The sequence below is a fragment of the Streptomyces griseoaurantiacus genome (assembly GCF_036189845.1).
Lineage (GTDB): Bacteria > Actinomycetota > Actinomycetes > Streptomycetales > Streptomycetaceae > Streptomyces > Streptomyces griseoaurantiacus.
Map to the genome: position 1 here is coordinate 1 of NZ_CP108327.1, position 57671 is coordinate 57671.

The following is a 57671-nucleotide window of genomic DNA, read 5'->3' on the forward strand; positions in this document are numbered from 1 at the left end:
CCGCGGGTGCGGGGAGCAGGATGAGCTTGCCGTGCAAGTGGGGGGCGCGGAGGGACCATCCCCGCGGGTGCGGGGAGCAGATGCGGGCCAGGTTGATGGCGACGCCGTGCCGGGGACCATCCCCGCGGGTGCGGGGAGCAGGCGTTCAGCTCGGACCTGGTCGGCGCCGCCTTGGGACCATCCCCGCGGGTGCGGGGAGCAGCAGAACGCGGCCTGGGAGGGGTCTCCGGGGACGGGACCATCCCCGCGGGTGCGGGGAGCAGTTCGGCGGCGTCCGCGAGGATCTCGGCGAGGAGGGACCATCCCCGCGGGTGCGGGGAGCAGTGAATGTCGGCCTGGGACGGCTTGGCCACCTGGGGACCATCCCCGCGGGTGCGGGGAGCAGGCCCGGATCTGCGCAGCGCTGCGGCCGGCGTAGGGACCATCCCCGCGGGTGCGGGGAGCAGACGGGGCGGGAAGTGCGCGCTTCGATCAGCTTGGGACCATCCCCGCGGGTGCGGGGAGCAGCTCCGCACCGGTGAGTTGCTTCCCGGTGGCCTCGGGACCATCCCCGCGGGTGCGGGGAGCAGGTCTCATGGCTGGCCAACACGGACATCCCAGAGGGACCATCCCCGCGGGTGCGGGGAGCAGAACCCCCGCCCGGCACGTAGCCGGACGGGGGCGGGACCATCCCCGCGGGTGCGGGGAGCAGGCCGCGAACTCCTCGTCGCGCACCTATGCGACGGGACCATCCCCGCGGGTGCGGGGAGCAGATCCTCGTGGCGACCGGCATCGCGGCCCTCACGGGACCATCCCCGCGGGTGCGGGGAGCAGTTCTGCCACTTTTTCGCGGTCCATCCGCCGTTGGGACCATCCCCGCGGGTGCGGGGAGCAGGCCACGATGCCTCCATGTGGTATAGGGCCCCGGGGACCATCCCCGCGGGTGCGGGGAGCAGCTTCCAGCACGTGCATGGCGAACGTGACTTCGGGGACCATCCCCGCGGGTGCGGGGAGCAGTGCCTTGTCGAATTCGGTCGGGCCCGGGGTGAGGGACCATCCCCGCGGGTGCGGGGAGCAGACCATGGCCAACAGGCCGAACGGGTCGGGCAGGGGACCATCCCCGCGGGTGCGGGGAGCAGTGCTGCTGAAGTGGCTCGCCGAGCACCCCAAGGGGACCATCCCCGCGGGTGCGGGGAGCAGACCGCCGAGGCCCTGTCGGATATCCGGGGCGTGGGACCATCCCCGCGGGTGCGGGGAGCAGACATCAGCCACTTTCTGAGCCTGCCCCATGGCGGGACCATCCCCGCGGGTGCGGGGAGCAGGACACGCTGGTCCCCCCACGGATCGTCACGTCGGGACCATCCCCGCGGGTGCGGGGAGCAGACTCAGTGACCTGCGTCTTTAGTGCTCGGGTAGGCGCTTTTCACTCACCTTCGCCGATCCCGGCAAAACTCTCATTCCAGCCTTCTCGCGCATTACCTCCTCCCGAAGCGTCGGCGTTTCGATGCTCTGCTCCAGCCGGAGGGTTGCTCGGCCTGCGGCGCTGAGGCGGCGGCTCGTGCGTCAGGAGCGGGGCGGTGGATGAGGGTGGCGCCGTCGTGGTCGATCGGCTGCCAGGCGTGGTCGTGGGTGCGGAAGGTGAAGCCCTGTTCGTTGTTGGTGGTGTGGGCGAGCAGGGCGCGGCCTTGGCCGGCGTACTGCTGTACCTCGTTCCAGAGCACGTCGCGGATGCGGGCGGAGGGGTTGCCCACGAAGACGCCCGCGGAGATCTCCAGGAGCCAGCGGGTGAGGAAGCCACGCAGTCCGGCTGGGCAGTTGGTGAGGACGATGACGGTCACCAGAGCGTGTCTCCGTAGTCGTCGTAGTGGTCGGGCCCGTCGTAGTTGACGCCGGAAGCGATGTTGTGGCCGCCGTCGGTCTGGAGGGTGACCACGTCCCGGTCGTCGTCGCCGGGAGGGGGCGCCGAGGCTGCGTCCGGCAGCAGGAGGCGTTTGATGTCGTCGACGCACCTGTTGAGCAGGGCGGTCTCGTTGATGCGGTCGCGGAGCGCCCGGCGGGTGCGAGGGCCGACGTCCTCCTCGTCGTGTGCGGCTACGTCGAAGGCGAGTGGGATGCCGATCTCTGTCTTGTAGAGGTCGGCGATGTCCAGGACGAAGGACAGTTCGTGCCCGGAGTGGACGAAGCCGAGTGCCGGGCTGCAGCCCAGAGAGGTGACGACGGCGTGGGCGATGCCGTACATGCACTGGGCGGCGGCAGTGATGGCCTGGTTGACGGCGTCGCCGCCGGTGAAGTCGCCGGGGACGTAGCGTCGGCCTCGCCAGGGAACGCCCGTGCGGGCGGCCTGGGCGCGGTAGCAGTCCTTGACGCGTCGCCCTTCGCGGCCGAGGAGTTCCTGCCGGGTGAGTCCGGCCGGGTCCTCGTCAGGGAAGCGCATGCGGTACATCTGGCGTGCGACGGCGAGGCGGTTGCGGGGGTTGGCCCACTGGCGGGCCTGGGCTTCCATGAGGGCGGAGGAGCGGCTGAGGGCGCGGCCGGAGGCGTAGTAGCGCACACCGTGTTCGCCGACCCAGCAGACGGCCGCGCCGGTTTCGCCGAGCACGCTCATGGCCTGGTGGGTGATACGTGTGCCGGGGCCGAGGAGGAGGGCGCCGATGGTTGCCGAGGGGATATGGGTGGTGCCTTCGGCGTCCTGGGCGGTGAGGGCGTTGGCGTCGCGGTGGATCGTGCAGCGTTCCAGGTAGAGGAAGGAGAGCCGTTCCGCGGTGCGGGTGAGGTGGCGCGGGGTGAGGGCCGGGCGCCGGGAGACGGTGCTCATGCCGTCTGCAGGGCGGGCTGCGGGAGGGGGGCCAGGGTGAGGAGGCCGCAGCCGTAGGCGCGGGCGCGGCCGAGGCCCTGGGTGAGGGTGCGGCGCAGCGCGTCCGGGTCGGTGATCTCCAGCCGGCCGTCGAAGGTGACGGTGACGAGGGTGACCGGCTTGCCTCGGCGGTTGCCGTCGGAGCCGCGGGACTTGTCGAAGGAGAGGTTGCGCATGTCGCCGACCGTCAGTTCGTAACGGTCTCCGTGGTGGGGCTTGCCCTTGTGGGTGGTGCCGTGGGGCAGGAGCCGACGGTTGTCGGGCTTCTCGAGGATGCGGAAGCCGCCGCGCTTCTGGCGTTCGGCGTCGAGCAGCCAGTTCATCTGGTGGACGGGGGTGAGATGGGCGGTGAGCTTGCGGGGCTCGCCCTCCTTGCGGCGGATGGTGTGCACCGGGTTCGCGGTGAGCCGGAAGGACCAGCGTTGTCCGGTCGACAGCCGGTCGAGGAAGGTCGCGTAGGGGCGGGTCTGCCAACCGGGTTGCTCCGGGTCGTTGGCGGCCGCGGCGGGCCAGCCGGCCTGTTCGACGAGGTGGGTGAGGTCGGGTCGGTCGGGGCTGACGATGTAGAGCATCACTTCGGCGCGGGAGCGCTGGTCCAGGCGCCACAGCACGCGTGCCGCGTCGGGGGCCGGGTTGTCGGTGGGCAGGATGTGGGGGAAGGAGGACATCACGGCCGCGTGCATGGCCTGTGGTGAGGACAGCAGGCGCCTGGCGCCGGGGCGTGCTGTGTTGACACGGAAGCGGGACAGGAACATCAGGCGCTCTCCTCCTCCAGGTGGTCCGACAACGCCTCGAACGGGTCGTGGGGCGGGGTGGCGTGCGGCAGCGGTACGTGAGTGGTGACGACGGTGCGCCATGCGTGGCGGCGGTGTGATGCGGCGAAGCTGAGCGGCTGGTCGCGCAGTACGTCCGCGGCGGCGTCCGTCTCTTCGGCGAACTTCTCGCGGAGGACGGTCAGCCGGTCGGGGAGCCGGTCGCGGTGGCGTCGGCGATACCAGTCGGACGCCTGCCAGGGCACGTCTTCGAGTACCTCCTCGAGGCGTGCGCCGGTTCTCAGGGCCAGTTCCACGGGGCCGGAGGGGGGACAGGAGCGGCGGCCCAGGAAGGGCAGGTGGACGGGTGCCCGCAGAGCGGTGAACAGATCCGACACCAGGGCGGGGTCGCCCTCGACGGCGGCGACGAAGACGGCGTCGGCGAGATAGAACCTCTCCGACAGCGGCATGGTCTTCCCCGTGACCGGGTGCATCGCCTTGTGGAAGTCCCGGATGCGGGTGCCGGGTTGGTCGATGCGCACCCCGAACCGCAGGGCCGCCAGGGGAGCCAGACGTTCGTCGTCGTCGCGTTCGATGCCGGCCGCGGCGGCGAGCAGGCCGATGACGCCGCTCTTGGTGGGGGCGGACTCGGTGGTGCGGCGGGTGAAGCGGGCAGAGGCCCCCCAGGACTGCAGGGGGCCCGCCAGGCGGAGGACGAGCACACTGGTGCGGGTGGTCATGCGGGTCATGCGGGCTTGTCCAGGCGTTCGGCCACGGCCTGGCCGACGGCGGTCACGAGGGCGTGCAGGGTGTCGGCTTCGGTGCCGAGGCCGGCGAGTTCCCGGGTCTGGGGGCCGACGCGCAGCACCCAGGTGAGGGTGGTCTCCTGGTCGCCGTAGGCGCGTTCGATGTCGGGCACGTAGGCGGCGAGCCGGTCGCACGCTTCGCGCAGGTGGCCTCCGCCGTCGCTGCGGACGGGCTCTTCGAACGCGGCGACGAAGCTGACCGGGCGGGTGGTGCGGAGCTTGACGACGACGGCGTCCGGGTGCGTGTGGTGACCGAACGTGTTGATCTTCCCGGTCGGCAGGGAGGCGACGAAGGAGTGCACGAACGCCTCGACCGCACGCCGTACCGGCTCGGTGCGGGGTTCGTCCTCGCGCAGGCCCTGGCCGAGGTTGTCGGCCAGCTTGTGCACACCGAGGGCCGCGTAGCGGTAGAGCGTGGCGGAGTTGAAGTCGACCGTGCCGATCATGCCGGCGCCGGTCTCCTCGTCCGTGTTCTCGTCGTCGACCGCGGTGTAGTAGTCCGACTCGTTCTCCACGCGGTGGACGCTGAGGGCGTGGGCGACCTGTACGGCGGCGTCGACGTTGATGTCGGAGGCGTCGGCGACCATCCGGCCGAACAACGCGATGTCCACGGAGTGGCGGGTGTCGGCGATCTCGCGGACGCGGTCCTTGTTCTTCTTGTCCTTGAAGAAGCCGGTGATGTCCGCGGCGCCCTCCAGGGCGAGGCGGGCCAGGCCGTCGAGCTGGCGGGCGCTGAGGAAGACCAGGTACTTGGTCTCGGGGGCGGGCGCCGGGCCGGAGGTCTCCTTGGCCTGGTCCGACTTGCGCTTGGGGATCTCGGTCTTGAGCCCGGTCGCCTTGACCGTCTCGTCGGCGAGCGCGAGGGCCTCCTCCCCCTGGGGAGAGGCGTCGAGTTCCGTGATCCGGTCGGCGAGCAGTTCCACGACCTTCTTGGTCCGCACGCCCAGCTCGCTGGGGTCCAGCAGATGCTCGTCCTTGAAGAAGGTGCGGATGGCCCTCTTCCATGCCTGGCTGGAGACGCGGGCGCGCGGCACCCCTCCGTAGACGGCGGTCTTGGGCGCGCCCGTGTCGTCCCGGTTCAGGTTGCTGGGCGGGACGGTCTGCAGGGCGTGCACGTCCAGGAAGATGCGGTTCACGAGGCGTCCTTGTCGGTGTCCGTGGGCGGGTTCGGGTGGGTGCCGTCGGAGGGGGCGGCGGGCTGCCAGGCGTGGAAGGAGCGGCCCCATTCCCGGCGGACGGCACTCGGGCCGTCCGGCCACTGCCAGGCGTAGAGCTGTCCGGCGAGCAGGCCGTAGTCCAGCGGGATGTCCGCACGGCGCAGCAGCACGACGATGTCCCGCAGCCGCTGGGCGAGGCCGACCAGGTCGGGTGCGGTGCCGGCGCGTACCAGGCGTTTGCGTACGGCCTCGTCGATGCCGCCGGCCGGCATCAGGCGGCGGACGGCCGCGCCCAGACCCGCGGACTGCCGCCCCTGGCGCGAGGGGCGGTGCATCCGGCTACCGCGGGACTGCTGGTGCAGTGCCCACAGGGTGAGCGCCGCGTACACGGCGTTCTCGGCCCTCACCAGCTCCTGTTCGCTCAGCGGCCGGAGGCTGTCGGTGCGGGTGTGGAGCGCGCCGGTGTCGACCAGTCCCCACAGATCGGGCACGTCTCCGGCGTCCCGGCCGGCGCCGCGGCGCAGACGGGCCAGCGCGGCGACGTCCCCGGGACGGTCGTTGAGGTATCCCTCCTGCCACCTCGTGATCAGGGCGGCGGTGAGTTCGGCCACCCGGGCTCGGGTGGTGGTGGGCGGGGCTGCGGCGGTGGTCATGCTGGCACCTTCGGGTGAGACGTCGAGGCGTTCGCGAAGTGAGAAGGGCAGGGCCGGCGGCGCGGACGGCCGGTTCACGGCTCCGGTGCGGGCGGCGGGGAACCGGTACCCGCACGGGTCTGTTCGCCCTCGGGTTATCCGGTGTCCCCCTGCGCGCCGGTGCCGCCTTGCGCGCCGGTGCTGCCGGAGTCCCCCACTGCCTTGGCCAGGTGCGCGCGGAACCAGGTATCGGCCAGACCGGCGCTCAGCCAGTGCGTGGTGCCCTTCCTGTCGACGACCGTCCTGCCCTGCCAGGCGGCCTCGCCCGCGTCCGTGACGAGTCGGTCGCCGAGCCGGCCGATCGTCGCGCGCACCTCGCGCTGCCAGACCCCGCGCTGTTCGAACGGATCGCCGGCCTCGGCCAGAGTGGACAGCCACGTGCGGTAGGGACCTTCCAGCGCGTCGAACCCCACCGCCTGGGCCGCCGCACGGGGTCCGTCCTGCTCGCCGCCTGCCGCGCGGGCCAGGTCGGCGGCGAGGTCCCCCAGAACACGCACGGCCCGTTCGGCCTCCTCGGCGGCGCCGATCGCCTGCCGGGCGCAGACCCGGTCCTGCCGGTGCAGCAGCACCACCGGCATCGTCAGATGGTCGTCGACGACCTCGTCGATCACGGACTGCTTCGTCCCGTACGAGGCGCCGATCACCCGAGCCCGCACCAGGAAGTCGCGCGACAGGTGCCCCTCGGTGACCAGCCGGGCAATCCACTCTAGGATCCCCGGGCGCAGGTACGGGGCCGCTTCCGCGCCCTGTGCCGTGCCCGGGCGGTCGGCGACCAGGGCAGCAACGCCACGCCACGCCGAGCGCGCCGGATCGTGCTCGCGGGGCAGATAGACCGGCGACTGGCGCAGCTTCTTCTCCTGCGCCGTGCTGCGCCGCCATGCCGTCATCGGCTCGAGGCGATGCGCGTTCCGCCACGCGAGCGGATCCCCGTAACCGAGCACCACTCCATGGACACTGGCCGCGTCGAAGTGCAGGCGCAGCCTGCGCGACTGCCAGGTGTACACATCGCGCGGGCCGGTCGCCGGGCGTTCGGTGCCGCCCGGGCCGCACGGTTCACGCCGCCATGCCGGCCGGTCGTCGGCGCGAATGTCCAGTTCCGTGGTGTCGCCAGCCACCAGGTTCAGCAGCAGCGTCTCGCGGAGCGTCTCCCCTTCGACGAAGACGCCCCCCAGGCCTCCTGCCCAGCCGGCGCCCAGCGGATAGACCTTGCCGTCCTTGACCCGGCTGTCGCCCACCGCACCGGTTTTGATGCCTGAGGTGTCGTAGGCGTGTGCGTGAACGACCCACCGGGCGGCCTCGGCGAAGGTCAGCCGGTCGACGGTGGGCATCCGCGCGGTGAAGAACGGCTCCCCGTTGGGCACATCGGCCACGATCCGGTTGAGGGAGAACACCTCGTCCTTCGCCGTCCGCAGCCCCGCCGTCTGGAAGAAGGGCGCCTCGGGATGGAGAAGGTCGAAACGCCGCCGGTGGTCGAGCAGATACTGCTCGACGGGGCGGAGGCACTCGGGGTCCTCCCGGTCCTCCCACAGCTCCGCCCACTCCTCGAGGTCACGGGGGCCGTTCAGAGCATCGTGCGTGATGGCCAGCAGCAGCCGCAGCAGAGCGAACTCCTGCGTCGCCACCTCCCCCACGACGCGACGCACATCCCCCGCCTCGGCGAACACCTGACGCAACGACAGCTCGTCCTGAGTCCCGTCGTGCCGAAGGACCTCGATCCACGGGCTGCTGGTCAGATCGAACGACGGAACCACCTTCTCCGCGTCCGCACCCGCCCCGGCCGACTCAGTCACGGTCACGGGTCACCTCCAGGCCATCGAGACTGCTGTAGCTGAGGCGGAAGCCTGCCAGGCGGGTCTGACAATCCTCGTCGAGAGCGAGGATCAGCTGGTCGGCGAGCCAGGGGCTGTCCTTGCACTGCCAGGCCCGCAGGTACAGCCGCTCCAGTTCTTCGATGGCCCGGTCCATGGTCTGCGGGCTGGAGAACTGCAGGGGCAGCCGCAGTCCGCAGCTCGCCGCCGTTCGGCCGGCGAACGGCGTCGGTGTCTGGTCCTGCGGCAGGGTGATGCCCCCACGTGCCCTGCCTTTGCTGTCCTTTCCCAGCCAGGGCAGCGTGGCCAGGCTTCCGTCACGGCGCCGTTGCACGACGACGACTTCCAGGCTTTCCCTGCTGTCCCGTACCTGGGCCTTCCCGGTACGGGAGTCGTCGGCGTCGCCCACCCCGGCCGCCACCCAGCCGAAGAGCGGACGTCCCGGCCTTCCGACCTCGCCGAGTCGGAACACGGCCGCACGCTCGGCCTGATCGGCCCGATGCCTGTCGAACTGCGTGCGCGCCTCCTGAAGCGCCTCGGCCCAGTGCTCCGGCACCACGGGTTCGTGCCCGTACGCGCCCTGCACGAGTGCGCTGATGTCCGTCGGCAGCCGCACCGGTCGCGCCGTTCGCGAGTCCAGGTGAGGCAGCAGCACCGCGGCGGATCGCAGGAGGGCGTAGCGCCCGTACACCGCGGCCGAACCCCGGACGGGCTCTGGCACGTCCGCTTCTCGATCACTCCAGTCGGCCCCGGTGAGGAGGCAGCGTGCGGTGCGCAGGCGTTCGGGCCGCTCGCTCTGGTCCAGGCCGCGCTCGTGGCGGTGCAGCCGACCCATGCGCTGCAGCAGCAGGTCCACCGGGCACAGGTCGCTGACCAGCAGATCGAAGTCCACGTCGAGCGACTGCTCGGCCACCTGACTGGCCACCACGATGTGACGACCGGCGGGGCGTTCGCCGGGTTTTCCCGGCGGTCCGAAGCGGTGCAGCAGGTCGCTGTCCTTGGCCGCGCGGTCGAGGTCGACGAAGCACGAGTGCGCGACGGTGACTTCGTCGTCCGCGAACCGCGCCCGCAGGACCCGGGCGGTCTCCAGTACGCGCCTGACCGTGTTGCGCACCACCAAGGCGCAGCCGCCCTCGGCGAGTTCGAGCTCCAGCCGATCGGCCAGCACCTCCACGTCGTCGACGAGGGACTCGAGTCGCACGTCCGTGGACCTGGCCGACGCCTGAGGGCAACGCGTTGCCACTGTGCCGCCGGGCGTCACCGCGGTGAGCAGAGGGTACGCACCCGCGTCGGAGGCCTCGTGTTCCTCGGCAGCGTCGGCATCGACGACGTGGCCGGCGTACGCCTCGATGAGCGCGCACCGGCGCGCGGCCGGCAAGGTCGCCGACAGAACCACCACCGGAACCCGGTACGCCCCCAGCCAGGACAGAACCCGGTCCAGATACACGCTCATATAGGTGTCGTAGGCGTGGGCCTCGTCGATCACGACGACCTTCCCCGCCACCGCGAGATGCCGCAGTGCCAGGTGCCGGCTTTTCAGCCCGGCGAACAGCAACTGGTCGACGGTGCCCGCGACGAACGACGCCAGCATGGCCTTCTTCCGCCCGCGCAGCCAGGTGTGCGCCACCAGGACCGCGTCGGCGCGGGCTGCGTCGGTGGACGGCTGGCGGGGAGAGACCGGCGGACTGTCCAGGTCGACGGCGGTGACCTTCCCGCTCCGGTCCATCAGGCCGACGAAGTCGTCGTTCAGGGCGGCTTTGGAGTGCGCCAGGTGCACCGCGTACCGTGCGCCCTCCGCCGCGGGCAGCCGCTTCAGCCAGTCCGTCAGGCGGGGGAACATGGCATTGCCGGTGGCCATGGTGGGCAAGGCGAAGAACACTCCGCCCGCGCCCGAACGCGCGGCGAAGATCTCGGCCGCCGCGAGAGCGGCCTCCGTCTTTCCCTCACCCATCGGAGCCTCGACGACCATCAGACCGGGGGTGTCCATCTCCCGGGCCAGCTCCACCGCCGCTTCCTGCACCGGACGTACTTTCGCCCCCGGCGGCAGGGCGAACCGGGCAGCGAACAACTCCTGTGCCGGTTCCACGGGTTCCGCAGCCTGCCATCGCTCCGGCAGGTCCAGCCCCTGCCATGCCGCGGCAAGGCGTTCCTCGTCCGTGCGCGATGCCCCGTCGGGGAAGTACGGGAAGAGGTCGGGATTGCTCGCGATCCAGTCGGACACGATGACCAGGGAGGTGAGCAGCACCTGCACCGGCTGGGGCAGCTTCACCGCCCGCCAGGCCGCGAAACGGTCCGCCACCCGGTAGCGGTCGGCGCAGGCGTCGAGCAACTCGGCCTGCACGTGCCGCCATACGCCTGCGCTCGGACCGGGAGTGCGCAGCAGTTCCTCGTGCTCGTACAGGGCCTTGATCTGCCCGTTCTCCGGGGGCACACCGTGATGCCCGCCCACAGCAACGGTGAACTGCCCGATCCGGGCGCGCGTCCACCCGTGCCGTTCCTCCAGCCACTCCTCCAGCAGCACCTGCCCGGCCAGACCGTGCGGGGCGAGACGACGCTCCGGCCCCATCGCCTTGGCCGAGCGCATCTCCAAGCCGTGACCACGCATGACGTCGGCAAGCTGCTCGACCTGACAGGCGAACGCAGGTGTCGCCTTACCGATGTCGTGCACGCCGGCGAGCCACACGGCCAGAGCACGCGCATCCCCCTCACCCCCCGGCAGAGCATCGGCGATCAGCCTCCGCACCCCCACGGGCACCCACCGGTCCCACAAAAGGCCGGCCACGGCAGCGCTGTCCTCCATATGCCGCCACAGCGGCAACCAGCCATCACTGTCACGATCGTGTTTGGCCCACACGGCACGCGCCGGCGCCCCGAGCCCGCGCAACAGCGTGCCGCGGGCGTTCCCCCCACTGCTCATGAATGCAGGCATACAGCCAAGACGCTGCCTGGTACGCCGAATTCCGGAAACAAGTCGAAACTCCTTGCCCCTGCAGACAGGTCCTGAGCGGGCGGCTTCGCATCGGGGTAACCTGACCGATTCGGGCCCGCCCCACGGTCAGCACCACCACACAAGAAGACGCTTATGTCTCATTTGCCGAGATCATCGAAAGTCAATGAAACGGCACCTCCGCGCCGATAGACCCGCAGGTCAGAAAGTCTGCTCCCCGCACGCGCGGGGATGGTCCCGGGCGGGATGCGGCCGGGGCCGCCGCTCCGGCCTGCTCCCCGCACGCGCGGGGATGGTCCCCAGGTCCTGAGCGGCGTCGGCGAGGGTGTTGCCTGCTCCCCGCACGCGCGGGGATGGTCCCGCCATGGGGCAGGCTCAGAAAGTGGCTGATGTCTGCTCCCCGCACGCGCGGGGATGGTCCCGTGATCGTACAACGTCTATGCGCGTAGAGCATCTGCTCCCCGCACGCGCGGGGATGGTCCCGACGGCTCTGGAAAGCCGCCCGTAAGAAGAACCTGCTCCCCGCACGCGCGGGGATGGTCCTCCGGCGTCATAGGCATTGCGGTAGAACCGCAGCTGCTCCCCGCACGCGCGGGGATGGTCCCTCCCTGTCTAGGCCGAGCTCTTGGGCGAGTCCCTGCTCCCCGCACGCGCGGGGATGGTCCCGTCCTTGACGGACACGGACACGAGGGCCCCGACTGCTCCCCGCACGCGCGGGGATGGTCCCTGTCCGGCCGGCCGGGCGCGCGCTGAACGCGCCTGCTCCCCGCACGCGCGGGGATGGTCCCGTGTCGGGATGCTCGGGTGTGGAGGACTGCCACTGCTCCCCGCACGCGCGGGGATGGTCCCTGGGCCTGGACCGCGAGGAGCTCCGCGAGGGTCTGCTCCCCGCACGCGCGGGGATGGTCCCGACACGAAGCGCCGACTGCGCAGGCTCGCCCGCTGCTCCCCGCACGCGCGGGGATGGTCCCTTTCATTCCATCCCTTCCGGTCCAGCCGCCCGCTGCTCCCCGCACGCGCGGGGATGGTCCCGTAACGTTGGCCACCACGATCGCCGACCGTGCCTGCTCCCCGCACGCGCGGGGATGGTCCCAGCAGCTCCACGACGACAAGCAGGTCCAACGGACTGCTCCCCGCACGCGCGGGGATGGTCCCCCACCACCCCCCGGGGGACCCCCTTGCTGACCCTGCTCCCCGCACGCGCGGGGATGGTCCCCGCACGGTCGATGATCTCGTCGTCCGTGATGGCTGCTCCCCGCACGCGCGGGGATGGTCCCACGGCCTGGGCGAGCTTGCGGGTCCGCAGGCGCTGCTCCCCGCACGCGCGGGGATGGTCCCGGCCCACAGACAGACCAGGGCGGCCCCGTGGCCTGCTCCCCGCACGCGCGGGGATGGTCCCTGGGCCGCCACCCCGCCCATCGGCGAGACCAGCTGCTCCCCGCACGCGCGGGGATGGTCCCCTCAGCGTTGTGGATGGCGATGACCGGCTGCACTGCTCCCCGCACGCGCGGGGATGGTCCCTACCTCGCCAGGAAGGGCGAGGCGAAGACCCCCTGCTCCCCGCACGCGCGGGGATGGTCCCCCGCCAGCCCCGATGGCGTCCCGCTGTGTGGTGTAGGGGATCTCCGCGGTTGAGTGCGCGGGTTCTGCTCCCTCGGGTGCACCGTCTGCCGGTGTCTGCTCCCTGCTCAACTGGCAGGCCACCGTGCAACTGTCCGGAGTGAACGGGCAGTTCGACCCCAGGGGGTGCACGGTGGCCTTGTCCCAGCATGACCTACTTCGCCTGCTTGAGTCACTACGTTCGGCAGATGGTCTTGAACTCGTCCGCGAGGTCGCCGAACGGCTGCTGCAGGAACTGATCGAGGCCGAGGCCACCACAAAGATCGGCGCCGAGTGGGGAGAACACACCGACACCCGCACCACCTGGCGCAACGGCCACCGGGAGAAGACGGTGACCACACAGGCCGGCGACCTGGAACTCGCGATCCCGAAACTGCGGGCCGGGAGCTTCTTCCCGAGCCTCCTGGAGCGCCGGCGGCGCATCGACCAGGCCCTCTATGCAGTGATCATGGAGGCATACGTCCACGGCGTGTCCACCCGCTCGGTCGATGACCTGGTCAAAGCCCTCGGCTCCGACACCGGGATATCGAAGAGTGAGGTCTCCCGGATCTGCGCCGAGCTGGACGAACAGCTCAACGCCTTCCGGACCCGGCCACTGGACCACATCCGGTTTCCCTACCTGTTCCTCGACGCCACCTACGTCAAGGCCCGTGTCGACCACCGCATCGTCTCGCAGGCGGTCGTCATCGCCACCGGTGTCACGCAGGACGGCGGACGCGAGGTCGTCGGTGTCATGGTCGGGGACAGCGAGACCGAAGCGTTCTGGGCCCAGTTCCTGCGTCACCTGCGCGAACGCGGACTGGGTGGCGTCCGCCTGGTCATCTCCGACAGTCACAGCGGCCTGGTCAAAGCGATCCGCAAGGTCATGCTGGGCGCCGCCTGGCAAAGGTGCCGGGTCCACTTCGTCCGCAACGTCTTCGCCGCGATCCCGAAAGGCTCGGCGGAGATGGTCGCCGCGACGATCCGCACGGTCTTCGCCCAGCCCACCGCGGACGCTGTCCGTACCCAGCTCGACACGGTCGCCGACATGCTCGGACGGCAGTTCCCCAAGGTCAGAGAGATGCTGCTGGAGGCGAAGGAGGACCTGACCGCGTTCGCGGACTTCCCCCACCAGCACTGGAAGAAAATCCAGTCCACCAACCCGCTGGAACGACTGAACCGGGAGATCAAACGCCGCACCGACGTCGTCCAGGTCTTCCCGAACCCACCCGCCGTCCTCCGCCTCGCGACTGCGGTCCTCGCCGAACTCCACGACGAATGGATCGCCTTCCCACGCCGCTACCTCTCCAACGAGAGCATGGACGCCCTCTACCCCGACGACAACATCGTCCTACCGGCCGCATCAAACGACTGATCCCCTACACCACGTCAAGGGACATAACCCCAGCCCCGCAGCTCCCGCCCACCGGCAACTGCTCCCCGCACGCGCGGGGATGGTCCCTCCAGGTCCCACCACAGGCCGTCAGTGAGCGTCTGCTCCCCGCACGCGCGGGGATGGTCCCGGGCCGCCGAACTCCACCAGCGGGATGCCGGCCTGCTCCCCGCACGCGCGGGGATGGTCCCGATGACGGGCACCACCAACGCCACCCTCGCCAGCTGCTCCCCGCACGCGCGGGGATGGTCCCATCACACCGGTGGCGGGCACGCCGACCCCGATCTGCTCCCCGCACGCGCGGGGATGGTCCCGCTGGCGTGCTCGGTGAACTCTGGGCGAAGTCCTGCTCCCCGCACGCGCGGGGATGGTCCCACCTACGCCGGATTACGGTCCACGAACCCCAACTGCTCCCCGCACGCGCGGGGATGGTCCCCGCTTGACCGCTTCGCGGGCCATGGAGACGACCTGCTCCCCGCACGCGCGGGGATGGTCCTTTCGGTCGCCCTTCACCGGTTCGACCGGCCCGGCTGCTCCCCGCACGCGCGGGGATGGTCCCTACACGACCTACAAAGCGGATGTGGTGCAGGGCTGCTCCCCGCACGCGCGGGGATGGTCCCGTGGACGTTGACTCAGGTTTCCGTGGAAATGACTGCTCCCCGCACGCGCGGGGATGGTCCCTGTTGAATTCGGGTGCGGACGGACGGGGCCGCCTGCTCCCCGCACGCGCGGGGATGGTCCCAACGGCGTGATCAACACCGACGGCACCGACCCGCTGCTCCCCGCACGCGCGGGGATGGTCCCGCGGCCAACATCAGGTGGGCCGTGAACAACAACTGCTCCCCGCACGCGCGGGGATGGTCCCGCGGCGAGCTGGCCGGGGGAGAGGTTGCCGGACTGCTCCCCGCACGCGCGGGGATGGTCCCTCCAGCACTCCGGCGAGCATCGTGACGAACAGCTGCTCCCTGCACGCGCGGGGATGGTCCCTAAAGGCTGTCCCGTAAATGATCTTTGAGTCGCCAGGAGTGGGGTCGGTCGCAGTGCGGTCCGCTCGCCTATCCGGCGAGGGCGAGGCTGTGCATGCGGGCGATGCCGAGCATGGCGTGGTGGACCCCATCGCCTTTGAGGCGGCAGCCTCGGAGGATCTTCCAGGTCTTCATCCGGGCGAAGACGTGCTCGACACGGGCACGGACCTGTTTGTGGGACTTGTTGTGCGCCTTCTTCCAGTCGGGCAGGTCTTCGCCCTCGCGTCGACGATGGGGCATGACGAGTCCCGTGCCCGGATAGCCGCCGTCGGCGATCGTGAGTGTCCTGCCGACGGCGGTTCTGGCGCCGGATTCCTCCCACGCCTTGCAGTCGTTGCGGTTCCGGGGCAGCGGTTGGCCGACCACGACGACGAGTCCGGTGTCGGCGTCGATGACGACCTGGTGGTTGGTGGAGTACCGGTAGTTCTTCGACTGTTCGGCGATGGTGTGCTCGCGAGTAGGCACCAGAGTGCCGTCCGCGATGAGCACGACGTCCCTGGCGAACCACTTGCGGGGCTGGAGCGCGAGCAGCGGTCCGAGGTGGTCGATGATGCGGTCTGCTGCCGACTTGGCCACCCCGAACAGCGGAGCGGGCCGGCGCATCGTCAGGTTCGTGCGCCAGTACGCCGCGACCAGCAGTGTCCGGTCCTCCAGGGGCAGGCCCCATGGCCGACTTTCGCGGACCGCGTCCGCACCTTCGCGCCGCAGCATGGTCACCAGCTTCCCGAAGGCACGCGGGCTCAGCCCGGTGAACGGGGGCTGCCCAGGACGGCTCCGACACCGTGATCACACCAGCCACGCCGGGATCATCGCACCGCGACGTGCCCCGCCAGCAGGCCTCCCCGCCTCAGCGGAACTCGTGGACCACCTGTATCTCGCCGACGATGTGGGCGTTGAAGTCGTCCAGCTCCCCGGCCGGAACCCAGAGCTCGAGGATCGTCTGCCCACCGGCCTGCTGGATGGGATACCGGCTCAAGAACTCCGACTCGACCTCAAAGCGAGTGACGAAGCCGGCGCCATCGTGCTTCACGTTCCAGTCCCGCGCGATCCTGACCGCGTAGTCCTCGTTGAGGACCGGGTAGAAGATCGGCTGCTCGGGCAGCCGGGACGGCCAGGCACGCCAGTTCAGCTCCCGAACCAGATCCAGCTCCTTGGGGCCGGTGGGGCGCCACAGGGTCGTCGTTGCTTGCTGGCTGGTCATCTGCATCGCTCTCTGAACGTGGGCCGCTGGGGCGGCGGGACGGGAGAGCGGACGATACCGGCACACGTACTCATCAGCCACGCAGTTTCCGCACCATGACCAGCAGTTACGGGACAACCCTTAGGTTCCCGGCGCACCGAACGCAGTCGGAGCCTGCTCCCCGCACGCGCGGGGATGGTCCCGGCTCACCCGTCGCCACGGGGGCGACCGCTACCTGCTCCCCGCACACCGCGGGGATGGTCCCACCTGGGGCTGACCCTCGACCCCGGAGCCGTTCTGCTCCCCGCACCCGCTTGGATGGTCCCGCCTACCTCGGGCAGGGCACGATGCTCGAGGCTTGCTCCCCGCACCCGCGGGGGTGGTTCCAGACGCACCGGACAACGCCTTCACCTGGCAGGTAGTCAGCAACTTGTTGTCCGCGGACAACAAACAACACCTGCGACATCTTGCTGTCCAACTACGAGGAGAGTAAGTAAGGTAGCGCCATGACCGCTCCATACGATCCGAACCATCGGGAAAAGGTAGTAGCCAAGCTGCCGTCGGAGCTCCGCAAGGAACTCAAGGTCCGCGCCGCTGAGTTGGACACCGACATCCAGGACGCCGTGACCCAGGGCGTCGAAGCATGGCGTAAGGCCAAGGACCGGCCCTTGGTCAACACCACCGGCGGCACCTCCTTCGCGACGTACCTGCCGGCCGGGCTGTACGACAAACTCAAGAAGGACTGCAAGTCCCGGGGCCTCTCGTACAACCAGGGCATCGCCCAGTCGATCAGGTTGTGGCTGGACGAGCACCCGTCGCCGCGCCCCAGGCCTCAACGGGTCACCGGCGCACGGCGCATCATCTTCGGCAATCAGAAGGGCGGGGTCGGCAAGACCTCGGTGTCCGCCGGAGTCGCGCAGGCCCTCGCGGAGTCCGGTCACCGGACTCTGCTCATCGACTTCGACCCGCAGGGGCACCTGACCAAGCAACTCGGCCACCCTCTGATCGACATCGACGCCCCCAGCCTCGCCAAGCACATGCTCGGTGAGGTCAAGGGGGAGATGCTGTCGGAGTTGCTCGTCCCGATAAAGGGAGGCGACTTCGAGGACCACCTCTGGCTCCTCCCCGCGTGCAAGGACGCCTTCCTCCTGGACGCCAAGCTGGCCACCAGCCGCGTCGTGAGGATCAAGGAGACCGCGCTGGAGAAGGCGCTCGAGCCTCTTGAGCAGGAGTTCGACTTTATCGTCGTGGACTGTCCGCCGAGCCTCGGCTACAGCATGGACACGGCGATCTACTACTGCCGGACCCGCGACGGCGAGGAAGCCGGCACCTCCGGCATCGTCGTCCCGGTGCTCTCCGAGGACTCCTCGGCCGATGCCTACGACATGCTCGAGGAGCAGATCGAGGACTTGATCGACGACCTGGAGATCGAGATCACTCAGCTCGGCTTCGTCGTCAACATGTACGACAGCCGCAAGGGCTACGTGGCGACGTCCTCCCTGGAGCAGTGGCAGAAGATCGGCGACCCGCAGGTTCTGGCCGTCGTACCGGAACTGAAGGACCAGCGTGAGGCGGTGCGGGTGAAGGCGCCGTTGCTGGCACACGCCCCGTACTGCGAGCAGGCGGAGGCTATGCGGACGATCGCACGGAGGATCAGCGGATGAGTGTCGCCGACCGGTTGGGAACCGGCTCTTCGTTCAGCGAGACGCGCCGTAGCCGAAGCGCTCGCGGCCGCGCCAAGGCGGTGACCCAGGGAGACGTCCCGGTCTACGAACTGGTCCGGCTTCGGCTGAGCGAGGTCTCCCCCACCCCACTGAACCCCCGCCGTAACTTCGGCACCGACGACGAGAAGACCCGCTTCGGCGAACAGCTGCGCCAGGCTCAGCTGGCCGCGTGCGTCGCCGTGACGCGAGCCGCATATCTTGCGCTGTGGCCCGACCACGAGGACCGGATCGGTGACGCCGAGCACGTCCTAGTCAATGGTGAGCGCCGATACCACAGCGCCGTCCACGTCGGTCTCGAGGCCTTGGACTTCGTCGTACGCGACGACCTGGCTTCCAGCCGTGAGCAGTTCATCAACCACCTGCTCAAGGAGAACCTCGACCGGGAGGACTTCGACGTCATCGAGCGCGCACGGGGCGTCGAGCAGCTGGTGGCCGTGTGCGCCGAGGCAGGGGAGCGCGGAGCACGATCTCGGGCGGCCGAGCAGCTCGGCAAGGACCGTTCCTGGGTGACCAACCAGCTGGTGCTGCTCGACCTGCCCGTGGAACTCCAGGCCATGCTGAGCGCCGGCTCCCTTCCCGAGCGGGACGGACGCACGCTGGCCCGGTACGCCAAGGAGAACCCTGGCCTCGAGGCAGCGGCACTGCTGGATCACCTGAAGGCCGCCAAGGAGGCCGCGGCACTCGCCAAGGCCGAGGAACGCCTCAAGCTCCAGACGCTCCGCGCCGAGCGGAACGACTCCTTGTTGTCCGCGGACAACAAACACGCTGAGCCGGGGCCGCCTGCGGCACAGGCGAGGACGGACGTTCGACCTGCGGAGCCTCGGAGCGAGAGTTCGTTGTCCGCGGACAACAAGAACGGTGGAGAGGCCGACGGTGCACGGGCAGCGGCTGGTTTGTTGTCCGCGGACAACAAACCAGCCGACAAGCCGGCGCGAGACCTGTCCATGCCCCCGGCGCAGCGCACGCACTCACCGGTCGCCGAACCCCCGCGCAGTCCTGCGGTCGGCTCCAGCGGCGTCGCGGGCATCACGGAGCAGGACACCGGAACCGGGGACCAGCCGCGCATGCTCCCGTATGACGACGCGTTCTACGTCGTCCGGCACCTGCACGCGAAGATGGCCGCCGCCGACTTCCTCGAGGGCGCGCGTGTCTGGATGGCGGTCCTGCGGGAGGAGCACCCGGGGGAGTACCGGAAGCTGCTCCTCGAGCTCGGTCGGCAGGAGGAACAGCCGTCGGCCTGACCGGCGGTGCCGGCTGCATCCTCGACGCCGGCCCCACCCCGAGACGGCGGCCGACGAGTGCCCGGCTCACGTCCGGACGTCGGCAGACGTCGGCACAACAGGCCGCAGGCCCGCCCGGCCGGCGTAAGGCGGCATCACTGGTTCGTGCAGTGGTGCCGCCTTCGGCGTCCTCTGCGCGAGGAAGAGGCACTGAGTTGAGTCCGCTGAAGATCACCAAGCCGACCAGTCGACGCAACCGCGACGGCCGCTTCGAACGGCCGGTTGCTGCTGCAGGTCCCTGCAGCCCCGGCGCCACCCCGAGACAGCACTCGGGCCCTCAGCGAGGTCAGCCGAACAACTGCCAGCCCTTGACCAGCGCCGCCACGGCGCTGGCTACAGCCAAAAACGCCCACACGAGCCTTAGACGGTGTCCTATGTGGTGAGGCGGACGAGTCGCTTGTAGCAGCACAGGGCTGCGGCGAGGCCGAGAAAGGCCAGGTAGTTGCGGGGGTTTCGTTCGTAGCGGGGGCTGAGTCGGCGGTAGCCGGACAGCCAGGAGAGGGTCCGCTCGATGACCCACCGGCGGCGGCCCAAACGTTCGCTGGACTCGATGCCTTTGCGGGCGATGCGCACGCCGATGCGTTTGCCACGTAACCATTTCCGCAGGTGAGACACGTCGTATGCCTTGTCTGCATGGAGCCGTCGGGGCTTGAAGTGGCGGCCGCGGTGGGGGTCGTGTCTCGTTTGGTGACCGGCCACCATTGGCTTCAAGCCCTCGCTGTCGTGGACGTTCGCGGCGGAGACGCCGACGACCAGGGGCAGTCCGTTCGCGTCCGACAGGACGTGCATCTTGGAACCCGGCTTACCCCGGTCCACGGGGCTCGGGCCGGTATGACCGCCCCCTTTTTCGCCTTGACGTGGGCGGAATCGAGGACGACGCGGGAGACATCGATCAGGCCCGCGTCATCGAGCCGGTGCAGGACGGCCTCGTGCAGACGGCCCCACACGCCGGCCCTGGACCAGATCAGGAACCGGCGATGGGCGGTGGACTTCGATATCCCGAAGCAGGGTGGCAGGGAACGCCAGGAGCAGCCGCTGACCAGCACGTAGATGATCGCCGCGAACAGCGTCTCATCAGGCGTGTCCTGTGTTCCGCCGCCCTGTGGCCGCACCCTCGACGGTGGGATCAACGGCTTCGCGATCTCCCATAGCCCGTCCGGAACAATCCAACTCCACGTACCCCGCCCCATACATGGCTCAACGAGCCTTCACCACATAGGACACCGTCTTAGCTTGTTCTTTATCTACCAAGATCTTCCGGGCTTGCCGATGGCCTTGAGGGTCTCGGAGCGTTTGACGGTTTTGCCGACGTCGTAGCGGGGTGCCCGGTGTCTGTTCTTGGCGCCGGGTGGTCGTCCGGGGCCGGCGCCGCGGGGTTTGGGAACGCGTGCCGGGCAGGCGAGGTGGGCGCGGATGTTCCTGAACCCCCGGCGGACCCGGGCCGGGCTGAGCCGGTCCGAGGCGGTGGGTTTCTCCCAGGGCCGGCGGAGGTCCTCGGCGAGCGGTCGGGCGAGCCGGAGCTGGGTGTGAGCGACGATCAGGATCCAGGTCCAGCGGTCCGCCGCCTCGGGAGTACGGAGCTTCGGAGTGGTCCAGCCCAGGGTCTGCTTCGCGAAGCGGAAGGTGTGCTCCAGATCGAAGCGACGGAGAAATGCCTGCCAGAAACGGTCCACATCGTCCGGGGTGGCGCCGGTTTTCGAGGACCACAGCCACACCGGCGGAGCGTCCCGTTCCTTCGACAGATGCTCGACCTTCAGACGCGTCAATGTGCCTTCGACCAAAGGGAGTTCACCGTCGTGGTCGAGCCATGAGGAGCGGTGGGTGAGCCGGGGATGGACCCGGTCCCATGCCCGGGTTTCGGCCTTGCCGTAGTTGGTGGTCTCGGTGACCGTGGTGATCGCGGGCTCGGGCCAGGTCTCCGGCTTGGCAAAGCGGAACTCCGGGCCATGCTTGGGCGGCCGGCCGTTCGTCCCCGGCTGGCGGGGCGGCTTCGGCAGCCGCATGACGCGGTCGGACCGGACCCTACCGACCAGCTCGACGGGCAGGTCGCGCAGGACCCACGCCAGGCGGGTGACGTCATAGCCGGCGTCGCTGACGATCACGATATGCGGGTCCCCGGCTTGCCACTGACCCGCGGTGACGAGCCGCTCCACGACACCCCGCAGGTGGGCGGCGGTGACCGCGGTCGCGTCGTCCACCGGTCCCAGCCGGACCGCGTCCAGGATCGCGGTCCAGGACGTGGCGCCCGGCTCCAGCACGGCGACGAAGGAGTAGGGCCAGCCCGGAATGAACTGCGACGCAGTCTTCGCCCGGCCGTAGACGTGGCAGAACAGCCGCTCCGCCGAGCACGGCGCGTCCGAACGCAGCCACGGCGAGACATCGACCGCCAGGACCAGGCGCCCGCCGTCGAAACGCGGCAGCGACAGCCCGGCCAGCACCGCCCGCAGCCGACCGACGTTGATCCGGCCCCGGTTCAGGCCGCCGTACATCGCTCCGTGCCCACGACGATGCTCGGGCAACAGCGTCAGATCCACCGGGGACCTCACCGCACCGTCCGCACACAACACCGCGTCCATCAGCTCGAACAACTCATCGCGCCGAGCGGTCAGACACTCGTAGAACTCGCCTCGGAAGCGTGACGCCTCCGCGAACGCTTCCCTCCGGACAGCATCAGGCAGCAGACTCATCCTCACGGCCTTCGTCTTGTTCACGTGCACCTTGGTCGGAGCACAGGATCAGACGAAGGCCGCCCCCACATCCGGCGAATCCCCAGGTGAGCGACTCAGTTCGAGACACCGTTCGAGGCCGGAAGTAAAAGAACAAGGTAAGTGCCTGTTTCCGAACCTGGGGGCGGGCAGGGCTAGATGATCTGGGCTGACGGCGCTGACGTGACAGCTCGGCGGGCAGTCTCAGCCCGTTGGCGCCCCGCCCTTCGTTCTGCCATAGGCTCCTGCTCATGGATGGCTCCCGCTCACGCACGGTCCGTCTCGATGCGGCCGGACCCGAGTTGACCCCGCGGACTTTGTCGACCCAGCTGGGCCGTATCAGGAAGGGAAAGCTCAACACTGTCCTGGCGACGGTTACCGCGCTGGAGCCACCACAGCAAGCGATCAATGCGGTCAACGAGTGGTGGAAGATTGATCATGCGCTGGATCGGGGGGCACGCGTCGCAACCAGTGTGGAGCAGATCCGGCAGACCGTGGCGGCGGGCGACCTCGCGGTGGTACTGCACTTTCAGGGATCGGCCCCGCTCGGCGGCCAGGTTGAGATGGTCGACACCTACGCCCGCCTCGGCGTGCGGGTCATCCAGCTGACCTACAACTACGCCGAGCTAGCGGGCGACGGGTGCCTTGAGGTGCGGAACGCCGGGCTGACGGCGTTCGGCCGCAAGATAGTGCACCGAATGCAAACCCTCGGAGTCACCGTCGATCTCTCACACGCCGGCGAACGAACCTCCCTGGAGACGTTGTCCATCGCACAGCGGCCAGTGATCATCTCGCACGGAAACGCCCGTGCAGTCTGCGACTCGCCCCGCAACTTCAGCGACGACGTGATCCGCGCGGTCGCCGCGACCGGGGGCATCGTCGGGTTGTGCGCCTTTCCCACGTTCGTGTCCAGCGACCCCGTGCCGACTCTCGACCAGCTCATCAATCACGCCGTGCATATCAGCGAGCTCGTCGGAGCTCAGCATGTGGGCCTCGGGCTCGACTTCGCCGACGAGGACGAGAACGACTACGACTACTTCGGCTACGACGAGCGCTACTATCCCCGCCCGCCGTGGACCTGGCCGGCTGGTATCTCGTGGTGGGAGGAAGCAGTCAATATCGCCCCCGCGCTGCGCCGGCGCGGCTTCAGTGAAGAGGAGGTTACCGGCATTATGGGCGAGAACTTCATGCGCGCGTTCGAGCAGACCTGGAACGAATGAATCAGCTCTGGGTGACGGTGGTGACCGTCACCGCCGTTTTGATCAGTCCCGTTGCGCTTCACGGGAGTCCGGTTGCCCGCTTCTGCGGGAGTTTCGGCGGGTGATTCGCCTGGTCATGAGGGTGATTGCGGCCCAGGTGATGAGCGCTTCCGAGTGCTGGATGAGCCGTTCGTAGTCGCGTGTGTGTCGACGGGCGTGCATGATCCAGGCGTGTGAGCGTTCGACGACCCAGCGTCGGGGCAGAACGACTAACCCGGAGGCATCCTTCGGGCGGCTGATGGTCTTAATCGTAAGGTTGAGGTAAGTCTTCGCCCAGGTCACGAGCTGCCCGGCATAGGCGGAGTCGGCCCAGACGATGGTGATTTCGGGGTGCATCAGCCGCAGCCGGAACAGCACTTCCTTGGCCGCGTTGCGGTCGGTCATGTCGGCCGGGGTGACCATGACGAACAGGGGCAGGCCCTTGGTGTCCACGACCAGGTGACGCTTGCGGCCGTTGATTTTCTTGCCGGCGTCGTAACCGCGGGAGTCCTTGCCGACGGTGTCGGCGGCCATGATCGACTGGGAGTCGATGACGGTGGCGACCGCTCCGGGAGCCCGGCCCATCTCGCGGCGGATCCGCTTGCGGAGCAGGTCACGGATCTGGCCGACGACGCCACAGGCGACCCAGCGCGCCATGAAGCCGTAACACGTGCGCCAGGGCGGGAAGTCCTTGGGCAGTGCCCGCCACTTGCAGCCGGTGCCCACGACATAGCGGATCGCGTCCACGATCTCCCGGCGGGGATGCTTCTCGGGACGGCCGCCTGCCTTCGTTTCGCAGGCCGGTGTCGGCAACAAGGACTCGATCAGGGCCCATTCGTCGTCCCAGGTGTCAGAGGGATAGCAGCGTCGCCGCGGCAACTTTGCTCCCTCCAAGGACAGGGCGGGGCCGGCCGCGAAGCGGCCAGCCCCGCCGGTCAGGCATCGGTGAAGTCAGCGATGACGTCGAGCGTGGACTCAACCGAGCTGAGCTGGGTGTTGAGGTGCTTGATCCACCGGCCCTTGGGCTGGAGGGCGGAGTGCGGAGCGACCGTCCCGGTGATGAACCGGCGGATCTCGGTGAGCTTCCCGCGGATGACCGCGACCTCATATGCACGGAGCTCGGCGGGGTCGGCGCAGAACTGGTAACCGTCCTTCCTGGTCCAGATCAGGGGCGGCCAGCCGCGTTCGGCGATGGTGTCCCGCAGACAGGCCAGGCCGGAGCGGGTCTGGTGGGGCGACAGCTCGCTGGATCTGACCAGCTGGTTGAAGGTCAGACCGGCCGGGCGGGCCTCGAAGAGCACGAACCGGACGGTGTCGGCGTGTCGCTGGACGGCGGGCGATGATGGCGTCCCGCCTGGTGGTGTAGGGGATCTTTGCGGTTGAGTGCGCGGGTTCTGCTCCCTCGGGTGCACCGTCTGCCGGTGTCTGCTCCCTGCTCAACTGGCAGGCCACCGTGCAACTGTCCGGAGTGAACGGGCAGTTCAACCCCAGGGGGTGCACGGTGGCCTTGTCCCAGCATGACCTACTTCGCCTGCTTGAGTCACTACGTTCGGCCGATGGTCTTGAACTCGTCCGCGAGGTCGCCGAGCGGCTGCTGCAGGAACTGATCGAGGCCGAGGCCACCACGAAGATCGGCGCCGAGTGGGGCGAACACACCGACACCCGCACCACCTGGCGCAATGGGCACCGCGAGAAGACCATGACCACGCAGGCCGGCGACCTGGAACTCGCCATCCCGAAACTGCGGGCCGGAAGCTTCTTCCCCAGCCTCCTCGAGCGCCGGCGGCGCATCGACCAGGCCCTCTACGCGGTCATCATGGAGGCATACGTTCACGGCGTCTCCACCCGCTCCGTCGACGACCTCGTCAAAGCCCTCGGCTCCGACACCGGGATATCCAAGAGCGAGGTCTCCCGGATCTGCGCGGACCTCGACGAACAGCTCGACGCTTTCCGGACCCGCCCGCTGGACCACATCCGCTTCCCCTACCTGTTCCTCGACGCCACCTACGTCAAGGCCCGCGTCGACCACCGCATCGTCTCCCAGGCGATCGTCATCGCCACCGGCGTCACTCAGGACGGCGGCCGCGAAGTCGTCGGCGTCATGGTCGGCGACAGCGAGACCGAAGCCTTCTGGACCCAGTTCCTGCGTCACCTGCGCGAACGCGGCCTGAGTGGCGTCCGCCTGGTCATCTCCGACAGCCACAGCGGCCTGGTCAAAGCAATCCGCAAGGTCATGCTCGGCGCCGCCTGGCAGCGCTGCCGGGTCCACTTCGTCCGCAACGTCTTCGCCGTGATCCCGAAAGGCTCGGCAGAGATGGTCGCCGCGACGATCCGCACGGTCTTCGCCCAGCCCACCGCGGATGCGGTCCGCACCCAGCTCGACACCGTCGCCGACATGCTCGGCCGGCAGTTCCCCAAGGTCAGAGAGATGCTGCTGGAGGCGAAAGAAGACCTGACCGCGTTCGCGGACTTCCCCCACCAGCACTGGAAGAAGATCCAGTCCACGAACCCGCTGGAGCGGCTGAACCGGGAGATCAAACGCCGCACCGACGTCGTCCAGGTCTTCCCCAACCCGCCCGCGGTCCTCCGCCTGGCCACCGCGGTCCTCGCCGAACTCCACGACGAGTGGATCGCCTTCCCCCGCCGCTACCTCTCCAACGAGAGCATGGACGCCCTCTACCTCGATACCCCAACCGCCCTGCCCGCCACGTCAGACGACTGATCGCCTACACCACGACAGGGGACATGACCCCAACATGGATAAAAAGTCATGACTGAAGACTAACCTCGACTGTTCGCGAGGGTAGGTCCGGGGATCAACTTACAGGTTTACGGTGCGAGGTCAGCGCGGCGCACGTCGACATGTTTTTGCTCCGGCAGCCCCAGGAACCCTTAGTTTCTTGAGAGTTCTTGACTCAGCGCCTTTACCTGCTCGATAGCCTCACGAAGGGATTCCAGTCTTGCAATCTGCTCTTCGTCTCCGGCCAGCAGCTTGATTGCAGTTGATGTGATCTCCAGACGTTCCGCTCCGTCCGTGGAGGATCGAATCTTTTCCATGAGCTTTTTGAGGGTTTTCTGGTCTTTCCTTGAAAGGGTGAGTGTAGCGTTAGCTTGTACGTCACGCGTTGTCTTCTTCAGTCGCTCAGTCGTTTCCCGCAGTTGACTTTCCGTGGCGCCTACCTTGCATGACGGCATGTGTTTACCGGGTGGCCCTTTGCACTCGGGGCACCGGCACCCTTGAGAGGGCGAATCGGGGGGTGGTGCCATCGTCATCTATGCCTCCGCGGGACTCGAACTTATTGGTATCCGTAACCTCCTGGAGCAACCACAACTCACAAGTGGGCCGTCGTCACCCCTCTGGGGTATAGGACTTATTCGGCAGGTGGTGTCTTTGCGTTCGCAGCCTCGATCAGTCGGCTGTTCTCGACGATCAAGCGTTGGTTGACGTTACGGAGAGCCGTGAGGTCGGCCTCTGCCCGTTGGCTGGCAGCCAGTGCGGCGTCCCGCTGCCTCCGCAGCTCCTCCAACTCGGCGTCGCATGCTGCTGACAGGCCCAGGCCGTCGCGGGTGCGGGCACCCAATGCTTGGACGCGTAGCACGCGGAGTTGCGACTGCGCCTCAAAACCGGCGCCACCCCGGACGATGTGGATCGTTTCTGGCAGGCATTTCTCCGTCGCTTCGATCTGGAGCACACCTTCCGCTTCGCGAAACAGACCCTGGGCTGGACCACCCCGAAGCTCCGTACTCCCGAGGCGGCGGACCGCTGGACCTGGATCCTGATCGTCGCTCACACCCAGCTCCGGCTCGCCCGACCGCTCGCCGAGGACCTCCGCCGGCCCTGGGAGAAACCCACCGCCTCGGACCGGCTCAGCCCGGCCCGGGTCCGCCGGGGGTTCAGGAACATCCGCGCCCACCTCGCCTGCCCGGCACGCGTTCCCAAACCCCGCGGCGCCGGCCCCGGACGACCACCCGGCGCCAAGAACAGACACCGGGCACCCCGCTACGACGTCGGCAAAACCGTCAAACGCTCCGAGACCCTCAAGGCCATCGGCAAGCCCGGAAGATCTTGGTAGATAAAGAACAAGCTTACGAAAGCGACACCTTGCCGACACTCGTTCCGCCGGAACACACGCCGACGGGACGTCGCCATCACCGCTCGGCGGCCCCTTGAACGCCGAGCAACAGCTGGTGAATAGGAGGAGATCGGTCAGCTCGGGGTCGAGGGAGCGGGCTCGGACGGTGCCCCGGAGGTCTCCTCGGCGAAGGGTGAAGGGGAGTGGGCCACCACGTCGGGCAGCAGAGTGGGGGCAGTCTCCTGGAGGTCGGGGTGGGTGGCGGCGACGTCGCGCAGGAGGCGGGGGAAGGTGACGCGGTCCAGGGCACGGCCGGTGCGGGAGAGGAGCAGGGGACCGGTGGTCTCGGTGGAGTGGGGGGCCTTGTGGGTGCGAACGGGCAAGTACTCGTCCAGCGCCCACACCACCGGCCTGGGGATGCGTTGGGAGCGGGCGACGGCGGAGGCGCTGTTGTTCTTCGCGGGCAGGCGCCAGGTCGGGCCGGCGGCGTTGTCGCGCTGGATGTGCTGGAGCACGACGGCGATGGACTGCCCCGGGCGCAGACCCGCGAGCGTCATGTAGACGGCGAGGCGGGCGCGTTCGGCATGGGGACCGCGGTAACGGTCGGCGGCGGTGCGCAGGGCGTCGGTCTGGAAGCGGGTGAGCGTCTCACGCACGGCCGGCGGGGTCGGTCCGGCGAGCGCGCGCCGGGGCGGGAGGTTCCAACGGGCGGCGCCGAGGTCCTCGGCGCAGTGGGTGTAGAAGGAGCGGACTGCGGAGACCGCGCGGCCGCGGGAGGCGGCCGCCATCGCGCTGCCGTCGAGGTTGGTGAGCCGGGACGCCCAGTCCTGGATGTCCGGGGGCTCGACGTGCCACACGCGGTCGCCGATGTAGGCGAACCAGTCCTGGCGCCACTGGGGTGGGGCGTCGATTCCGGCGAGCAGGAGACCGTAGCGGTACTTCGTGTCCTCGTCCCAGGCGCGACCGCGCACCTCCTGGCCGTCGGGCCGCACGTACACCCCGGAGAGCCAGCCGTGCAGGATCGCGTAGGGGTCCGGGGTCTCGGTCGAGCGGGTCATGAGGTCACTCTAGGAACTCGGTGGGCCGGGGCCTCCCGGGAGGGCGGCAAGGCCATCGCCGCCGGCGCCTTCCGCTCCGCCGAGCTGTCGACCTCTTCCCCATCGCCGAGCTGGAGGTCGCCGAGCGGATCGCGCTCGGCGAGGGCCAGGCGGTGCGGTGCGAGAAGACGGGCCGCCGGGTGCGCAGACAGGCCCCTGGCGAGCAACCGCCGACCTCGGCGGCCGCAGGTCACTGGCCGGGGTGGACGGCCTGGACTCCGGTGCCCGCGTACGCCTTCGGCGTCAGGGTGAGCAGGTACCGACCGCCGGGGTGGGCGGGGGAAGGGCGGGCGGCGTGGATGGCGTGGACGGCGGCGAAGGAGTGCCCGAAGCGCAGCAGCTCGGTGGCGGTGACCGCGGCGTCGGTGTCGAAGGATTCGATCCGGATGAACCGCAATCCCTTGATGTACCCGAGCAGGCCCGGCCGCTCGACGTCACCGGCCGTCAGCGACAGCACCGGCGCGTACAGCTCGCCGAGGCCGCCGGATGCCTGGACGTAGAACGCGGCGACGGCCTCGTTGAACGGATCCTTCGGGTCGTACAGAGCAGCAGCGGTGGTGTGGTCCAGAACAACTGCGATGGCCGCCACTACGCGGCCGCACGCGGGCTGTGCGAGCCGGCGCCCAAGCGCTCGAGCAGCGCCCGGGCCTTGGCCTCGGCCTCCGGGCTCGGCACGCTGCCGAGGGCGGAGGCGAGCTCGGCGCGGGCCAGCTCGGCGCGCTCGGCGTACTCGGCCTGCGTCGGGGTGCCCTGTGCGAGGTCCTCGACCAGGCCGCGGATGGTGGTGCCGTGCTCGGCCGCCAGCTGCGCAAGCCGGTCCCGCGCGGCCGTGCTCACCTTGATGCTCGTCTCGTCTGCTGCCATGCCCGCATCCTACCTCGTTCCTCTACCGTGGGTAGAGGAAACGCTCTCGGGGACGTCGTGCTCCGGCAGTACTGCCCGTAAACCCGCGCCGCCGGCGGGAGGGGCGGCGTGCTGCTCGTCGCCCGTGCGGGACGCGGGTGCTTCACGGTCGTCGAGGCCCTGGTCGCTCGAGGTCTCGCCCACCATGACGAGGAACGCCTCAACCCGGAAGAAGCCGCTTCAAACCCCCACCCCCCCGGCGGAAGCCGTCCTACGTCCCCCAGCAGTCGTTGCCGAGACGCGCACCGGGTCCCGGAGCCGACACCACCCCCGGCCTGCGCCCGACCGCGGCTGCCGGAGTCCCGCAGGACCGCCGCCCGGGCCGGCTCGGCCGGGCGGCGGTCCTGCCGAAACGATCAGGCAGGGCGTCCCACGGACCGCACCTCATTGACGTGACGTACATGAGGTGCGGTCGGTGGACAGGTCAGGTCGCGCGGCGAAGAGGGACGACGACGCTCTCGCCCAGGCGCTTGGGGTCGAGCCGGTAGTACCTGATGTGCCCGATCCGCTCGGTCTCCTCCAGCCAGCCGGCCTCGATGACCTGCTTGCGGGTCCGCGAGAAGACCGGCGCCGCCATGCCGACCAGCTTGGCCAGCTGGGCGGCCGTCTCCAGCACCGCACCGGACCGATCGGTCGGGTGCAGGGCGTACAGCATGACCACGAGCCGTTGGTTGGCCGTCATGCCGGCCGTGGCCTCGAGCAGTTCGAGGTTCGTCTGCTTTTCGTCCTTCACTGGGCCTCCCACCGTGCAAGGGTCGTGGCATCGAAGCCGGGGATGTCCGGCGGGTTGCACGTCTTCACGGCTTCTCGCTGCTCGAGTCCTGTGCCGTGGAAGGCGATGTAGGGACTGATCCGGTAGAAGTTGTAGTTGCCGATACGGCCACGCACGATCAGGATGCGGTGTTTCGCCAGCTTCCTGTTGATTTTACCGACGGCGTCAGCGGACATCCCCACCTTCTTGGCGATGTCCGCACCGGTGGCCCTCAGCGGATCCATGCCTTCGGGGGAGACCCCGATCCACCACAGGACGAGGAACTTCTGGCTGGGCGTGAACGCCTTCGACTCGGTGATCGCCGCCACGCGCGCCTTGTCGACCTGGGTGTGCCTCCCCGAGAAGGCATACGGCGCGTAGGGGACCGACTCACCTGTCTCGGTGTCGACCAGCCTGCGTACTGCTCCCAACGGACCCCCTGGGACGGCGACCTCGTGAACGGTTCAGGAAGACGGCCGTGAGGCCGACCAGATGAACTTAACGTACATGAGCAAAAAGGCAATCAGCCACGCCTGTAGGTCGTGCTCCTGTCCGAACGAGCACGATGCCGACGCCGTCCATCCGACCGTCGAGAACGTCCGAGTCATTGACGTCACGTCAATCTGCACATGTTCTAGGAACTGGGCACCCAGTTCCTAGAACCGTGGTGCCAGTCCCTAGGAACGTGGTCACGGTTCGTAGGAACCGAGTGCCACGACCGAGCGATCTGGGCACTCGGTTCCACCGATCGCCCATGCAGGCTGGGAGAACTGCCTGCCAGTCCGTACGATCGTGGTCAGCGGCGAATCCATGCAGGTCAAAGGCCTAATGGCGGATGCGCTCTCTTCCCTTAACCCTGAGGCCGAAGCAGCGACGGTCACCACGGCATGGGTGGACCTCGAGCACGCCCGGGTGCCCCGCCTCACGTGTTCCTTGGCTGCCGAGGACGGTTCGTCAGGCACTGGTTCATGGCGGACTGTCGAGCGCCGCTCGCACCGGTCCGTGCAGGACCGCCCAGCCCTCCTCCACAGTCCTCTGGACGAAGGCCTTGAAGGAAGGAACGCTTCCTGAACGGCGTTGCCACGGCGCACCCTCCACCTGTCGAACCTCCGGTACTGGCAACCACCTCATTCGACCCGCACCACCGAAAGCCCGCCACGACGATGCCCGCACCCGACCTGGCAGGCGCGCGTGTGCCTCGAACAACCCCTTCCCGGTCTCAGCCACGCCTCTCTCGTTTCCCCGCACGCACGGTCCCGCGGTCGCCAACGGCGAGTAACCGCCCCGTCGGGGCACCGCAAGCCCGCCAGGGCTGAGGAGCTGCCGACCCGGCGCGCGCCCGGGCGCGGAGAGCGCGAAACAGGCAGCGAACGGACCGGCCGGGCAACCGATCGCCTGCACCGAAGTCCGCAGCTCACCCCCGTGTCGCCCTGCTGGAGGCGTTGTTGAAGATGTTCTCGTGGACCGGCGCCGACACCAGGCGTCCACTTCGGTCACCTGCGGTGAGGCCCGGATGAAGGACCTGCACGTGACGATTGCCACGCTGCTGGTCGTGCTCAGCCGCAACGCCGACTGCACTCCGGTCATCGGTGCCGCAGACGCGCGGAAGTACTCCCGCCGCCTGTCCCATGTCAACCGACGTATCTGCGGCTGGCGGGGTGTCGGACTACGAAGGCCACGCTGATCGACTACCAGGCAGCCATTCCGCTCTCGCAGGCGTGGGGTGGCGGCCTGGTCACCTCCGTGGACGGCATGCAGTTCGTCGTCCCCGTGCCGTCGGTGTACGCGCGGCCGAACCCGAAGTACTTCGGGCGCGATCGGCGCCGCTTGGCCCAACATGATCAAGGACCAGGCGCACAGGGCTCGGCGAGAGGTCGTAGTCGGCACTGGCGAAGGCCGCTCAAGTCCTACTGTGTGGAGGGTATCGCCGCCTCTTCGCCTCCTAGGAGGACCAGCCTGTGGATATCGACATTCCCTCGGATGTGCACGACGCTGCCGCCCGGTTGGGGGCCGGCGTCCCCTACGCACTGAAAGTCGTGGCGGCCCAGCTGACCGGCGACCCTGACATGGGTCGGCCCTCGAGTCGGCCCGGTGTCCGCACCGTGACGGTCGACGGCGAATTGTTCGAGGACTGCCCTGCCCTCGCTGTCGACTACGTCCACGAGGCTGAGCGGATCGAAATCCGGTCCGTGAACCTGGCTTCCTCCGCCGAGCCCGCTCTCCTCGCCCAAAGGCAAGAGTTGGTATTCGAGCGGAAGTCGGAGCAGCCTGCCGGTCCTGCCGCTGACGCGATCGCGGAGCGTCAGGTCGCCGACGCATGGCAGCGCATCGAGACCTGGCTGCGCCGGCATGCTCCAGCAACTGTGGAGATACTGCGGCCCGGAGCCTCCGAGGAAGAGATCGCCGATTTTCAGCAGATTCTTGATGTCCGTATACCGGCCGAGCTGAAGGCCTTGTGGCGGCACTGTGCGGGTGTGTCCGCCGAAACGGACAACGACGTCAGTTTCATGCTGGGAAACCGTGCCCTGATGCGCTTCGAGGGGATCGACTGGGTCTATCGCCAGTACATGGAATCACAACAAAGGATCGGAAACGACGAATTCCCGATCTGGCGGCCCGCTTGGATCCCCTTCTGCTCGTACGGCGCTTCGGACTACGCATCGGGTCTGCTGATGGACGCCGAAACAGGAAAAATATGGTACTGGGACCGATATGGGGAGCGTACTCCGGAGTTCGAGTCGCTGACAGTCTATCTGGAGGAAATGGCGGACCTTCTGGAGACTCCCGCACTCAGCGACGGAACAAAGCCAGGGTTGTTGCACGGCGGCCTTGTGTGGGGACCACCGGTAAATGCCGACCAGGCAGCCCAATGGGCCGAGTTCACCGGCTGACCCTGGAAATGCGATGTGTGGGGCCGAACTCATCGGCCCCACACGTCAGGTGAACCTAGCCTATCTTCTTCCAGGCGCAGGTGGTGTTGGCAGTCGTGCAGTGCTCGAATCCGGGATTACTCAGATAGAACGCGTCGTTGTCCAACAGCCGCCACGTAGTGGGCTGGAGCGAATTGAACGGTCCCGTATTCTGGGTGTCCGGTACGCCGGCGCGACCACAGGTCTCCGACCAGGAAGGGCCGTTCACGGCGGTGCGCGTGTCGGCGAAGAGGCCGTAGCCACTGCCGGACTTGTCCACGAAGAGCTGGGCGCATTTGTCGCCAGAGGGCACCTGGTAGGGGCCGCCGGGGAAACCTCCGCTTTCATGCGTGGTGGCCATGGCGAACTCGTCACAGGTTTGCTTGCCCAACGACGCGTCTGTCACGTGCGCTTTCCAGCCGTTGTTACCCGTCGGACACACGATGCTCCTGCTGTCATCTTTTGTCCAAGGAGCTCCGTCGGGCCTTGTGACTGTTGTGTCCTTGCCCAGGTAGTGCAGCGGTTCGTCGCCATATCCGAGTCCGCCCGTTTTGCGCTGCATCAGCCAGTAGTAGGCTCCGGCCGCCGGATACAGGTTCGTGTCGACCGTGTAGGTGGGCGTGAAGTACGGAAGCACGCAGCCGGGCGCTGACGACGGGACTATGTCGTCACAGCGCACCGTGAGTTCCGGGCCGCTCGATCCGTAGTCCGACGTCACCGTCAGATCGGAGACATCAACTTGGCCACGGATGTTCCAATCGAGGGTTATGTTCTCCTTGCCGGTACCGGTCCACTTCGTGGTGACGTTGGCTATCTGCGTGGCATAGGCACCTTCTTCACCGGCCTCCCAACGCCCGTCGTTGGTCCCGCCATTGAGGTCGGTCCAGCGCACAGAGGTAACGTCACAGGCGGAACAGTGGGTCGTGATGGGCCAGTACAGATTGACGCCCAGCAGCGCCGAATCGATGTGGGTCGGCGTGATGAACAACTGCTGGTCGAACTCGGCGAAGTCGCTGCCGCTCTCCCCCTTGTTGCGGTATGCCTTGATGCGCTGTTCGAAGTTGAACGTGGCGATGCCGAGCGGCGGGTCGCTCTCGTCCGTGGACGCGAATATCAGGTTTCCGCTGCCGAGGCTCTTGAGACACGCGTCGGTGCGGGTGATGTAGGAGTGATCGTAAGGCTTGTCCTCACACCAGGGCACCAGGTCGCCTGCCGCAGCGGTCCTGACCGAAGGGCGCATCTTCGCGTCGTTGCTCTTCGCCGGGGTGAACGAGAAACACAGCTTGTGTCCCGCGTCGTCTGCGGAGGAGCATTTCTGCTTTCCGCCGGAGTCGGGAGCCATCAGGTTGCCGCCCGGGTCGGAGCGGAATATCTCCTGCTCTACCTGCGCCACCGAGTCGATGGACGAGGAGGTCTGCGGCGCCGGGAAGGTCACGTAGGGGTCGATGCGGAAGTTCGCCCACGGCGACCAGACGGTCTCGTACAGGCTGCCGTCGTACGCGGAACCGCGGAACGTGTACACGACGCCGGGCTTCAGGATGCCGTACGGCACCGTTACCTTGGCCTCACTGCCCGAGGGTACGTACGGCGAGACCAGCACCCCGTTCGATCCCGACCCGTCGAGGTCGACCGGCGCTTTCGGGGTACCGTCCGCATTCGTGGTGTACACCTGGAACGTTTCGTTCACGGTGTCGCCGTCGGCGTCGGTCACCTTGTTCTTCAGGACCACGTCCGGGGAGACGACCGTCCAGACACTGCCCGACTTGGTGAACCGCGGACCAGCCGACGGGGTTTGACCCGACACCGGCCGCGCACCCCCGGCAACGATGGCTGCCGAATCCTGTGGCCCGGCCGCTCCGACCGCAGCTGGTGACGCGTCGACACCGGGTGCGGGTGGCGTCGGGGCCGCCGCTGCGGTACCGACCCCCAGTCCCGTCAGTAGTACGAGTACGGATCCAACGACAGTGTGCCGCCATGCCGGCGCACGTAAGCGTCTCACGGGGGCAGTTCTCCTTGTGGCGTAGTGAGTTGTACATGCCACGTAAGAGCTCATCACGTTTGCGCAGAAGGGAACAAGATCGCACCTGGCACTTGGCGAGAAGTGATCCACCCGGCGGCCCTGGATGCCGCCACCCCATGGAGTCCCTCCAGGTGCCGATGGGTTCCGCACGCCCGGCTCCCACCGCCGTCCCGGCCTGGGCCAAGCGCCTCGCGGTGCCGAACTCCGAGACCTCGGCCCGTTCGCGCATGGCCATCGACCGGCTGATCGCGCGGCGCGAGGTGCACCTGCGGGAGAAGACCCTGTGGCAGATGCTCTACGAGACCGCCGGGCGCTCGGAGGACATCCTGGGCGTGAACATCCAGGACCTGGACTTCGCCGGCCGCCGCTGCCCGGTCAAGGCAAGGGGGCGGAGTCCAAGTCCCGCCGCCGCGGCCCGGCCCTCGAGGACTTCGTATGGAGACCGTGTACTGGGATGCCGGTACCGCCCGGCCCCTGCCCCGGCTGCTCAAGGGCCGCACCCGCAGGCCGGTGTTCGTCGCCCATCGACGCCCCGGCCCGGGGAAGGCCGTCAGTCCCCGAGACATATGCCCGGACACCGGCTTCGCCCGCGCCCGGCTGTCGTACGGGCAGGCTCGCGCTCTTCGACGAGCACACCGCGCTGCACGGACCGGGCACGGGCTGGGACCTGCACACGAATACCGTCACTTCGGCCTCACCCATCTGGGCGAGGCCGGTGCCGGCCTGCTGATGCTGATGGCCAGGTCGAGACACAAGAGGCCGGAGAACGTCCGCCGCTTCAAGCCCTCGCCTGAGCCCATCGCGGAGATCACGAGTCTCCTTGCACCGGGCGACAGCAGGCGCTGAGTGTGACGCCTGTTATGGGGTGGGGTCGGCCCACAGGTCGGTGCTGTGGGCACCGATGAGAGCGTTGATGTGGGTGAGTACGTCACTGGCCGGCTGCGGGTCGAGTCGGCGTCCGTCACGCAGGCGCAGTGCGACGTGATCGTCCGCGGCCTCCTTGGGGCCGATGACGGCTTGGTAGGGAACCAGGCGGGCCTCTCGGATGCGGGCGCTGAGGCTGCCGCGGTCCGGTCCCGCGATCCGGGCGCGCAGTCCGAGGCGGGTGCAGCGCCCTGCGAGGGCTGCGGCGTTCGGCAGTTCGGTGTCGGAGATCGGGAGGATCACCAGCTGGGTGGGGGCGAGCCAGGCGGGGAAGGCGCCGCCGTGCTGTTCGATGAGGTGGGCGACGGCTCGTTCCACGCTGCCGATGATGCTGCGGTGGACCATGACCGGGCGGTGTCTGTCGCCGTCCGCGCCGATGTAGTGCAGGTCGAATTGCTCGGGCTGGTGGAAGTCGACCTGGACGGTGGACAGGGTGGACTCCCGGCCGGCACTGTCGGTGACCTGGACGTCGATCTTGGGGCCGTAGAACGCGGCCTCTCCCTGGGCCGCCTCGTAGGGCAGGCCGGAGCGGTCCAGGACATCGGTCAGCAGGGCGGTGGAGCGTTGCCACTTCTCGGGTGCGGCGACGTACTTGCCGCCAGGGCCCGGGAGGGAGAGCCGGTACCGGGCGGGGGTGATGCCGAGTGCCTCGTACGCCCGGCGGATCATCTCCAGCGCCGCCTGCGCCTCCTCGGCGACCTGGTCCAGGGTGCCGAAGATGTGCGCGTCGTTGAGCTGGATGGCCCGCACCCGGGTCAGCCCGCCGAGCACGCCCGAGAGTTCGGAGCGGTACATGCCGCACAGTTCGGCCATCCGCAGGGGCAGTTCGCGGTAGCTGTGGGAGCGGGAGCGGTAGATCACCGCGTGATGGGGGCACAGGCTCGGCCGCAGGACGACCTGCTCTCCGCCGAGGTCCATCGGGGGGAACATGTCGTCGCTGTAGTGCGCCCAGTGCCCCGAGAGTTCGTACAGCTCCCGCTTGCCGAGGACCGGTGAGTACACGTGCTGGTAGCCGGCCTGCCGCTCGGCGGTACGGATGTACTCCTCCAGGGTGTGCCTGACGGCCGCGCCGTCGGGCAGCCAGTACGGCAGGCCGGCGCCGATCAGCGGATCGGTGTCGAACAGGCCCAGTTCACGGCCGAGCCTGCGGTGGTCGTGCACGGTGGTCATCGCGGTCTCCCTGCTGGTCGCGGAGCAAGTGACCGGGCCTACGACGAAGCCCCGGGGCACTTGCCCCGGGGCTTCGCATCAGATCATCTGTCAGCGCGCCGGGACACTCTCCGGCGTCGTCGTCATCGCAGCGCGCTTCATGCCACAGACGCTAGCAGGACGCAGTGATGTCCACATGGCCATTTCTCATCAGGAGTGCCCGGGGCACGAGTGATTGCCGCGATGCCTGAATCGACGTCAGGGTTGTCCACCGTTCTGATCGTCCCGGACCTGTGCCACGAGACGCGTCGCCGCGCGCGGGTTCCGGAGCACGCGTAGTCGCGCATCCGGGGCGTGAGCCGTGATCGCCTTGAGGAGAAGCGGTCGGTTCCAACGGCGTCATGACCACAGCCAGAGCCAGAAATCCGCCCGCTTCCGCGAGCGGCGCAGTGCTTGCCAGGTGCAGCGGAGGAAGGAGTAGTCGAGCAGGAGAACGGTGTCGGCTCTGCGGAGGCGGACGTCGAGGACATCGTAGGGGCCGAGATCGCCGTCCATGATCCACTGGTCGGTGCCGGCGAGTTCGCCTTGGACGGCGGCCCACCGGTCAGGGGGAATCGCTTCCAGGTCCGGTCCCCAGAAATGCTTGTCGAGTTCGATGACGGGCAGCCCGGTCGCGGCGCCCAGCCTGGCCGCGAGGGTCGATTTTCCTGCGCCGCCACGGCCGAGGATCACGATGCGCCTCATGGCCGCCATGGTGCCAGACGCCCCGGCCCTTTCGGATCACGCGCCGGCTCCCGCCTCCATCAGGCGGCGGAGGTCTCCTCGCCCTCGGCCAGAACACACCGTTCTCGAACCCCGCGCCCGCCCGGAGCAGGGCGACGAGGAGGGCTCTGCGGATCGCGCGCCGGCGGGCCTGGGCGGAGTCGAGGAGCTGAGGACGATGGCCAGGGCTGCGGCCGGACTGCCGGCGCCGCGGGCGACCTCGGTGCAGAGCTTGACGGTGGTGGAGGTCGATTCGCGATCCCTCTATGAACTTTACGGAACAGACATAAGCCCTGATCCAAAAGCTATGGGTTCGCCAAGGTTCGTACGGACAGTGCGGAGCGTGGCGCGGGGTCGCCCTCCCGGGCTATTTGGTTGAGGTGTCAGTCTGTTCCGTAAAGTTCATTCTCTAATCCTTGATCCTCTGGCTGAGCACTCCGACACCCACTTCTCGTTCGCTCCCTCGCATCATCCGGCCGGGCGTGCTCACTCCCGGGGCAGGTGATCGTCGTGCCCCTGACGATCGACCACGGAGGGCGTACCTTCCCCCCATCGTCCCTTGTGGTCATCGAGTGAGTCCGCCCTCGCGCGGGACAAGGAGGCACGGTCGTGTTCGGCGTGACCAAGAACGACGGACCCTTCGGAGCGGGCCAACGGCAGCAGGTCCGCAACCACTACCTCGTCCACCTCGTCGAGCGTGCCAGGACGGGCGCGGCGTGACCGGACACCCAAGCCGCCCTCTGCTCTTCCTGGATGTCGACGGGCCGCTCCTGCCGTTCGGTGCCGGCCCGCAGCGCGCGCCGGCGGACACCGCACCGCACGCGCACCTGGCACGTCTCGACCCGCGAGTCGGGCCACGGCTCTCGAGGCTGCCGTGCGATCTGGTCTGGGCCACCACCTGGGGAGAGGAGGCCAACACCGAGCTGGCACCCCGGCTCGGTCTGCCGCGGCTGCCGGTCGTGACCTGGCCGGAGCCCACGGCCGCCCACGTACACGAAGACCAGTGGTTCAGGCTCCACTGGAAGACCCGGGCGCTCGTCGCGTGGGCGGACGGACGTCCGTTCGTCTGGGTCGACGACGAGATCACCGACGCCGACCGGGACTGGGTGTCCGCCCACCACCCCGCGCGGACACTCCTCCACCGTGTCATGCCGTCCCGCGGCCTCACCGACGAGGACTTCGCGGTCCTCGCTCAGTGGCTACGGCCGACCTGAGATTCCGCGCGACGGCCCACGGGACGCCCTATCGCGATGGCGGGTCAGGAGATCTTGCGGGCGGACAGCGGGCCGGAGCCGGTGCAGGTCCGCGGTGAGGTGCCCGGCGGCCCGGGCGTACCTCAGTTCGGCGAACCGCTCCGCCCGGCGAGTGGACAGTGGCACCCTTCGCAGGATGAAGATGCAGCCCCCGGAAGACGCCCAGGACCACATTTTGTACTCGTCCGACCGCTTGGACGTTCCGGTCCTCCTCCGTGCGGGGCCTCAGCGCCGCCCGAGCAGGAAACAGTGGGAAGGTGCGGAGCAGCCCTGGCCCGGCGTGACCGGTGTTCCGGCAAACGGCTGGTACCTCGCCACGACCACTTGGCGGCAGATCGTCAAGGCGGCGACCGAGGTCGGCCAGGACATCGATCCCTGGCTCGCTCTCACGCCGAATCTGGCGGTCAACCTCCTGGTGTCCCGCATATCTCCGTTGCACGCCTACCTGTGCCTGAAGACGGTCAAGGCTCCAACTCCCAGTGCGGCCGGGCGCCGCCTGTTCGTCAACGCCCTCCACCGGCACGGAACCGAGCGCAGCGCGCAGACCGCTTTCGGCTACCACCTCGGGATGACGATGGCCCAGTGGATGTGCGCGGGCATGATGGGGCTGGGCCCCACTCAGCACGTGGAAGCGGGTGGCCCCAACGGTGACCCCGGCTTCCTGAACGCATCCACCCAGCTGCCCGACCTGTGGGGCGCTCACCCCGACGGACCGCTGCACTGGCTCATCGAAGCCAAGGCACGACGGCTCCTGGGCCTTTCCGACCTGGAGAAAGGTATGGAACAACTCCAGGGTGGAAGCGCCTTGATGCATGGAAAGTCCCACTTGCAGGTTCTCTGCGGCACGTCCCTGCCCGCGCCCCAGAGGTGGGAGGAGGACCACCTCTTCATGACCGTGGACACGGTGCACGTGCCGGGAACGCCGATGCGCCCCGGAACTAGGACCCCACTTCCCGTGGATCCGGCGGGCAGCGGTTCCGAGGCGCACATCGCGGAGGACGACGATGCGCTGCTTCTGACCACGCGGTCGCAGATGCTGATCTACCGCGCACTCGCCTACGGCGTGGTGGAAGACCTGCGCATCGTCCCGCTCGGCTCCGCCCGCACGGCGCGGTGCGGCAGCGATACGGGGTCCCTCTCGCTCCTAGAGGAGGACGAGGAGACGCAAGCCGTCCGCCTGCGTCTCGCGGACGCCCCTCCTGCCACGGCGAGACAGGTGCGCGACCGGCCGGACGTGGCCGACTTCCTCTCCGGCCGCGTTCCGGGGACCGGGATACATGTGGGCATGTCGCGGCGCCTGTTCGCCGCGTGCCGGCGCCTGGACCCGCTGCAGGCCGAGGCAGCCCGTGAGGGAAGGGAACGCCGGGGTCCGCAACCGGCCGAGCAGGAGCTGTTCTGGGACGACGCGGCGTTGGAAGCAGCGGCCCGTGCCGAGCGCGCGGGTTATGTCGAGCGTCAGCGGCTCACGGATCAGCGTGAAGCCGTCCGGGCGGGCTTCCGCGAAGCGGACGAGTTGTCCTGGAGCACCCTGCTGGGTGGCAGGGAGCCCGCGGTGGAGCGGGGTCGCAGGAGCGTGTGGGAGGGGGCGACCGCGGAGACCTACATCGCGGTCGAGGCCGGTGATCCGGTCCTGCGCGGCGTGCGGGACTGACCACCGTGAGGGGTGGGACGGGACGCGTGAAGGACGTCGGCGGCACGCCCCCTTCACGCGTTCTCGCCGCAGCCCGGCGGGCGGGGACCGGGCAGCCCCAGCTCCGCGAGGACCTGTTCGGCGAGGCCGAACGGCTGGTTGCGGGGACCGTGCTGCACCGGGGCCACGGATCCGAAGCCGCGCTGTGCGGCCAGGGCCCTGGGCCCCACCAGCCCGGTGAGCCTGTGGTGCCGCCACAGGGGGACGGTCCGGCGTACGTCGACGACGACGAGGTCGGGACGACGCCACACGACCAGGGCCCAGGGCCCGCCGTCGCCACCGTCGCCGGCCCAGGCACCGACCAGGGGCGCGTCCTCGGCGGCACCGACGGCTTCGAGGGCCGCGAGGCCGGGATTGCTGAAGCGGCCGGTGACGTGGAGCAACAGCTTGCCGTGGCGGTGCACGTCGCGTCCCTTCTCCGCCAGGGCCGAGACCGCCTCGTCGAGGGGATCGTCCTGGACGACCTCCGCCGCCACGGCGAGCACGGCCTCCGGGTGCACGGCGGGCCCGAAGGCGGTCTCGAGGAGGGACGCGTACTCGGCGACGTAGGCGGCGTCCGCCGCGGGCAGGAGGTGCCCGACCGCCGCGGACGCCTCGGTGAAGGCAAGGGTCTGTGGGGTCACCTCGTAGCGTGGGGCATGGCTCCGGAGCACGGCGAGGGCGACCGCGGCGAGGCTGCCGACCTGGGGCTCGAGCCGGTCGGGGAGAGCGTGCTTCACCAGAGCCCGCAGGGACTGGGAGAGCAGGGGCAGCCAGTCGGTGTCGGCCGGCGGCCACGCGCCCGCGGCCGCGGTCCACAGGGTCATACGCACGGCCAGCATCCGCTCGGGCGGGTCCAGGCGGGGAGCCAGCTCGACGAGGCGTTCGACCCAGCGGCGGTACCTGCGACGGTTCTCCTGCCCGGCCATGCGGAGGTCGGGCAAGGACGGTGCGCTCGTCACCGTGCCGACCGCTTCGGTGTCCTGCTCCGCGGCGACCGTCTCGGTGTCGTCCTCCTCGAGCGCCGGCTCGATGTCGTCGGTGAACCGCTCGTCCCAGGTCACCGTCAGCAGGTCCGTGAAGGAGGCTCCCGTTGCGGCGGGCGGCGGAACACCGAGTGCGAAGCGCGCGAGGGGGTGCCCGACGCGTCCCGCGCACTCGTCCAGGTAGCTCTGCCACCCGCCCTCGTCACCCGACGCCCGCGGTTCCGCGTCCGCGCCGGCAGCCCTGCCGGTCGCCGCGGCGGCCGCCGGCGCCGGGGTCAGGGCTGTCCGCAGGGTCTCCAGGTCTCCGAGGAACCGTTCGGCGAGCCGGGGATCCTCGAACAGGTCCGAGGGCTGTGTCGTGGGTGTCCGGGCCTGGCCGGGGACCGTGCGTCGCAGTACGCGGTCGGCGTCGACGACGAACACCGTGTTGCCGAATCTCGGGGCGCCGGCCTCGTCGAAGGCCACCAGGCGCACGCGGCTGCCCGCGTCGGCCGGAGCCGTCACGGTCATCGTGGCCCGGTCGGCAGGGACGTCCGCGATGCGTTCCCAGGACTCCGGTGGGGCCGCGGCCGCCGACAGCTCCAGGCGGGTCGCGTGGGGCAGCGGCCGGGCGAGGCTCACCTCCAGACCGTCGGCCACCCGTACGGCCCCGAGCAGCAGCGGTCCGCCGGCTTCGCGCGGGCGGGGCAGGGTCGCGGCGGCGCGCAGCCGGGCGGCGGGTTCTTCCGTGCCGTCCGGCAGGAGTGTGGTGGTGCAGGGGGCGACGAGGCCGAGTTCGCAGTTGCCGCCGCGGCCCTGCGGGAGCAGCAGGGCCGCGGCGGAGAGGTTCGGGCTGCCGGTCAGGGTCCAGCGCTGGTCGCCGGTCGTCCACTCGACGAGTTTGCCGTGGCGGTAGCGCTGCTCGTTGTCGCTGATGATCCGGCCGCCGTGTTCCCGGACCAGGTCGGCGACCGACGGGCCGTGGAGGTCGGTGAGTCCCGGCTGGTAGGCCACGGTCAGCCGGCTCGGGCGGAAACGCTCGACCACCCGTCGCAGCGCGCGGGCGTGCGGGTCGTGGAAGGGAGCGGACACGGCGAGCTCGTCGACCGGCCCTTCGGGCAGCTGGTCGATGACGGGCGAGTGCAGGCTGTGCACGGCGCGCACGTCCCGGTCCACGGAGGTCCTGTCGCGGTGGAGCCGGTCGAGGAGGGTTGCGACCCGCTGCAGCGCCTGGGGGACGCCGGCGGAGAACCGCACCTTCTCCGGCAGGCCGCGCAGCCAGGCCGACAGGTCCGCGACCGCTGCGGGGCTCTGGTCACCGCGCACCCGCAGCACCGTCCACAGCTCGGCGTTGGCCTGCCAGCCGGCCAGGGTGGTGTTGCCCGAGCCGAGCGCGATCGTGGCGCGGTCCGGCCCTGCCAGGACCATCAGCTTGGGATGGAACGCGGGCCCGCCCGCGTAGGCCAGGCCCGCCAGGTAGCTGCGTCCGGCCCGCCGCACGGACCGGGGGTCGTTGCGCGCCATGGCCACGTCCCCGACCACGGTGACGCGCGCGCCCGTCGCCTGGGTGACGCCGAGGGCGATCTCCTCGAAGAAACCGAAGTCGGCCGTGAAGCTGAGGAACAGCGCCTCCTCCAGGCCGTGCCCGCCGCCGCGCTCCTCCTCGAGGACGAGCGTCAGCGGGGATGCGAGCGCGGACGGCGCCTCCACGGCAGCCGGTGCCGGTCCGGTGTCAGTCAACGAGATCCCTCCCGAAGCCGGTCACCGACCAGCATTCGTCGTGGTACCGCAGCACACCGCAGGTGGCCAGGACGGTACTCAGCTGGCCCAGCCGCAGTCCCACGTCACCGCGGCCCTCCTTGCTGGTCCGGTACAGCCACCCGCCGCGTTCGTGGAGGCGGGTCGGCAGCCACAGAGAGCCGTCGGGGCGGCGCCGGGCCTTGGCCCGCGCCACCCGCTGGGACCGCGCCACCAGGACGTGGACGAGACGGCGGGCCGCGTCACGCAATGCCGCGGGTCTGTTCTCGTCCAACCACCGTGCGACCCACTCGGGACCGAGTTCGACACCGCGCGGGCCGAGGAAGGTGTCCCGGACCCGGCCGGTGAGCTCGTCGGCCCGGCGTGCCCCGACCGCCAGCACTCGGAGTTCGGTCAGGGGCAGGGGTTCGTCCGCCAGGCGCAGGGTGTGCTCGGCGGGCAGCGGCGCACCGGCCGTACTGCGGGTCGCGGGGAGCGACGAGAGGAACGCGGCCACCGTGACGTCGGGCAGTTCCGCGGCGAAGCGGTCGGCCAGTTCCTCGACCTGGACCATTCCCTCCACCTGTTCCACGAGCCAGGACCACAGGCGGCGCCAGGCGCCGACCGAGTAGTTCCGCAGGACCACTCCCCGCCACGCGGGCGCCACCTCGATACCGCCGGCCACGGCATCGGTGGTCAGGAAGTCGCCGAAGGCCAGCGCGTGTCCGACGTCCCGGGTGAAGCGCACGACGCGGTGCGTGTCGACCACTCGTGCCAGCAACCGGATCGTCTGGCGTCGTGTCGTCGAACGGGATTCCGCGCCGGCCGCGTCGGACCCGCACATCAGGCGTGCCAGCCACGTCCCGTCGGAGCGGCCGCCACCCGCGCACACGCACAGGCGGTCGCCGAGCGGGGCGAGATCCTCCACACGCAGCGTCTCCTCCGCAGCCAGGTCCAGCAGTTCGCCCAGACCGTCACGGACGGCAGCCTCGTCGAGCCCTGGCCCAGGCAGGGGCATGGGGCCGGGAGCGAGGATGCCGAGCACCGTCTCGGACCCGGCGTAGGGACCCCAGAAGCCCCATGCGTTGCGCACATAGCCACTCTTGCCGGGGATCGCGGACTCGGCCACGGCGACCGATCCGGAGCGGAGCCGCTGGGCCAGGGCGTCGATCCCGTGAGCGTGTGGCAACCACTCGTGCGCGGGGGAACGATGGGTGAACGACACCGCTGCCAGGGCCACTTCGGCACGGCGCAGGAGTTCCTGGGCGGCCGGAGCGGTCAGTCCCGCCGCCTCGGCGTGCGCCGCGACCAGAGCGTGCAGGGCGTAGTAGCGCGCATGAGGAGTCACCGTGGTCACTCCCGGCACGAGGTGGTCGGCCATGCGCATCACGTGCCGCTCCACCGACAGCGGATAACGCCCCGCGGCGACGTCCAGCCCCGGGCTGCTCCACCGGGGCCCTTCCACGGCGCCGACCCCGGATACCTCCACGGGCGGAGCGGCCGTCGGCTCAGCCACGGGGCCGCGAGAACGGAGAGACCGCCGGGCCCGATGCCGGACTCCGCTCCACGAGGGGGACCGACCGCATCACCGCTCCCCCGGCTCCACTCCTCCGCACGCTTCTCCCCCAACACGCTCCGACAGCGGATGACTTCGGCCAGTCATTCTGCCCCAACTCCGGCATCTCCGTAGCCGCTGCGTCAGATGCGCGATGACGTCCGGTTGCCGACGCGGAGTCCGGGGCGCTTCGTCCCTGATCGCCTGCAGAGTTGCGTCAACAGCGGTCGCCAGTCGGCGGGGCCTGTCCGGGCGCCGTCCGTAGGCCGGTCGCGCTCCCGGGGGTGGCCGTGGCCGACTCGGTGTCAGCGGTGCGCGGGCCACCGCCGATGCGGCGGCGCGCAGGAACCAGGCGGCGATGCTGGGCGTAAATCAGGTAAAGACACTGAGCGTTTTCAGCGTGGCCACTGATCGGGTGACGGAGGCGGTGTGAGGTCGGGGTGCGCAACGGACAGGGCTCCCGTGCCGTTGAGGGAGGTGTTCGACGTCTCAACTCAGCAGCACAGGAGCCCTGTTGGTTCCGTATCCTGCCGGACTCGACCTGCCCCACGCCCTGGTCGAGTGGGTCACGATGCTCATCGTCACCCGTGAGGGTGACCGGCGGTGCAAACTCCCGCCGCACCGCCGTGCGCTGGTCGCACTCGTGTACCTGCGCCGCCATGACACCCTCGCCCGTATCGCCAGAGCCTTCGGGATATCCGTCGGCACCGCCCACGCCTATGTCACCGCGGTCACTGGTCTGCTCGCCGAGCAGGCCCCCGGCCTGCTGAAGACGCTGCGCGTGCACGACCCGGACTTCGTCCTCCTGGACGGCACGCTCGCCGAGTGCGACCGCGTCGGCGACGGCAGAGCCGACTACTCCTCGAAACACAAGCGGCACGGGGTGAACGTGCAGGTCGTCACGGACCCGGCCGGTGAGAGTCTGTGGCTGTCGCCGGCATTGCCGGGCCGGACCCACGATCTGACGGCCGCCCGCACCCACAAGATCCTCCGGATCTGTGCGCGCCAGGGCGTCCCGATCCTCGCCGACATGGCCTACATCGGTGCAGGCGACTGGGTCACCACCGCCAAACGCCGCCCGCCAGGCGGTGAGCTCACCCTCACCGAGCGGACCGAGAACCGGGCCTTGTCTGCGGCCCGGGCACCTGTCGAACGAGGCATGGCACGGCTGAAGTCCTGGCAGATCTTCCGCAGATCCCGCATCAGCCCCAACCGCATGAGCGTCATCACCAAGGCCGTCCTCACCCTGGAGAAGCAACGCTGAAAACGCTCACTGACCAACTGGGCATGGGTGCGCTATGAAGCACAGCAGGACCTATCTGGAGCGCTGCGAGCTACGGGGGAAGCAGTAGAGATCTACCGCCGGCTCGTGTCAGCCGCTCCCACGCATCCCCTTTCACCGCTCCGCAATGTGCTGGGCCTGCAGGCGCACCTGCTCCTGAGGCTCGGGCGTATGCGAGAGGCGAGAGACATCCGGAGCTGGCTCGCAGCGAACGCCCCCGGGTCCGGCTCGCAGAAATGAGTAGTTCTGAGGGACCGGAAATTCCCGCCGGACCGTGTCCGGTTTGCCCCCGATCTTCGTTCTCGTAACCTCTCGCAAAACAGCTTTCGCACAAAGCCCTTCGCGATAGGTTCTGCGGCATGCCAGACCTCGCCGAACCAGCCGCCTTCGGCGAACAGTTCGACTGCCCCACACCGGCTCCCGATCCCGACTCCCGATGCCCCCCGTTATTCGCCTGAAATAGCGTCAGGATCCTACCGAGTGAGACCGCTCAGCGCAGGAACGTCTCGACGCCTTCTGGCTTCGCGGAGGAGGCTCGCAGCGGATGTCGGGCACGGACGGAGGACTGTCTCGGCATTGGTGAAGGCATGTCACACCGGCCGTCAGCGCTTGCGGAAGGCTCTGACGGGGCCGTCTGCCGACCCCCGCTTCGGCATGCGGAGGGCAGAGAGCCCATGCCTTCGAAACTGTCCCTGGCAGATCGCGCTTCCGCCGAAGCGTGTGGTCCGGCTGTCCAGCAGGAGCTTGCAGCGCCAGGCCAGGAGAAGGGTCTCGGCCTTGCCGCGTTCACACCGCCGTCTCGGGACCTGTGGCGCTGAGCCGCGGACAGCGGTTGGTCAAGGGACACTTATCCCGAACAGCCGATGATGCTTCCGAACATCCAGCCTTTTCCTGTTGTTCACCGGAAACCGTGAACGATGTAATGCGCCTTTCCCGACTGGCGTGATCGTTTTCACGCCAATACGCATGGCGATATCTTCCCTGCTGGGCATGCGACCAGGAAGCGGACGATCATCTCACGCTTCGTCACCGAATCGTTCCAGCCGGTTTCGCCGTGACGCGTTATTTCCTGCTCCTTGTGGATCAAGCATCATCCGGCCCTCTTTCCCTACCACTCCACGGGTGATGCACTGTGCGCACACGAGCGCGAAGACTTGTCATAGCCGCCCTGACCCTGGCACTCCTGGTCGTCGCCGGCGTCGCGCCGTCGTGGGCGTCGCCCCGGGACCGGCCGGGCTCGTTGCCGTCAGCCGCCTCTGGGCAGACCGGAGTGAGAACGGCCGCTGATCTGCCCAAGCCGCCCAAGGCCATGTCGCTGGCCGAGCGCCGCAAGCAAGTGAAGGCATCCGGGAACGAACTCTCGCCGATGCGCGGCTTCATGCACACGCCCGGTAAGAAGCCGAAGGGGAAGCCCCACGGCCGCCCGAAGGGGGACGGTGCCAAGCACGGCCCCGCGGCCGAGGAAGGCGCGGCGCCCAGAGCGCTGGCGGCCGCGTCGGCCACTGATCCGGCATGGGTGTCGTCGTGGGCCGAGGCGTATCCGGGGAGTCTGTCGATCGGCGGGCATCTGCAGTTCGGCTCGGGGACCGCGGCCTCGTATTCCGGGTTGTGGCTGTACGTCATCGACGAGGACGGGAGATTCGTCCTTCAGCAGGAGGTCAAGAAAGCCACGGACGATCCCCGTGGTGACACCCCGGACAGCGGGGCCTGGTGCTACGGCTGGTGGACCGACAGCAATATCCCCGCCGACGCCGCAGATGAGTGTTTCTGGTGGGCCGGCGGCGAGTTGGGCGGGATTCTCGAGGACGGCAAGAAGTACTACGCCTGGATCTTCATGGACGGCACCGACGGGAGCTCGAGCCCGAACGGAACCACCTCACCCTGGGTGGAGGCCTTCTACACGCCGGGCATCCCGGGTGCGCAGGCGGGTATCTGCACGTGCTACGCGCAGGCCGACCGGGCGGATCCGGTCAACACGGCGACCGGCATGTTCCACGAACAGCTCACCGACGCGTCGTTGACCGGTCCCGGTGTGCCGCTGGCGCTGGAACGCACCTACCGCTCCGATTCGAGTGCGGCCGGCCTGCTGGGGCGCGGCTGGGCGACACCCTTCGACGTGAAGCTGACGATCACCGACGGGAAGGCGACCTACCAGGCGGACGACGGAGCGTCGTTCGTGTTCCCGCAGGCGAGTGACGGAACGTACACCACTCCGGCAGCGTCGACGGCCAAGCTGGTCAAGAGCGGCACCGGCTACACCCTCACCACACCCGACCACACCAAACGAGCCTTCGACAGCAGCGGCCGGCTCACTGCCGTGGTCGACACCGCCGGCAAAGGGCTGAGCCTGGCCTACGCCTCCGGTGAGCTCGCCTCCGTCAAGGACGCGGCGGACCGCACCAGCACGTTCGCGGTCGACGCCGACGGGCTGCTGTCGAAGGTGAACCTGCCGGACGGGACGTCGGTTTCGTACGGCTACACCAACGGTCTGCTGACCTCGGTGACCGACCCGGGCGGCAAGTCGTCGTCGTACACCTACGACGCGGGCAAGCGGCTGTCCTCCTACACCGACCCGGCGGGCGGCAAGGTCAAGAACACCTACGACGCTGCGGGCCGCATCACCTCCCAGACCGACCCGAACGGGAAGATCACCACCTTCACCTGGGACGGCAAGAGCGAGGCGCACACCACGGCCCCAGACGGTGGCATCTGGACCGACGTGTACGCCGCCAACGTTCTGATGGAGACTATCGACCCGTACGGCGAGAGCATCACGTACGACTACGACCGCTACCTGAACCCGGTGGACATCACCGACCAGCGCGGCAACACCACGTCGATGACGTACGACAGCTCCGGAAGGATGCTCACCCGCAGTGCGCCGTCAGATTTCTCCTACAAGGAGAGCTGGACCTACGACCCCGCGGGGAACATCACCAGCCACACCGACGGCCGACTCAACAAGACGACCTACACGTACAACGCGTCGAACCAGCTGACCTCGACCACCGACCCACTGGGCGGCAAGACCGCCTACACGTACACCGCGCTGGGCGCCATCGCGACCGTGACCACACCCCGCGGCAAGGTCACCACCTACGGCTATGACGCCTCCGGCAACCGGACCTCGGTCACCACCCCGCTGGGCGAGAAGACGACGTTCACGTATGGCAAGGCAGGCCGGATCCTGTCCAAGACGGACCCGCGCGGCAACGCCGCCGGTGCGGATCCGGCCGACTACACGACGACGTACGTCTACGACGGGCGCGGACTGCTCAGCTCGGCCACCGATGCACTGGGCCGCACCACGGCCTACAAGTACAACGGTGCCGAGCAGCTGACAAGCGCGCGGGACCCCGAGGGCAACACCACCACCTACACCTACGACGACGCCGGCCACCTCACCGGAACGACCGACGCGACGGGCAAGTCCGTCACCCGCGCCTACGACGCGAACGGCAACCTCACCGCCGAGACCGACGCCGTCGGCAACAAGGCCACCTACACCTACGACAAGGCGGGACGCCTGCTGACCAGCGTCTCCCCGCGCGGCAACGCCCCCGGCGCCGATCCCGCCGCCTACACCACGAGCTACGCCTACGACGCGGCGGGCAACACCGTCAAGGTCACCGGACCGACCGGCGCGTCGACCTCCACCACCTACGACGCGGTCAACCGCCCCTCGGTGGTCACCGATCCTCTGCACCACACCACCACGTACGCCTACGACGCCAACGACAACATCACCAAGATCACCGACGCCGCCGGCCACACCCTCCCCCGGACCTACGACAAGAACAACCGCCTGACCGGCAGCACCAACCAGCTCGGCAAGACCACCACCTACGCCTACGACGCCGACGGCAACCTGCTCAGCACCACCTCCCCACTGGGTGGCAAGGAGAGCTGGACCTACGACGACGACGGCCGCCAGGCCACCACGGTCGACCCGCGCGGCAACGCCACCGGCGCCAGCCCCGCCCAGTACACGACCACCTACGGCTACGACCCGGCAGGCAATCCCACCACCGTCACCGATCCACTCGGCGGTGTGACCACCACGGCCTTCGACGCGGTCGGCAACGTCACCAAGCAGACCGACGCCGACAAGCGGGCCACCTCGTACGGCTACGACAAACTCGATCAGCTGACAAAGGTCACCGACCCCGACGGCGCGGTCACCACCTACGGCTACGACGCGGTCGGCAACCTCACCAAGCGCACCGACGCCAACGCCCACGCCACCACCTACGGCTACGACGCGGCCCGACGCCTGACCACGGTCTCCGACCCGCTGGACCGGGTGACGTCCTACGGCTACGACGCCGAGAGCCACCTGGTCAAGAAGACCACCCCCCGCGGCTCCACCAACTACGCCTTCGACCCGCGCGGCCTGCTCACCAAGATCGACTATTCGGACACCACACCGGATGTGACCTTCGGCTACGACAACGCCGGACGCATGACCGCCCGCGCCAACTCGAAGATCTCCGAGGACTTCGGCTACGACGCGGTCGGCAACCTGACCAAGACCCGCGGCTTCGCCTACACCTACGACGCCGCCGGGCAGATGCTCACCCGCAAGTACTCCGACGGCAACACGACCACCTACACCTACGACGACGACGGCCGCACCACCACCATGGCCGCCGACGGCAAGACCACCACCTACACCTGGGACCCGGCAGGCAACCTCACCAGGTCCGCCCTGCCGAACACCGAAACCGAGGACCGCGCCTACGACCGGGCCGGCCGCCTCACCGCCGTCACCTCCGCCAAGGCATCCGCCACGGTCACCAAGACCGCCCTCACCCTCTCCGCGGCGGGCCTGCCCACCCACGTCGACGTCACCCGGGCCGGCGTCGGCACCGGCGGCTACGACCTGACCTACGACACCGCAGGCCGCCTCACCTCCGGCTGCTACCCCCAGCCCTGGGTCACCGGCTGCGCCGCAAGCCGCACCACCTCCTACACCTACGACAAGGTCGGCAACCGCCTCACCTCCACCCTGGGAACCGCCTCCACCGCCTACGCCTACGACGCGGCCGACCAGCTCACCTCGACCACGACCGGCACCACCACCACCGCCTACGGCTACGACGCCGAAGGCAACCAGACCAAGGCCGGCGACAACACCTACACCTACGACCTGGCCGGGCAGATCTCCGCCGCCACCGTCGCGGGTGCGAGCTACACATACGACCACGACGCAGGCGGAAACCAGGTCACCGCGGCCAAGGACGGCACGGTCACCAACCGCACCCAGTGGGACCCCAACGCCCCCCTGCCCCTGCTGGCCACCGAGTACGACAGCGCCTGGGCCATCAAGCAGTCCTACCGCTACGACCCCCTCGGCCAGCCCACCGCCACCGAAACCGGCACCGGCTCGCTCTTCTATTACCACCACGACACCCAGGGCTCCCCGGTCGACGTCGCAGGCAGCACCGGCACCCTCTACCAGCGCTGGGCCTACGACCCCTACGGCACCCGGGTACTGAACACCACCACCAGCGGCGCCGCCGCAAGCACCCCCTCCTACACCGGCGCCCGCTACGAGACCACCACCGGCAACCTCGACCTGAACGCCCGCCAGTACGACACCACCACCGGCCGCTTCAACCGCCGAGACCCCGCAACCCCCGACACGTCGAACCCGTATGTCTCGGCCTACGCCTACGCCAACAACGCCCCCACGCTGTACACCGACCCCAGCGGGCTGTCGCCCGACGACCCGGACGGCCACGTGGGCAGCATCGGCGAGGTGCTCGGCATCTTCGGCGACGCCTTCGCCGACGTCGTCAAGTCACCGTTCGTGTTCCTCGGGGACGCGCACGACGCGTTCACCGGCGAGAACGGCGGCGCCGGAGCCTTCGTCGACAAGTACCTCCCCGTCCGCCCCGCCTACCGCCTCTACCGCGCTGAGAACATGTTCCGCCAACAGGGCTGCGACGCCCTCGCCGACCTGTACGCAGAGGCAGCCGACGAACTCACCCAACAGATCGTCCTCACCGGCGTCGGCGGACTGACCGGGTGGCGCAGGGCAGCCGTCGCGCCTGGCGGTGGCCGTTATTACGGTGAACCGGGCTCGACGCGCTTCGGACTTCCCTACTACACCCCCGAAACCCCGTCTTCAAAGCAGCGCATCAACCCTGAGGGCGGCAACATGAACTGCGGACTGTGCGCTACCGCAGGCGACGACCTCATGGCCGGACGCAACCCGAACTCGGTCCCAGGGGCTGACCGCCCCATGACCAGAGCCGAGGTGTCGGCCATAACAGGCCGTTCCTTCCGCAAGGTCGGCGGCTTGAATGTGGTCGTCAGCGACGTCCTGCGCTGGGGACCAGGCGCGCGGGCCATAGTGGGAGCCTGGCCGAAGAAGGGAATCGGACACTACTTCAACGTCGCCAACATCGATGGCAAAGTGGTGTTCCTCGACTTCCAGCAAGGGAAGGCCAATCCGGCGAAGTCGAGCTACCGCGACTACTACCTCATGAGGACCAATTGACATGCTCGACCGGGACCAAGCAGTGCGCGAAGCGGCGAGATTCCTGGCGGAAGAAAGCACTTCCTGGGGGCCGTCATCCAATGTTCGGATCATCCCGGAATACTGCTTCACGAACCAGGAGCAGTTCATCGCTCCGTACGACAACGTCGAATACCTCGACCATGGCAATGAAGACATGCAACTCGGGGGTAACCTTCCAGTCGCTGTCGACCTGAACACCGGATCCTGTCGTTTCCTCAGCCTCGAGGAGACAGAGGATTTCATGGAGCGCGATTTGCTCTGAGCTCGGGATGATCCACGGTCTGTGGGTCGGTCTCGCCGACAACGAGGCGAGACCGACCCGCGGAGTAGGGGGACAAGTCGACGCATTGGGCCGCGATGCCTCGCTGGGCTGAGGGCTGTCCGGTGATCCCGGCGACGGGCTTCAGGGCCCGAGCCCTCCCGGGTGCAGACGCCACGGTGTGAAGTGGTAGGCGGCGTTGCCGGTTGTGCGAAGTGGGTGAAACGAGACGCGCCCTCGGATGCGCGAGGGAGTATCCACGCCCCCTTGCCGCCTACCGCCCTCCCCCTGCGTCTCTCCTGCCGCACTCCGCCCACACCGTCTTGCCGCCCGGGTGGTGGGGTTCGCAGCCCCAGGCGTCGGCGAGCGCGGTGACCAGGAGCAGGCCGCGGCCGGACTCGCCGTCGGCGTCGGCCTCGGAGGGCCGCACGGGAAGGCGGTCGCCCCGCGCGTCGGTGACCTCGATGCGCAGGGTGGTGGGTGTCAGGGTGAGGGCGAGGCGTGCGTTCCTGCCGCGGACACGGCCGTGCACGGCGGCGTTGGCGGTGAGTTCCGCGATGAGGAGGGACGCCGTGGCCGTGTCGTCGTCGGCGACGGCCGCCTCTGGCTGCTCCTGCTGCTGCGTGGCGAGCCAGTGCTCCGCGGCGTGGCGGGCGCCGTGCGCGCCACGCGCCGTGGTGGGGAACAGGGTGCGGAAGTGGCTCGTGTTGACGGTCGGTTCACCGGGTGCGGTGACTGTTTCCTGATTCACCTCACCGAGCGTGATCGAGACGGCCTACCGTGTGGAGTGGTCCGGGCGGTACGCAGGGTGACTGTCCCGGCGCGGACGGTGGGATGTACGGGCGTACGGCCGTGTCCCGGCCCGCGCTGTCGTCGGTTCGTCCCCGGCGCACGAGAACAGGGGTGGTGGTGCGGTATGACGGCGCAGCCGGGCACGGGGGTCCCCACGGGCGGCGAGGCGGACGGCACCGACGAGGTCGCGGACCTGTTCCGCGCCCTCGGCCGGCAGATCAGGGTCGCCCGGGAGCGGGCCGGGCTGAGCCAGAAGGAGCTGGGCGACCGGCTCGGGTACGGCGAGGAGACGATCTCGTCGGTCGAGCGGGCCCGGCGCACCCCCCAGCCGGAACTGCTCCTCGCCGTCGACCGGCTGCTGGAGTGCGGAGGCCTGCTGGCATCCGCGGCGGAGGACGTGGAGCGGGCGAAGACGCGGCGCCGGGTCCGCCATCCGGAGTGGTTCCGGGACTACGCGCGGCTGGAGCAGGAGGCCGTGGAGCTGCGCTATTTCGCCAATCAGGCAGTACCCGGCCTGTTCCAGACCCCGGACTACGCCCGTGCCGTCTTCACCAGCCGACAGCCCTTCTTCGACGAGGAGACCATCGAGCAACGGGTGACGGCGAGGATGGCTCGCCAGGAGCTCATGACGCGGTGGCCCCCACCGACCGTGAGCGCGACCATCCAGGAAAGCGTCCTGCGCCATCCCTTCGGCGGGCCGGACGTACAGCGCGGGCAACTGGAACAACTGCTGCGGGCGGGACGCTTGCGCCACGTGGAGATCCAGGTCATGCCGACCGCGAGCGAAGAACACGCGGGCATGGGCGGCCCCTTCACCCTGCTCACCCCGAAGGGCAAGCCGCAGGTGGCCTATCTGGAGGTCCAGCACATCAGTCGCCTCATCACTGACCCGGAAGAGGTACGCGTCCTGGCCGCGAAACATGGCAGCATCCGAGGGCAGGCGCTCACCCCACGCGAATCCCTGCGCCTCATCGAGAAGATGCTGGGAGACCTATGAACACCGAACAGCCGGCACGGCTCACCTGGTTCAAGAGCAGCTACAGCGGTGATGAGGGCGGCGAATGCGTCGAAGTCGCCCCCGACGCCACCTCCATACACGTCCGCGACTCCAAGGACCGCGGCGGGCCTCGGCTCGCCTTCCCCCGCAGTGCATGGTCCGGTTTCCTCGCAGGTCTGGGGCGGGGCCGAGTCTGACCTGTCCCTCGGGGTCACCCTGCGGTACTCGCCACCGGCGGCCGATGCGGCCTTTACGCTCGTTGAATGGCGGAACGGGGGGTCCCGCCGGTTCAGCTCTGGGACTAGGGTGTAGGACCTGTGAAGGCCGCTCGGGGGGACGCGCGGCGGGCGAGAGGATGCGCACGGTTCATGAACGGGGTGCCCGGACAGATCGGCCGGTACACGGTCGAACGGGAGCTGGGCTCGGGGGGAATGGGTGAGGTCTATCTGGCCTTCTCGCCCGCCGGCGACCCGGTCGCGGTGAAGCTGATCCGCTCGGACCGGCTGGACCCGGTCGCTCGCGCACGCTTCGAGAAGGAAGCCCTCATCGCCAGGACGGTCGTGGGGACGAACCGGGTCGCCCGCTTCCTGGACGCCGACCCCTACGCCGAACGGCCGTGGCTGGCCATGGAGTACGTGCCGGGCCAGACCCTGCTGTCGTACGTCAACGGGAAGGGTCCGCTGTCCGCTCCCCTGGTGGCGAGCCTCGGTGCCCTGCTGGCGGAAGGGCTGCAGGCGGTGCACGCGGTGGGGCTGCTCCACCGGGACCTGAAGCCGCAGAACGTCATGCTCGGGGCGTACGGCCCGATCCTGATCGACTTCGGTCTCGGGGCGTTCCTCGACACCGCCAAGGACACGCTGTCCCACAGCGGGATGATCATCGGCACCGTGCGCTGCATGCCGCCCGAGCAGGCGCTGGGGCAGACGAAGGTCAAGGAGTCCGCCGACGTGTACGGACTCGGCACGGTGCTGCTGTACGCGGCCACCGGGCACTACCCCTACGACGGGGCGCGCTGGGAGGCCATCGTCGGGCAGGTCGCCAGCGCCGACCAGGCCCCGGACCTGAGCGGCCTCCCGCAGGCCCTGGAACCGCTGATCGGCTCCATGCTGGCGCACGACCCGGCCGACCGTCCCTCCCTCGACGCGGTGATGGCCGGATGCACGAGCGTGCTGTCCGCGGCGGGGCTGTCCCCCATGGCGGCCCGGCACGCCCTGATCGACGCCACCGCGACGGACGCCGAGGAGCCGGCTCCCGGGAACGAGCCGCCCTCCGCGGTGTGGAGGCGAATAGCCGAGCAGGCGGTCGAACTCGGCGAGGACGAGCCGGACAGCCCTCTGGACGGTCCCCCACCGGCCGCGCCGGAGCCGGTCACGGCGGACGCGGAAGACCCGCAGGACCCGGAAAGCGGAGAAGTGGCGGAGGACGCCCCCGGAGTCGCTGGACCCGAGCAGTCGCCCGGCTCGGCGGCAGGCGGTACGGCGCCCTCCGCCCCGGTGGCCGAGGCGCCCGTGTCCGTGCCCGTGCCCCGGAAGCCGGGACGGCCGCCCGCGTCGCTGCGCGTGGCGGAAGAACTGCGGAGCCGGTACGCCGCGCAGCCCGGTCTCTGAGCGAGGGTTCCGGTGACACCGTGGGGGCGGTGTCCGTGGCACGTGATACATGCAGGCAGCATTGATACGGACGGGCCGTGCACGACGGCGGTGGTCCAGGAAGATCGGGGCGGGAAGTGGAGCAGGACGTGACCACCGTTGCGGGGGCCGGTGACGGTCAGGGGGTGCTCGACGACGCGGTGAGCGAGGACGGGATCGTTCTCGACGCGTCGGGGGACGTGGCACGACCGGACGGCGGTGCGGTCTCCTACGCGCCGGGGGCCCAGGTCCGCATCCGTGACGAGCAGTGGCTCGTCCGGAAGGTCGCGCCCACGGCGCGGGACGGCTGGATGGTGGAGGTCACCGGCGTCTCGTCCTTCGTGCGGGGCACGGACGCCGTCTTCTACAGCCTGCTCGACGACATCCAGGTGCTCGACCCGCGCAAGACGGAACTGGTTCCCGACGGCTCTCCCAACCACCGCAAGGCCCGCCTCTACCTGGAGGCGGTGATCCGCAAGACGGCGCTGCCCCAGACCGAGCACGGGCTCGCGCTGGCCGACGGCTTCCTCATGGACAAGCAGACCCACCAGCTGCGGCCGGCCGAGCTCGCCCTTTCCATGAAGAACCCGCAGCCGCGGCTGCTCATCGCCGACGTGGTGGGGCTCGGCAAGACGCTGGAGATCGGCATCCTGCTGGCCGAGCTGATCCGGCGCGGGCGGGGTGAGCGGATCCTCGTGGTGACGCCGGCGCACGTCCTGGAGCAGTTCCAGCGCGAGCTGTGGACCCGGTTCTCCATCCCGCTCGTCAGGCTCGACTCCACGGGCATCCAGCGCATCCAGCAGGACATCCCCGCCGGGCGGAACCCGTTCGCCTACTTCAAGCGGGCGATCATCTCCGTGGACACGCTCAAGAGCGACGTGTACGCCCACCACCTGGACTCCACCGAGTGGGACGCCGTCGTCATCGACGAGTCGCACAACCTGGTCAACCGCGGCACGAAGAACAACGATCTCGCCCGTCTGCTGGCCCGCCGCACCGACGCGCTGATCCTCGCCTCGGCGACTCCGCACAACGGCGACGCCGGGTCCTTCGCCGAGCTGATCCGGATGCTGGACGAGGCCGCGATCGCGAACCCGTCGGACTACGACGTGAAGGACCTCGACCACCTTTACATCCGGCGCACCAAGACGGACAAGGAGGTGCGGGACTCCCTCAAGGGCGTGTGGGCCGACCGGGGCCCGTCCGAGCCGGTCCCCGCGCAGGCCACCTTGAAGGAGCGTGCGGTCTTCGAGGAGCTGGCCGCCCGCTGGATCCCGCGCGATC

40 protein-coding genes, 4 pseudogenes and 3 CRISPR repeat arrays (1 of these 47 running past the window's edge) are annotated in these 57671 nt (G+C 69.1%); of the genes and pseudogenes, 18 read left to right on the top strand and 26 right to left on the bottom strand.

Translation table 11 applies throughout. The annotated features are described in order from the left end of the window. The first annotated feature begins 51 nt into the window (after nucleotides 1-51). A CRISPR array of direct repeats spans nucleotides 52-1362; the repeat unit is 29 nt; unit sequence GGGACCATCCCCGCGGGTGCGGGGAGCAG. 92 nt (nucleotides 1363-1454) lie between these two features. The 8 genes from cas2e to cas3 form a co-directional block, all read right to left on the bottom strand. Then, complete coding sequence (gene cas2e / locus OHB09_RS32575) at nucleotides 1455-1817, bottom strand: type I-E CRISPR-associated endoribonuclease Cas2e (protein WP_328923129.1); 363 nt, start codon at nucleotides 1815-1817, stop codon at nucleotides 1455-1457. Continuing rightward, nucleotides 1814-2794 (bottom strand): type I-E CRISPR-associated endonuclease Cas1e, encoded by a 981-nt coding sequence (gene cas1e / locus OHB09_RS32580; RefSeq protein WP_328923130.1) that lies wholly within the window; start codon nucleotides 2792-2794, stop codon nucleotides 1814-1816. The genes cas2e and cas1e overlap by 4 nt, the downstream gene beginning before the upstream one ends. Further along, nucleotides 2791-3588 carry a type I-E CRISPR-associated protein Cas6/Cse3/CasE gene (gene cas6e / locus OHB09_RS32585; RefSeq protein ID WP_328923131.1) on the bottom strand — a complete coding sequence of 266 codons (798 nt, stop codon included), beginning with the start codon at nucleotides 3586-3588 and terminating at the stop codon, nucleotides 2791-2793. Before cas6e ends, cas1e begins: the two co-directional genes overlap by 4 nt. Beyond that, nucleotides 3588-4334 (bottom strand): type I-E CRISPR-associated protein Cas5/CasD, encoded by a 747-nt coding sequence (cas5e, locus tag OHB09_RS32590; RefSeq protein WP_328923132.1) that lies wholly within the window; start codon nucleotides 4332-4334, stop codon nucleotides 3588-3590. Before cas5e ends, cas6e begins: the two co-directional genes overlap by 1 nt. Then, complete coding sequence (cas7e, locus tag OHB09_RS32595; protein WP_328923133.1) at nucleotides 4331-5527, bottom strand: type I-E CRISPR-associated protein Cas7/Cse4/CasC; 1197 nt, start codon at nucleotides 5525-5527, stop codon at nucleotides 4331-4333. The genes cas5e and cas7e overlap by 4 nt, the downstream gene beginning before the upstream one ends. After that, complete coding sequence (casB, locus tag OHB09_RS32600; RefSeq protein WP_328923134.1) at nucleotides 5524-6201, bottom strand: type I-E CRISPR-associated protein Cse2/CasB; 678 nt, start codon at nucleotides 6199-6201, stop codon at nucleotides 5524-5526. The genes cas7e and casB overlap by 4 nt, the downstream gene beginning before the upstream one ends. Nucleotides 6202-6335: 134 nt before the next feature. Next, complete coding sequence (gene casA / locus OHB09_RS32605; protein WP_328923135.1) at nucleotides 6336-8036, bottom strand: type I-E CRISPR-associated protein Cse1/CasA; 1701 nt, start codon at nucleotides 8034-8036, stop codon at nucleotides 6336-6338. Continuing rightward, entirely contained in the window at nucleotides 8023-10965 is a 2943-nt protein-coding gene (cas3, locus tag OHB09_RS32610) for a CRISPR-associated helicase Cas3' (RefSeq protein WP_328923136.1), read from the bottom strand. Before cas3 ends, casA begins: the two co-directional genes overlap by 14 nt. A gap of 240 nt (nucleotides 10966-11205) precedes the next feature. Beyond that, nucleotides 11206-12577: direct repeats of the CRISPR family, unit length 29 nt; unit sequence CTGCTCCCCGCACGCGCGGGGATGGTCCC. A gap of 171 nt (nucleotides 12578-12748) precedes the next feature. On the opposite strand from cas3, the gene OHB09_RS32615 reads away from it, so the two are divergent. Continuing rightward, nucleotides 12749-13969, top strand: a complete 1221-nt coding sequence (locus OHB09_RS32615) for an IS256 family transposase (protein ID WP_285430654.1) — start codon at nucleotides 12749-12751, stop codon at nucleotides 13967-13969. 58 nt (nucleotides 13970-14027) lie between these two features. Next, nucleotides 14028-14974: a CRISPR direct-repeat array (repeat unit 29 nt; unit sequence CTGCTCCCCGCACGCGCGGGGATGGTCCC). A gap of 68 nt (nucleotides 14975-15042) precedes the next feature. Here the strand turns inward: OHB09_RS32615 and OHB09_RS32620 are convergent. Continuing rightward, nucleotides 15043-15811, bottom strand: a pseudogene (locus OHB09_RS32620) (transposase). A gap of 48 nt (nucleotides 15812-15859) precedes the next feature. Next, nucleotides 15860-16219: a hypothetical protein gene (locus tag OHB09_RS32625; RefSeq protein ID WP_328923137.1), complete on the bottom strand. Its 360-nt coding sequence runs from the start codon at nucleotides 16217-16219 to the stop codon at nucleotides 15860-15862. A gap of 479 nt (nucleotides 16220-16698) precedes the next feature. On the opposite strand from OHB09_RS32625, the gene OHB09_RS32630 reads away from it, so the two are divergent. Both OHB09_RS32630 and OHB09_RS32635 read left to right on the top strand, forming a co-directional pair. After that, on the top strand, nucleotides 16699-17856 hold the full coding sequence (locus tag OHB09_RS32630) for a ParA family protein (RefSeq protein WP_328923138.1): 1158 nt from the start codon (nucleotides 16699-16701) through the stop codon (nucleotides 17854-17856). 80 nt (nucleotides 17857-17936) lie between these two features. Beyond that, complete coding sequence (locus OHB09_RS32635) at nucleotides 17937-19157, top strand: ParB/RepB/Spo0J family partition protein (RefSeq protein WP_328923139.1); 1221 nt, start codon at nucleotides 17937-17939, stop codon at nucleotides 19155-19157. A gap of 411 nt (nucleotides 19158-19568) precedes the next feature. On the opposite strand, the gene OHB09_RS32640 is transcribed toward OHB09_RS32635, so the two are convergent. Both OHB09_RS32640 and OHB09_RS32645 read right to left on the bottom strand, forming a co-directional pair. Then, nucleotides 19569-20386, bottom strand: a protein-coding gene (locus OHB09_RS32640; protein WP_328923140.1) for an IS5 family transposase whose coding sequence is annotated in 2 segments (ribosomal slippage) — nucleotides 19569-20032 and nucleotides 20032-20386 — 819 coding nt in all. Because the reading frame shifts where the segments join, the coding sequence is not laid out codon by codon here. Nucleotides 20387-20440: 54 nt separating this feature from the next. Beyond that, on the bottom strand, nucleotides 20441-21883 hold the full coding sequence (locus tag OHB09_RS32645) for an NF041680 family putative transposase (protein ID WP_328923165.1): 1443 nt from the start codon (nucleotides 21881-21883) through the stop codon (nucleotides 20441-20443). A 269-nt stretch (nucleotides 21884-22152) separates the two neighbouring features. Between OHB09_RS32645 and OHB09_RS32650 the strand changes: the two genes are divergently transcribed. After that, nucleotides 22153-23121 (top strand): dipeptidase, encoded by a 969-nt coding sequence (locus OHB09_RS32650; protein WP_328923141.1) that lies wholly within the window; start codon nucleotides 22153-22155, stop codon nucleotides 23119-23121. 42 nt (nucleotides 23122-23163) lie between these two features. Here OHB09_RS32650 and OHB09_RS32655 read toward each other — a convergent pair whose 3' ends face one another. Both OHB09_RS32655 and OHB09_RS32660 read right to left on the bottom strand, forming a co-directional pair. Next, complete coding sequence (locus OHB09_RS32655) at nucleotides 23164-24018, bottom strand: IS5 family transposase (protein WP_328923142.1); 855 nt, start codon at nucleotides 24016-24018, stop codon at nucleotides 23164-23166. A gap of 56 nt (nucleotides 24019-24074) precedes the next feature. Next, nucleotides 24075-24440 carry a RacP protein gene (locus tag OHB09_RS32660; RefSeq protein WP_328923143.1) on the bottom strand — a complete coding sequence of 122 codons (366 nt, stop codon included), beginning with the start codon at nucleotides 24438-24440 and terminating at the stop codon, nucleotides 24075-24077. Between the two features lie 200 nt (nucleotides 24441-24640). Here OHB09_RS32660 and OHB09_RS32665 point away from each other — a divergent pair, with 200 nt between their 5' ends. Then, nucleotides 24641-25861 carry an IS256 family transposase gene (locus tag OHB09_RS32665; RefSeq protein WP_328922225.1) on the top strand — a complete coding sequence of 407 codons (1221 nt, stop codon included), beginning with the start codon at nucleotides 24641-24643 and terminating at the stop codon, nucleotides 25859-25861. Between the two features lie 170 nt (nucleotides 25862-26031). Here the strand turns inward: OHB09_RS32665 and OHB09_RS32670 are convergent, their stop codons facing one another. Further along, a complete protein-coding gene (locus tag OHB09_RS32670; protein ID WP_328923144.1) occupies nucleotides 26032-26334 on the bottom strand; it encodes a hypothetical protein in 303 nt (100 codons plus the stop codon). A gap of 428 nt (nucleotides 26335-26762) precedes the next feature. Between OHB09_RS32670 and OHB09_RS32675 the strand changes: the two are divergent. Next, a pseudogene (locus OHB09_RS32675) lies at nucleotides 26763-27212 on the top strand (NF041680 family putative transposase); the annotation flags it as partial. A gap of 134 nt (nucleotides 27213-27346) precedes the next feature. On the opposite strand, the gene OHB09_RS32680 reads toward OHB09_RS32675, so the two are convergent. The 5 genes from OHB09_RS32680 to OHB09_RS32700 form a co-directional block, all read right to left on the bottom strand. Continuing rightward, the gene (locus OHB09_RS32680; protein WP_328923145.1) at nucleotides 27347-28270 is read right to left on the bottom strand and encodes a hypothetical protein; all 924 of its coding nucleotides are present in this window, start codon (nucleotides 28268-28270) and stop codon (nucleotides 27347-27349) included. A gap of 229 nt (nucleotides 28271-28499) precedes the next feature. Then, complete coding sequence (locus OHB09_RS32685) at nucleotides 28500-28898, bottom strand: PIN domain-containing protein (protein WP_328923146.1); 399 nt, start codon at nucleotides 28896-28898, stop codon at nucleotides 28500-28502. Beyond that, nucleotides 28898-29173: a hypothetical protein gene (locus OHB09_RS32690; RefSeq protein ID WP_328923147.1), complete on the bottom strand. Its 276-nt coding sequence runs from the start codon at nucleotides 29171-29173 to the stop codon at nucleotides 28898-28900. Before OHB09_RS32690 ends, OHB09_RS32685 begins: the two co-directional genes overlap by 1 nt. Nucleotides 29174-29636: 463 nt before the next feature. Then, nucleotides 29637-29894, bottom strand: a complete 258-nt coding sequence (locus OHB09_RS32695) for a replication initiation protein, RepL2 (protein ID WP_328923166.1) — start codon at nucleotides 29892-29894, stop codon at nucleotides 29637-29639. Nucleotides 29895-29941: 47 nt separating this feature from the next. Further along, nucleotides 29942-30394 carry a MarR family transcriptional regulator gene (locus OHB09_RS32700; protein ID WP_328923148.1) on the bottom strand — a complete coding sequence of 151 codons (453 nt, stop codon included), beginning with the start codon at nucleotides 30392-30394 and terminating at the stop codon, nucleotides 29942-29944. A gap of 966 nt (nucleotides 30395-31360) precedes the next feature. Here OHB09_RS32700 and OHB09_RS33365 point away from each other — a divergent pair. Both OHB09_RS33365 and OHB09_RS32715 read left to right on the top strand, forming a co-directional pair. After that, nucleotides 31361-31851, top strand: a pseudogene (locus OHB09_RS33365) (Tn3 family transposase); the annotation flags it as partial. 70 nt (nucleotides 31852-31921) lie between these two features. Next, complete coding sequence (locus OHB09_RS32715) at nucleotides 31922-32854, top strand: SMI1/KNR4 family protein (RefSeq protein ID WP_328923150.1); 933 nt, start codon at nucleotides 31922-31924, stop codon at nucleotides 32852-32854. Nucleotides 32855-32909: 55 nt separating this feature from the next. On the opposite strand, the gene OHB09_RS32720 is transcribed toward OHB09_RS32715, so the two are convergent. Then, complete coding sequence (locus tag OHB09_RS32720) at nucleotides 32910-34601, bottom strand: hypothetical protein (protein WP_328923151.1); 1692 nt, start codon at nucleotides 34599-34601, stop codon at nucleotides 32910-32912. A 455-nt stretch (nucleotides 34602-35056) separates the two neighbouring features. Here OHB09_RS32720 and OHB09_RS32725 point away from each other — a divergent pair. Then, nucleotides 35057-35738 (top strand): annotated as a pseudogene (locus OHB09_RS32725) (site-specific integrase); the annotation flags it as partial. Nucleotides 35739-35750: 12 nt separating this feature from the next. Here OHB09_RS32725 and thrS read toward each other — a convergent pair. Beyond that, nucleotides 35751-36977, bottom strand: coding sequence for a threonine--tRNA ligase (thrS, locus tag OHB09_RS32730; protein ID WP_328923168.1), 1227 nt, complete (start codon nucleotides 36975-36977; stop codon nucleotides 35751-35753). A gap of 387 nt (nucleotides 36978-37364) precedes the next feature. Further along, the gene (locus OHB09_RS32735) at nucleotides 37365-37709 is read right to left on the bottom strand and encodes a P-loop NTPase family protein (RefSeq protein ID WP_328923152.1); all 345 of its coding nucleotides are present in this window, start codon (nucleotides 37707-37709) and stop codon (nucleotides 37365-37367) included. A 734-nt stretch (nucleotides 37710-38443) separates the two neighbouring features. Here OHB09_RS32735 and OHB09_RS32740 point away from each other — a divergent pair. Then, the gene (locus tag OHB09_RS32740; protein ID WP_328923153.1) at nucleotides 38444-38941 is read left to right on the top strand and encodes an HAD domain-containing protein; all 498 of its coding nucleotides are present in this window, start codon (nucleotides 38444-38446) and stop codon (nucleotides 38939-38941) included. 175 nt (nucleotides 38942-39116) lie between these two features. Beyond that, complete coding sequence (locus tag OHB09_RS32745) at nucleotides 39117-40631, top strand: gamma-glutamyltransferase (RefSeq protein ID WP_328923154.1); 1515 nt, start codon at nucleotides 39117-39119, stop codon at nucleotides 40629-40631. Nucleotides 40632-40684: 53 nt separating this feature from the next. On the opposite strand, the gene OHB09_RS32750 is transcribed toward OHB09_RS32745, so the two are convergent. Both OHB09_RS32750 and OHB09_RS32755 read right to left on the bottom strand, forming a co-directional pair. Continuing rightward, entirely contained in the window at nucleotides 40685-43354 is a 2670-nt protein-coding gene (locus tag OHB09_RS32750; RefSeq protein WP_328923155.1) for a hypothetical protein, read from the bottom strand. Continuing rightward, complete coding sequence (locus OHB09_RS32755; protein WP_328923156.1) at nucleotides 43347-44840, bottom strand: hypothetical protein; 1494 nt, start codon at nucleotides 44838-44840, stop codon at nucleotides 43347-43349. The genes OHB09_RS32750 and OHB09_RS32755 overlap by 8 nt, the downstream gene beginning before the upstream one ends. A 580-nt stretch (nucleotides 44841-45420) precedes the next feature. On the opposite strand from OHB09_RS32755, the gene OHB09_RS32760 reads away from it, so the two are divergent. The 3 genes from OHB09_RS32760 to OHB09_RS32770 all read left to right on the top strand — a co-directional run bounded on the left by OHB09_RS32760 (nucleotide 45421) and on the right by OHB09_RS32770 (nucleotide 52976). Next, nucleotides 45421-46170: a transposase family protein gene (locus OHB09_RS32760; RefSeq protein ID WP_328923157.1), complete on the top strand. Its 750-nt coding sequence runs from the start codon at nucleotides 45421-45423 to the stop codon at nucleotides 46168-46170. A gap of 1327 nt (nucleotides 46171-47497) precedes the next feature. Beyond that, the gene (locus OHB09_RS32765; RefSeq protein WP_328923169.1) at nucleotides 47498-52693 is read left to right on the top strand and encodes a DUF6531 domain-containing protein; all 5196 of its coding nucleotides are present in this window, start codon (nucleotides 47498-47500) and stop codon (nucleotides 52691-52693) included. Between the two features lies 1 nt (nucleotide 52694). Continuing rightward, nucleotides 52695-52976 (top strand): hypothetical protein, encoded by a 282-nt coding sequence (locus tag OHB09_RS32770; RefSeq protein WP_328923158.1) that lies wholly within the window; start codon nucleotides 52695-52697, stop codon nucleotides 52974-52976. A 271-nt stretch (nucleotides 52977-53247) separates the two neighbouring features. Here OHB09_RS32770 and OHB09_RS32775 read toward each other — a convergent pair whose 3' ends face one another. Beyond that, the gene (locus OHB09_RS32775; RefSeq protein ID WP_328923159.1) at nucleotides 53248-53724 is read right to left on the bottom strand and encodes an ATP-binding protein; all 477 of its coding nucleotides are present in this window, start codon (nucleotides 53722-53724) and stop codon (nucleotides 53248-53250) included. Between the two features lie 165 nt (nucleotides 53725-53889). Between OHB09_RS32775 and OHB09_RS32780 the strand changes: the two genes are divergently transcribed. The 4 genes from OHB09_RS32780 to OHB09_RS32795 form a co-directional block, all read left to right on the top strand. After that, nucleotides 53890-54762, top strand: a complete 873-nt coding sequence (locus tag OHB09_RS32780; RefSeq protein WP_328923160.1) for a helix-turn-helix domain-containing protein — start codon at nucleotides 53890-53892, stop codon at nucleotides 54760-54762. Next, nucleotides 54759-54959 carry a DUF397 domain-containing protein gene (locus OHB09_RS32785; protein WP_328923161.1) on the top strand — a complete coding sequence of 67 codons (201 nt, stop codon included), beginning with the start codon at nucleotides 54759-54761 and terminating at the stop codon, nucleotides 54957-54959. The genes OHB09_RS32780 and OHB09_RS32785 overlap by 4 nt, the downstream gene beginning before the upstream one ends. A gap of 171 nt (nucleotides 54960-55130) precedes the next feature. After that, nucleotides 55131-56369, top strand: coding sequence for a protein kinase domain-containing protein (locus OHB09_RS32790; protein ID WP_328923162.1), 1239 nt, complete (start codon nucleotides 55131-55133; stop codon nucleotides 56367-56369). A gap of 128 nt (nucleotides 56370-56497) precedes the next feature. Continuing rightward, nucleotides 56498-57671, top strand: partial view of a DEAD/DEAH box helicase gene (locus OHB09_RS32795; protein WP_328923163.1) — the 5' portion only. 1955 nt of this gene lie beyond the right edge of the window; the window shows 1174 of its 3129 coding nt (coding positions 1-1174); its start codon is at nucleotides 56498-56500; the stop codon falls past the right edge of the window.

Coding starts and splice junctions, on each gene's coding strand:
- cas1e (WP_328923130.1), bottom strand. CDS start 2,794: ATGAGCACCGTCTCCCGGCGCCCGGCCCTCACCCCGCGCCACCTCACC.
- cas6e (WP_328923131.1), bottom strand. CDS start 3,588: ATGTTCCTGTCCCGCTTCCGTGTCAACACAGCACGCCCCGGCGCCAGG.
- cas5e (WP_328923132.1), bottom strand. CDS start 4,334: ATGACCCGCATGACCACCCGCACCAGTGTGCTCGTCCTCCGCCTGGCG.
- casB (WP_328923134.1), bottom strand. CDS start 6,201: ATGACCACCGCCGCAGCCCCGCCCACCACCACCCGAGCCCGGGTGGCC.
- cas3 (WP_328923136.1), bottom strand. CDS start 10,965: ATGAGCAGTGGGGGGAACGCCCGCGGCACGCTGTTGCGCGGGCTCGGG.
- OHB09_RS32625 (WP_328923137.1), bottom strand. CDS start 16,219: ATGCAGATGACCAGCCAGCAAGCAACGACGACCCTGTGGCGCCCCACC.
- OHB09_RS32630 (WP_328923138.1), top strand. CDS start 16,699: ATGACCGCTCCATACGATCCGAACCATCGGGAAAAGGTAGTAGCCAAG.
- OHB09_RS32645 (WP_328923165.1), bottom strand. CDS start 21,883: ATGAGTCTGCTGCCTGATGCTGTCCGGAGGGAAGCGTTCGCGGAGGCG.
- OHB09_RS32650 (WP_328923141.1), top strand. CDS start 22,153: ATGGATGGCTCCCGCTCACGCACGGTCCGTCTCGATGCGGCCGGACCC.
- OHB09_RS32670 (WP_328923144.1), bottom strand. CDS start 26,334: ATGCCGTCATGCAAGGTAGGCGCCACGGAAAGTCAACTGCGGGAAACG.
- OHB09_RS32680 (WP_328923145.1), bottom strand. CDS start 28,270: ATGACCCGCTCGACCGAGACCCCGGACCCCTACGCGATCCTGCACGGC.
- OHB09_RS32690 (WP_328923147.1), bottom strand. CDS start 29,173: ATGGCAGCAGACGAGACGAGCATCAAGGTGAGCACGGCCGCGCGGGAC.
- OHB09_RS32695 (WP_328923166.1), bottom strand. CDS start 29,894: ATGACGGCCAACCAACGGCTCGTGGTCATGCTGTACGCCCTGCACCCG.
- OHB09_RS32735 (WP_328923152.1), bottom strand. CDS start 37,709: ATGAGGCGCATCGTGATCCTCGGCCGTGGCGGCGCAGGAAAATCGACC.
- OHB09_RS32745 (WP_328923154.1), top strand. CDS start 39,117: ATGAAGATGCAGCCCCCGGAAGACGCCCAGGACCACATTTTGTACTCG.
- OHB09_RS32765 (WP_328923169.1), top strand. CDS start 47,498: ATGTCGCTGGCCGAGCGCCGCAAGCAAGTGAAGGCATCCGGGAACGAA.
- OHB09_RS32770 (WP_328923158.1), top strand. CDS start 52,695: ATGCTCGACCGGGACCAAGCAGTGCGCGAAGCGGCGAGATTCCTGGCG.
- OHB09_RS32780 (WP_328923160.1), top strand. CDS start 53,890: ATGACGGCGCAGCCGGGCACGGGGGTCCCCACGGGCGGCGAGGCGGAC.
- OHB09_RS32785 (WP_328923161.1), top strand. CDS start 54,759: ATGAACACCGAACAGCCGGCACGGCTCACCTGGTTCAAGAGCAGCTAC.
- OHB09_RS32790 (WP_328923162.1), top strand. CDS start 55,131: ATGAACGGGGTGCCCGGACAGATCGGCCGGTACACGGTCGAACGGGAG.